The 56,861-nt window shown below is 67.1% G+C and carries 50 protein-coding genes and 1 pseudogene; 23 read left to right on the top strand and 28 right to left on the bottom strand.

Annotated elements, in window-relative coordinates:
• Positions 1-53: 53 nt before the first annotated feature.
• From ACFP3H_RS10725 to rpsF, 5 genes are all read right to left on the bottom strand, one after another.
• A complete protein-coding gene (locus ACFP3H_RS10725) occupies positions 54-3,065 on the bottom strand; it encodes a replicative DNA helicase (RefSeq protein ID WP_378603705.1) in 3,012 nt (1,003 codons plus the stop codon).
• A gap of 693 nt (positions 3,066-3,758) precedes the next feature.
• A complete protein-coding gene (gene rplI / locus ACFP3H_RS10720) occupies positions 3,759-4,211 on the bottom strand; it encodes a 50S ribosomal protein L9 (protein ID WP_378603359.1) in 453 nt (150 codons plus the stop codon).
• Positions 4,212-4,228: 17 nt separating this feature from the next.
• On the bottom strand, positions 4,229-4,480 hold the full coding sequence (rpsR, locus tag ACFP3H_RS10715; protein WP_056823934.1) for a 30S ribosomal protein S18: 252 nt from the start codon (positions 4,478-4,480) through the stop codon (positions 4,229-4,231).
• Positions 4,481-4,513: 33 nt separating this feature from the next.
• On the bottom strand, positions 4,514-5,080 hold the full coding sequence (locus ACFP3H_RS10710; RefSeq protein WP_378603356.1) for a single-stranded DNA-binding protein: 567 nt from the start codon (positions 5,078-5,080) through the stop codon (positions 4,514-4,516).
• 99 nt (positions 5,081-5,179) lie between these two features.
• Positions 5,180-5,467 (bottom strand): 30S ribosomal protein S6, encoded by a 288-nt coding sequence (gene rpsF, locus ACFP3H_RS10705; protein WP_378603353.1) that lies wholly within the window; start codon positions 5,465-5,467, stop codon positions 5,180-5,182.
• A gap of 170 nt (positions 5,468-5,637) precedes the next feature.
• Between rpsF and ACFP3H_RS10700 the strand changes: the two genes are divergently transcribed.
• A complete protein-coding gene (locus ACFP3H_RS10700; protein ID WP_378603350.1) occupies positions 5,638-7,008 on the top strand; it encodes a hypothetical protein in 1,371 nt (456 codons plus the stop codon).
• Positions 7,009-7,064: 56 nt separating this feature from the next.
• Here the strand turns inward: ACFP3H_RS10700 and ACFP3H_RS10695 are convergent, their stop codons facing one another.
• Both ACFP3H_RS10695 and ACFP3H_RS10690 read right to left on the bottom strand, forming a co-directional pair.
• A complete protein-coding gene (locus tag ACFP3H_RS10695; protein ID WP_378603347.1) occupies positions 7,065-8,174 on the bottom strand; it encodes a DUF475 domain-containing protein in 1,110 nt (369 codons plus the stop codon).
• 69 nt (positions 8,175-8,243) lie between these two features.
• Entirely contained in the window at positions 8,244-8,819 is a 576-nt protein-coding gene (locus tag ACFP3H_RS10690) for a TerD family protein (protein ID WP_378603344.1), read from the bottom strand.
• A 286-nt stretch (positions 8,820-9,105) separates the two neighbouring features.
• On the opposite strand from ACFP3H_RS10690, the gene ACFP3H_RS10685 reads away from it, so the two are divergent.
• From ACFP3H_RS10685 to ACFP3H_RS10670, 4 genes are all read left to right on the top strand, one after another.
• Complete coding sequence (locus ACFP3H_RS10685; RefSeq protein ID WP_465263759.1) at positions 9,106-10,224, top strand: hypothetical protein; 1,119 nt, start codon at positions 9,106-9,108, stop codon at positions 10,222-10,224.
• Between the two features lie 81 nt (positions 10,225-10,305).
• A complete protein-coding gene (locus ACFP3H_RS10680) occupies positions 10,306-11,481 on the top strand; it encodes an HpcH/HpaI aldolase/citrate lyase family protein (RefSeq protein ID WP_378603338.1) in 1,176 nt (391 codons plus the stop codon).
• Positions 11,478-14,048 carry a phosphoribosyltransferase gene (locus ACFP3H_RS10675; protein ID WP_378603335.1) on the top strand — a complete coding sequence of 857 codons (2,571 nt, stop codon included), beginning with the start codon at positions 11,478-11,480 and terminating at the stop codon, positions 14,046-14,048. The genes ACFP3H_RS10680 and ACFP3H_RS10675 overlap by 4 nt, the downstream gene beginning before the upstream one ends.
• Entirely contained in the window at positions 14,045-14,872 is an 828-nt protein-coding gene (locus tag ACFP3H_RS10670) for an HAD family hydrolase (protein WP_378603332.1), read from the top strand. Before ACFP3H_RS10675 ends, ACFP3H_RS10670 begins: the two co-directional genes overlap by 4 nt.
• Positions 14,873-14,914: 42 nt before the next feature.
• Here the strand turns inward: ACFP3H_RS10670 and ACFP3H_RS10665 are convergent, their stop codons facing one another.
• From ACFP3H_RS10665 to ACFP3H_RS10655, 3 genes are read right to left on the bottom strand one after another with little or no spacing between them, the layout of a single operon-like run.
• The gene (locus ACFP3H_RS10665; RefSeq protein ID WP_378603329.1) at positions 14,915-15,676 is read right to left on the bottom strand and encodes an AIM24 family protein; all 762 of its coding nucleotides are present in this window, start codon (positions 15,674-15,676) and stop codon (positions 14,915-14,917) included.
• 4 nt (positions 15,677-15,680) lie between these two features.
• Positions 15,681-16,382, bottom strand: a complete 702-nt coding sequence (locus ACFP3H_RS10660; RefSeq protein WP_378603326.1) for an AIM24 family protein — start codon at positions 16,380-16,382, stop codon at positions 15,681-15,683.
• 8 nt (positions 16,383-16,390) lie between these two features.
• Positions 16,391-17,014: an AIM24 family protein gene (locus tag ACFP3H_RS10655; RefSeq protein ID WP_378603323.1), complete on the bottom strand. Its 624-nt coding sequence runs from the start codon at positions 17,012-17,014 to the stop codon at positions 16,391-16,393.
• Between the two features lie 176 nt (positions 17,015-17,190).
• On the opposite strand from ACFP3H_RS10655, the gene ACFP3H_RS10650 reads away from it, so the two are divergent.
• The 4 genes from ACFP3H_RS10650 (at position 17,191) to ACFP3H_RS10635 (ending at position 21,689) form a co-directional block, all read left to right on the top strand.
• The gene (locus tag ACFP3H_RS10650) at positions 17,191-18,534 is read left to right on the top strand and encodes a TerD family protein (RefSeq protein WP_378603320.1); all 1,344 of its coding nucleotides are present in this window, start codon (positions 17,191-17,193) and stop codon (positions 18,532-18,534) included.
• A 23-nt stretch (positions 18,535-18,557) separates the two neighbouring features.
• On the top strand, positions 18,558-20,078 hold the full coding sequence (locus ACFP3H_RS10645; protein ID WP_378603317.1) for a TerD family protein: 1,521 nt from the start codon (positions 18,558-18,560) through the stop codon (positions 20,076-20,078).
• 305 nt (positions 20,079-20,383) lie between these two features.
• Positions 20,384-21,007 carry a hypothetical protein gene (locus ACFP3H_RS10640; protein ID WP_378603314.1) on the top strand — a complete coding sequence of 208 codons (624 nt, stop codon included), beginning with the start codon at positions 20,384-20,386 and terminating at the stop codon, positions 21,005-21,007.
• Between the two features lie 10 nt (positions 21,008-21,017).
• Positions 21,018-21,689, top strand: coding sequence for a GAD-like domain-containing protein (locus ACFP3H_RS10635; RefSeq protein ID WP_378603311.1), 672 nt, complete (start codon positions 21,018-21,020; stop codon positions 21,687-21,689).
• 73 nt (positions 21,690-21,762) lie between these two features.
• Here the strand turns inward: ACFP3H_RS10635 and ACFP3H_RS10630 are convergent, their stop codons facing one another.
• Positions 21,763-22,155 carry a type II toxin-antitoxin system VapC family toxin gene (locus ACFP3H_RS10630; protein WP_378603703.1) on the bottom strand — a complete coding sequence of 131 codons (393 nt, stop codon included), beginning with the start codon at positions 22,153-22,155 and terminating at the stop codon, positions 21,763-21,765.
• Positions 22,152-22,406: a type II toxin-antitoxin system Phd/YefM family antitoxin gene (locus ACFP3H_RS10625; RefSeq protein ID WP_378603308.1), complete on the bottom strand. Its 255-nt coding sequence runs from the start codon at positions 22,404-22,406 to the stop codon at positions 22,152-22,154. The genes ACFP3H_RS10630 and ACFP3H_RS10625 overlap by 4 nt, the downstream gene beginning before the upstream one ends.
• Before the next feature lie 663 nt (positions 22,407-23,069).
• Here ACFP3H_RS10625 and ACFP3H_RS10620 point away from each other — a divergent pair.
• The 3 genes from ACFP3H_RS10620 (at position 23,070) to ACFP3H_RS10610 (ending at position 26,851) form a co-directional block, all read left to right on the top strand.
• Positions 23,070-25,583 (top strand): hypothetical protein, encoded by a 2,514-nt coding sequence (locus tag ACFP3H_RS10620; protein WP_378603305.1) that lies wholly within the window; start codon positions 23,070-23,072, stop codon positions 25,581-25,583.
• A 17-nt stretch (positions 25,584-25,600) separates the two neighbouring features.
• Positions 25,601-26,062, top strand: a complete 462-nt coding sequence (locus tag ACFP3H_RS10615; protein ID WP_378603302.1) for a hypothetical protein — start codon at positions 25,601-25,603, stop codon at positions 26,060-26,062.
• A 150-nt stretch (positions 26,063-26,212) separates the two neighbouring features.
• Entirely contained in the window at positions 26,213-26,851 is a 639-nt protein-coding gene (locus tag ACFP3H_RS10610) for a GAD-like domain-containing protein (RefSeq protein ID WP_378603299.1), read from the top strand.
• A gap of 59 nt (positions 26,852-26,910) precedes the next feature.
• On the opposite strand, the gene ACFP3H_RS10605 is transcribed toward ACFP3H_RS10610, so the two are convergent.
• From ACFP3H_RS10605 to ACFP3H_RS10590, 4 genes are all read right to left on the bottom strand, one after another.
• Positions 26,911-28,020 (bottom strand): inositol-3-phosphate synthase, encoded by a 1,110-nt coding sequence (locus tag ACFP3H_RS10605; protein ID WP_378603296.1) that lies wholly within the window; start codon positions 28,018-28,020, stop codon positions 26,911-26,913.
• On the bottom strand, positions 28,013-28,570 hold the full coding sequence (locus tag ACFP3H_RS10600) for a PadR family transcriptional regulator (protein WP_189031469.1): 558 nt from the start codon (positions 28,568-28,570) through the stop codon (positions 28,013-28,015). The genes ACFP3H_RS10605 and ACFP3H_RS10600 overlap by 8 nt, the downstream gene beginning before the upstream one ends.
• A gap of 143 nt (positions 28,571-28,713) precedes the next feature.
• Positions 28,714-29,499 (bottom strand): DUF1707 SHOCT-like domain-containing protein, encoded by a 786-nt coding sequence (locus ACFP3H_RS10595; RefSeq protein WP_378603291.1) that lies wholly within the window; start codon positions 29,497-29,499, stop codon positions 28,714-28,716.
• Between the two features lie 7 nt (positions 29,500-29,506).
• Complete coding sequence (locus ACFP3H_RS10590; RefSeq protein WP_378603288.1) at positions 29,507-30,571, bottom strand: DUF1707 SHOCT-like domain-containing protein; 1,065 nt, start codon at positions 30,569-30,571, stop codon at positions 29,507-29,509.
• A gap of 123 nt (positions 30,572-30,694) precedes the next feature.
• On the opposite strand from ACFP3H_RS10590, the gene ACFP3H_RS10585 reads away from it, so the two are divergent.
• The 3 genes from ACFP3H_RS10585 (at position 30,695) to ACFP3H_RS10575 (ending at position 35,908) form a co-directional block, all read left to right on the top strand.
• On the top strand, positions 30,695-31,111 hold the full coding sequence (locus tag ACFP3H_RS10585; protein ID WP_378603284.1) for a DUF5318 domain-containing protein: 417 nt from the start codon (positions 30,695-30,697) through the stop codon (positions 31,109-31,111).
• Positions 31,112-31,978: 867 nt separating this feature from the next.
• Entirely contained in the window at positions 31,979-34,156 is a 2,178-nt protein-coding gene (locus ACFP3H_RS10580) for a transglycosylase domain-containing protein (RefSeq protein WP_378603700.1), read from the top strand.
• Between the two features lie 126 nt (positions 34,157-34,282).
• Positions 34,283-35,908: a glycosyltransferase family 87 protein gene (locus ACFP3H_RS10575; protein WP_378603697.1), complete on the top strand. Its 1,626-nt coding sequence runs from the start codon at positions 34,283-34,285 to the stop codon at positions 35,906-35,908.
• A 67-nt stretch (positions 35,909-35,975) separates the two neighbouring features.
• Here the strand turns inward: ACFP3H_RS10575 and ACFP3H_RS10570 are convergent, their stop codons facing one another.
• The 6 genes from ACFP3H_RS10570 to ACFP3H_RS10545 all read right to left on the bottom strand — a co-directional run bounded on the left by ACFP3H_RS10570 (position 35,976) and on the right by ACFP3H_RS10545 (position 42,677).
• Positions 35,976-36,407 carry a GyrI-like domain-containing protein gene (locus ACFP3H_RS10570; RefSeq protein ID WP_378603281.1) on the bottom strand — a complete coding sequence of 144 codons (432 nt, stop codon included), beginning with the start codon at positions 36,405-36,407 and terminating at the stop codon, positions 35,976-35,978.
• Complete coding sequence (locus tag ACFP3H_RS10565; protein WP_378603278.1) at positions 36,407-36,862, bottom strand: GyrI-like domain-containing protein; 456 nt, start codon at positions 36,860-36,862, stop codon at positions 36,407-36,409. Before ACFP3H_RS10565 ends, ACFP3H_RS10570 begins: the two co-directional genes overlap by 1 nt.
• Before the next feature lie 178 nt (positions 36,863-37,040).
• Complete coding sequence (locus ACFP3H_RS10560) at positions 37,041-39,377, bottom strand: transglycosylase domain-containing protein (RefSeq protein WP_378603275.1); 2,337 nt, start codon at positions 39,375-39,377, stop codon at positions 37,041-37,043.
• Between the two features lie 100 nt (positions 39,378-39,477).
• Positions 39,478-40,377: a carbohydrate ABC transporter permease gene (locus ACFP3H_RS10555; RefSeq protein ID WP_378603272.1), complete on the bottom strand. Its 900-nt coding sequence runs from the start codon at positions 40,375-40,377 to the stop codon at positions 39,478-39,480.
• Positions 40,377-41,354 (bottom strand): carbohydrate ABC transporter permease, encoded by a 978-nt coding sequence (locus ACFP3H_RS10550; protein ID WP_378603267.1) that lies wholly within the window; start codon positions 41,352-41,354, stop codon positions 40,377-40,379. Before ACFP3H_RS10550 ends, ACFP3H_RS10555 begins: the two co-directional genes overlap by 1 nt.
• A 45-nt stretch (positions 41,355-41,399) precedes the next feature.
• Positions 41,400-42,677: an ABC transporter substrate-binding protein gene (locus tag ACFP3H_RS10545; protein ID WP_378603264.1), complete on the bottom strand. Its 1,278-nt coding sequence runs from the start codon at positions 42,675-42,677 to the stop codon at positions 41,400-41,402.
• Positions 42,678-42,912: 235 nt separating this feature from the next.
• Here ACFP3H_RS10545 and ACFP3H_RS10540 point away from each other — a divergent pair, with 235 nt between their 5' ends.
• Positions 42,913-43,713 (top strand): DUF2786 domain-containing protein, encoded by an 801-nt coding sequence (locus ACFP3H_RS10540; protein ID WP_378603694.1) that lies wholly within the window; start codon positions 42,913-42,915, stop codon positions 43,711-43,713.
• A gap of 45 nt (positions 43,714-43,758) precedes the next feature.
• Complete coding sequence (locus ACFP3H_RS10535; protein WP_378603261.1) at positions 43,759-44,277, top strand: TIGR04338 family metallohydrolase; 519 nt, start codon at positions 43,759-43,761, stop codon at positions 44,275-44,277.
• Between the two features lie 12 nt (positions 44,278-44,289).
• Here the strand turns inward: ACFP3H_RS10535 and ACFP3H_RS10530 are convergent, their stop codons facing one another.
• Together ACFP3H_RS10530 and ACFP3H_RS10525 are read right to left on the bottom strand one after the other, a co-directional pair.
• Entirely contained in the window at positions 44,290-45,255 is a 966-nt protein-coding gene (locus ACFP3H_RS10530; protein WP_378603258.1) for an o-succinylbenzoate synthase, read from the bottom strand.
• Positions 45,256-45,461: 206 nt separating this feature from the next.
• Positions 45,462-46,631 carry a thiolase family protein gene (locus ACFP3H_RS10525; RefSeq protein ID WP_378603255.1) on the bottom strand — a complete coding sequence of 390 codons (1,170 nt, stop codon included), beginning with the start codon at positions 46,629-46,631 and terminating at the stop codon, positions 45,462-45,464.
• 84 nt (positions 46,632-46,715) lie between these two features.
• Between ACFP3H_RS10525 and ACFP3H_RS10520 the strand changes: the two genes are divergently transcribed.
• Positions 46,716-47,240 carry a winged helix-turn-helix transcriptional regulator gene (locus ACFP3H_RS10520; protein WP_378603252.1) on the top strand — a complete coding sequence of 175 codons (525 nt, stop codon included), beginning with the start codon at positions 46,716-46,718 and terminating at the stop codon, positions 47,238-47,240.
• A gap of 73 nt (positions 47,241-47,313) precedes the next feature.
• Here ACFP3H_RS10520 and ACFP3H_RS10515 read toward each other — a convergent pair whose 3' ends face one another.
• Entirely contained in the window at positions 47,314-48,381 is a 1,068-nt protein-coding gene (locus ACFP3H_RS10515; protein ID WP_378603249.1) for an ABC transporter ATP-binding protein, read from the bottom strand.
• A gap of 135 nt (positions 48,382-48,516) precedes the next feature.
• Between ACFP3H_RS10515 and ACFP3H_RS10510 the strand changes: the two genes are divergently transcribed.
• The 5 genes from ACFP3H_RS10510 (at position 48,517) to ACFP3H_RS10490 (ending at position 53,484) form a co-directional block, all read left to right on the top strand.
• On the top strand, positions 48,517-49,311 hold the full coding sequence (locus ACFP3H_RS10510; RefSeq protein WP_378603246.1) for an LLM class F420-dependent oxidoreductase: 795 nt from the start codon (positions 48,517-48,519) through the stop codon (positions 49,309-49,311).
• Positions 49,312-49,415: 104 nt separating this feature from the next.
• Positions 49,416-51,197 (top strand): ABC transporter substrate-binding protein/permease, encoded by a 1,782-nt coding sequence (locus tag ACFP3H_RS10505; protein ID WP_378603243.1) that lies wholly within the window; start codon positions 49,416-49,418, stop codon positions 51,195-51,197.
• Positions 51,194-51,919 carry an amino acid ABC transporter ATP-binding protein gene (locus tag ACFP3H_RS10500; protein ID WP_378603240.1) on the top strand — a complete coding sequence of 242 codons (726 nt, stop codon included), beginning with the start codon at positions 51,194-51,196 and terminating at the stop codon, positions 51,917-51,919. The genes ACFP3H_RS10505 and ACFP3H_RS10500 overlap by 4 nt, the downstream gene beginning before the upstream one ends.
• A gap of 98 nt (positions 51,920-52,017) precedes the next feature.
• A complete protein-coding gene (locus ACFP3H_RS10495) occupies positions 52,018-52,314 on the top strand; it encodes a hypothetical protein (RefSeq protein ID WP_378603237.1) in 297 nt (98 codons plus the stop codon).
• 102 nt (positions 52,315-52,416) lie between these two features.
• Positions 52,417-53,484: an alpha/beta hydrolase gene (locus tag ACFP3H_RS10490; RefSeq protein ID WP_378603234.1), complete on the top strand. Its 1,068-nt coding sequence runs from the start codon at positions 52,417-52,419 to the stop codon at positions 53,482-53,484.
• A 187-nt stretch (positions 53,485-53,671) separates the two neighbouring features.
• On the opposite strand, the gene ACFP3H_RS10485 is transcribed toward ACFP3H_RS10490, so the two are convergent.
• The 3 genes and pseudogenes from ACFP3H_RS10485 to ACFP3H_RS10475 form a co-directional block, all read right to left on the bottom strand.
• Positions 53,672-54,889: a CHAT domain-containing protein gene (locus ACFP3H_RS10485; protein WP_378603231.1), complete on the bottom strand. Its 1,218-nt coding sequence runs from the start codon at positions 54,887-54,889 to the stop codon at positions 53,672-53,674.
• A gap of 50 nt (positions 54,890-54,939) precedes the next feature.
• The gene (locus ACFP3H_RS10480) at positions 54,940-56,445 is read right to left on the bottom strand and encodes a tetratricopeptide repeat protein (RefSeq protein ID WP_378603226.1); all 1,506 of its coding nucleotides are present in this window, start codon (positions 56,443-56,445) and stop codon (positions 54,940-54,942) included.
• A 96-nt stretch (positions 56,446-56,541) separates the two neighbouring features.
• Positions 56,542-56,861, bottom strand: a pseudogene (locus tag ACFP3H_RS10475) (hypothetical protein); the annotation flags it as partial.

Here is a 56,861-nt window from a genome sequence, read left to right as displayed (position 1 = left end):
ACTCCCAAGCTGAACCCTCCTGCCGTGGAAGGAAACAGCCCCTACACGACCGATCAGCCCCTCGCCATGTCCACGAACCGACTGAGATGCAGCTGATGAGCGACAGTGATCGTCGCGGTGGGACCGTTACGGTGCTTGCCGACGATGAGGTCGGCCTCGCCGCCGCGGGGGTCATCGCGTTCGATGGCGTCGGGGCGGTGCAACAGGATGACCATGTCGGCATCCTGTTCCAGCGAGTTGTGGGCTGAAATGCCTTGTGCCACAAAGTTATGCGTGCCGGGGACGGTTCCGTCGTAGACGTCTTGTTCGCCGAGGCTGGTGATTTCGACGATCTTGTCCCAGGACACGTCGTTGGTGGCGAGCATGTCGATGTCGGCATCATCGAGTACCGCCGCGACGCGGGCGAGGCGGGAGCGACTGGGTGAACGCTTCCACATCGTGCTGCCGCAGAAGCGAGAACCCATGGCCGCGGAGAACTCTCGGTGCGTCATCTGCTTGTCGGCCAGTAGCGTTCGAACGCGGTTCCAGACTTCGGCGGGGACCGTGTCGACATTCGTGTTACGCGCCATCGGGGCGAGTTCGACGAGCGCGGTCTCGGCGGACCGGCCGCGCGCACCATGAACACCGACATCGCGCAGGAAGGTCGTCTGGTTCTCGCCGCCGTCGATCGACAGGTGGTAGCAGTCGCGGTAGCTCGCCTTGCGGACGGTCTTGATGCGGCCGTGCACACCGAGTCGCAGCAGCAGTTGGTTCACGTCGTCGATCAGGCGGCGGCTGGTCGAGGAGTAGTACACGCGTGCCTGGTGGCCCTTGGCGTCCCAACGCACAGAACCGTCGGTCGCCCACAGGTGCCGCAGGAACAGCGCGACCTGATCGTTCGGCAGCGCGAAAACCGGTGCGGGCACGAACTTCTCGTAGCTGCGTAAACCGAACAACCCGAGCGAGTCCAACCAGGCCGCGATCGGGTTGCGCTTGCCGTGGGTGAGTCGGTACGGCGCGGGCAGGCGCAGGGTGGTGACTCGGGCGGCGGCGTACTCGTCGCGGACAGCGGTGACGCCGAAGTGTTCGGCGGCGGTGGTGACAGCGGCGAGGTTCTCCTCGTCGATGCTGGCGTAGCGGATCGGCTGGCGTTTCACGCACGAGCCGTCGCCGATCATGTGCGCGAGCATCACGATCTCGGCTTCGGGAAGGCGCGTGGTGTGCACGGGCTCCGGGACGTGACGTGGCGTGGCGAGACGGTCGCCGACCGCGAGTCGGTCGAGGGCGATCCAGCCGTCCACTGTCAGGAACGGGTGGTTGCCGGTGGCTTCCACCTCGCGGCCCGAGGCGAGCTTCAGCTTGAACACTTCCTTGCGCCCGCTCGGGAACACCTTCACCATCGGGCGCGCGACCATCCGCATCCGCTCGTCGAGCGACCACACCAGCGGCTGCTCACCGCTGCTCATCAGCTCCCCGAGGGTGACTTCGGCGCCGGTGTCGGCCCGAAGAATTCGCGTGGACGCGGGCATGCAGCCCGATTCGCGAAGGTCGGACACCATGGGGCGCTTGTCGGTTCGCTGCTCAGGACCACGGTTCAGCTGCGAGATCGCGATCACCGGGACCTCGAGTTCCTTCGCGAGCAGCTTGAGATGCCGCGAGAATTCTGAGACCTCCTGCTGTCGCGATTCGACCTTTTTACCCGAGCTCATCAGCTGCAGGTAGTCCACCACAACGAGTTTCAGGTCGTGCCGCTGCTTGAGCCGCCGCGCCTTCGCCCGAATTTCCATCATGGTCAGGTTCGGCGAATCGTCGACGAACAGCGGCGCCTCACTGATCTCACTCATCCGCCGAGCGAGCTTGGTCCAGTCGTCATCGCTCATCCGCCCGGAACGCATATCCCCGAGCTTGATCTTCGCCTCAGCGGACAGCAGACGCATCACGATCTCGGTGCGGCTCATTTCCAGCGAGAAGATGACGCTGGCCATGCCGTGCTTGATCGAGCAGCTGCGCATGAAGTCCATGCCGAGCGTGGAGTTGTGCGTGGGCACCATCGTGCGACCGGCCAGATACATGTGGTCGGCGTTGTCGACCTCGACACAGCGGACCGGCACCGGGTCGACCTTGCGGACGTCGACGATCTGGCGCGCGGCGGAGCGGGCGGATCGCGGCACCATGTGGGCGAAGTGGTCCCTCGGGGTGCGCAGGCTGTGCGCGATCTCGCCGGTGGTCCTGACGACCGGATGCGGTGCCAGGGTGGGGGCGAGGGTGGTCCACAGGTGTTCTTCGTCGGCGGTGATCACGGTGCCGTCGGAGAACTCGACCTCGTAGCAGGGGCGGTCGGCCATCTCCGCGGTGGCCGCGAGCACCCTGGTGGGCCTGCCATCGGCCCCCAGCAGCTCGTCGCCGACCCGAACCTCACCCATGGTCGTCCAGCCCCGAGGCGTGGGCAGGGGAGTGTCGAGCGCCAGCGCCTTACCGACACCGGGACGCGCGGCCACGATGATCATCTGGCCGGGGTGTAACCCGTTGGTGAGTTCGTCGAGTTCGGTGAAGCCGGTGGGGACGCCGAGGGAGATGCCGCCTCGGGAGGCGATGGAGTCGATTTCGTCCATGGTGGGCTGGAGGAGTTCTTCCAGCGGGGTGAAGTCCTCGGTGGTGCGGCGTTCGGTGACCTCGTAGATCTCGGCCTGGGCGCGGTCGACGACCTCGGCGACGTCCTGGCCGTCGGCGCCGGCGTAGCCGAACTGGACGATGCGGGTGCCCGCTTCGACGAGGCGGCGCAGGATGGCCTTCTCGGCGACGATCTCGGCGTAGAAGCCGGCGTTGGCCGCGGTGGGCACGGTTTGGGTGAGGGTGACCAGGTAGGGCGGGCCGCCGATGCGCTTGAGCTCGCCGCGTCGGTCCAGACCGGCGGAGACGGTGACGGGGTCGGCGGGTTCGCCGCGGCCGTAGAGGTCGAGGATGGTGTCGTAGATCGCCTGGTGCGCGGGGCGGTAGAAGTCGCCGGGGCGCAGCACCTCCACCACGTCGGCGATGGCGTCCTTGCTCAGCAGCATGCCGCCGAGCACGGACTGTTCCGCGGCCATGTCGTGCGGAGGTTGGCGGCCGAAGTCCTCGCCGGGGGGTTCGGGCGTGAACTCGGTATGCGCGCGGTCGCCGGTGGTAGTCACCAGAGGAGTCCTCTCTGCCCGCAGAACCGGGGGTTACACATCGATGTACTCGTTGTACTCCCGGGCACCGACACCGACGTCAGCAATCGGTTGCCTGCGCGATTCCGGGTGGGTCCGCACAGGGCGATGCGACGAACCTAAGCGACGATTTCGCGACTCGCCAACCCGACCTGTGCACACAACTGTGGATAACTTGGGGGTAGTTCACCTGTTGTTGTGCATGGCCTGTGGAAAACATGGGGAAAACCCAGGTCGGTTCCGCGAGACACCCTGCTAGACCCCGGTTTGTCCGACTTCCACCCTGTGGATGAAAGAAGTTGCGGCGTGTCGGTGAAGGTGAACAGTCGGGCGTGTTCGGTAAACGGTGATGGCACAGGATATGACGGCAGTCACAATTACACCGGTCGGTTTCTTCGGTCATCCACAGGCTGAATAACGGGAGGTCAGGCAATTGCCGACCGTCGGCCCTGCAACGGGGGTCCGCATCGAAGGAAACCCCGGCTACCGAACAGTTACCGCAAGAATGAGCCGTAAGAAGGCACGCGGAAACCACCCCCGTGCACGCACAGGGGTGGTGTCCAGCGAGCTGGGTCCTCGGGTATCCGAGAACTAGTTCGCAGCAACCTCGAGGTTGAACTTGGCAACCACATCGGGGTGCAGGTGCACCGAGATGCCGTGCTTGCCGGTCGCCTTGATGTGCGACTTCGGCAGCTCGATGCTGCGCTTGTCGACCACGGGGCCACCGGCGGCCTTGATGGCCGAAGCCACGTCGGCGGTGGTGACCGAACCGAACAGCTTGCCGCTGTCGGCGGTCTTCACGGCCAGCGAAACCGCGGCGAGGCCCTCGATGGCCTGCTTGAGCTCGTTGGCGTGATCCAGGTCGCGCACCTTGCGGGCGTCCTGGGCGCGACGGATGCCTTCGACCTGCTTCTGGGCGCCACGGGTGGCCGGGATGGCCAGGCCGCGGGGCAGCAGGAAGTTGCGGCCGTAACCGTCCTTGACCTCGACGAGGTCGCCGGGGGCGCCGAGGTTGTCGACATCAGCGGTGAGGATGAGCTTCATCTGTGTGACTCCCTTTCTCAGCGAGCGGTCGACACGTAAGGCAGCAGAGCCACCTCACGCGAGTTCTTGACGGCAACGGCGATATCGCGCTGGTGCTGCACGCAGTTGCCGGTGACGCGGCGGGCGCGGATCTTGCCGCGATCGCTGACGTACTTACGCAGCAGCGTGGTGTCCTTGTAATCGATATTGACGATTCCGGACTTCGCTTCCTTGCAGAAAGCGCAGGCCTTCTTCTTCAGTACCTTTTCGCGCGCGGGCGCTTTAGGCATGGTTTTTCTCTCCGTACTATGAGTGCCGTTCGATCAGAACGGCGGTTCGTCATCCATGCGGCCGCCGCCCCCGAAGGAGCCGGCCGCGGGCGCGCTGCCCCACGGGTCGTCGTCGCCGGCACCGGGATTGCTGCCTGCGGCCGGACGTCCGCCACCGTTGTAGCCGCCTGCGTTGGACCCACCACCGGCATTGCCGGAACCACCACTGAAGCCGCCACCGCCGCCTCCGCCACCGCGACCGGCCTTGGAGACCTTCGCGGTCGCGTAACGCAGCGAGGGACCGACCTCGTCGACCTCGAGCTCGACCACAGTGCGCTTCTCACCCTCGCGGGTTTCGTAGGAGCGCTGCTTGAGTCGACCGCTCACGATGACGCGAGCGCCTCGGGTCAGGCTCTCGGCGACGTTCTCCGCTGCTTCACGCCAGATGTTGCAGCGCAGGAACAGAGCCTCGCCGTCTTTCCACTCGTTCGAATTGCGATCGAACACACGCGGAGTCGACGCGACGGTGAAGTTGGCCACCGCCGCACCTGCGGGCGTGAAACGAAGCTCTGGGTCTGCCGTCAAATTGCCGATGACGGTGATGACCGTGTCGCCTGCCATGGGGTTCCTCCTGCTCGGGGGTGCAGTACCGTACACATTCCGGGATTTGCGCACAGCCTAGAGCCAGGCTGTGACAGATAAATCCGAAAGGGGTGCGGACTACTTGTCGTTGCGCAGAACCTTGGTGCGCAGCACCGTCTCGTTCAGACCCAGCTGGCGGTCGAGTTCGAGCACGGTGGCAGGGGTCGCGGTCAGGTTGACGATGGCGTAGATGCCCTCGGCCTGCTTGGCGATCTCGTAGGCGAGCCGGCGGCGGCCCCAGATGTCGACCTTGTCGACGTTGCCGCCCTCGGTCTTGACGACCGTGAGCAGGGTATCCAGGGACTGCCCGACGATGCGCTCGTCCAGGCTCGGGTCGAGGATGACCATTACTTCATATTGACGCACGGACCAATCACCTCCTGTGGACTAGGAAACGGCCATGGACTTTCCATGGCAGGAGGGTTCGTTGCGTCAGCAACCCGCCAAGGCTACATGAGCGGGGGGTGACCAGCGAAATCGATCCCCGCCGCGGGTGTGCGCCGAGATTGCGGCACCGCCCGCTTAGGGTGTTCGACATGACCACTCTCGGCCCGCGTGCGGTACGACGCGGTGCGGCACGGGCCGGGGCTTTCAGCCTGCTCGTGCTGCTGCTGTGCGCGCTCACCCTGGCGCTGGCCTATGCCAACAAGGCCCGCTGCGCCGGTGGCGCGATCGACGAGGACGGCCGCAGCCTGGTCTTCGACGTCCGCAAGGACACCGAGGTCTGCTACTCCGACATCCAATTCCTGTGGCTGGGACGCGATATCGACAATCACGTCTTCCCGTATGTCGACGGCGCCCTCACCGACGACGGCGCGTTGATCGGCGGCGCGGTGGAGTACCCGGTGCTCAGCGGCGTGCTGATGTGGGTGGGCGCGATCGGGGTGGACAACGACGCGGACTTCCTGTGGCAGTCGGCCCTACTGCTGGCCCCGTTCGCCCTGCTCACGGCGTGGATGCTGGCCAGAATCGCGGGTCCGCCCGCGCTGCTGTGGGCGATCGGCCCGCCGCTGGTGCTCTACGCGTTCCACAACTGGGAACTGCCCGTGGTGTGCACGGCGGTGGCGGCGGTCTATGTGATGACCATGCTGACCGGCCTGTCGGTGCGGACCAGGGGAATCATCGCCGCGGTGCTGCTCGCGCTGGGTTTCTGTCTGAAGATCTACCCGGGCATCTTCGTGCTCCCGCTCGCGCTCTACGTGCTCACCGAGGGTCTGCCGCGTGACCGCCGCCGTCTCGGCGAACTCGATGTGGCCGGGGCCGCGCAGACCCTGTTGGCCGCGATGGGCACGGTCGCGGCGGTGAACCTGCCGTTCGTGCTGGCCGGGGTCGAGGGCTGGCGCGCCTCGATCACCTTCCAGCAGTTGCGCCAGGCCGACATCACCACCAATTCGATCTGGTACTGGGGTCATCAGCTGATCCTCGGCCGGGACGCGGACACCTCGCGGGCCTGGCACGACGCGGTGGCGGTGCTCTCGCCGACGCTGATCTTCGCCGGTTTCGCCCTGGCCCTGTGGTTGGGGTGGCGCCGCTGGACCCCCACCTCGGCGTTCCCGTGGGTGGGTGTGAGCGCGGCGATGCTGGCGGTGTTCATGCTGTTGCACAAGGTCCACTCACCCCAGTACACCCTGTGGATCATCCCGTTCCTGATCCTGCTCGAGGTCCCGTGGTCGCTGGTCGCGGCCTACCTGGTGGCCGACGCGGCGGTGGGTATCGGGGTGTTCCGCTACTTCGCCGCACTGGGCTCGGGTGAGGGCGTCGAGCTGATGGAGGGCGTCGTCCAGTTCGGCGTCTGGTTGCGCACCGCCCTGCTGATCACCCTGTTCTTCGTCTTCCTGCGCGCCAGGGTCCGCACGCCGAGCCCGGAACCGCTGCCGGCGCCGAGCCGAGCACTGCAACCCGCCTGAACGACAACGGCGGCGAGCCCCCCGAAGGGAACTCGCCGCCGTAGCTATGCGGATCGTCAGGCGACCGGGGCGGACTCCTTGGCGCCCTCCGCCGCGTCGGGCTCGCCCTTGCGGTTGCGGATGACGCTGGAGATGAGCGCCGCGCCGATGAACGCCACGCCGATCAGGCCGGTGATGAGCTCGTTGACGTGCACGCCGATCGAGATCAGCAGGATCGTCGCGAGCGCGCCGATCGCCCAGTGCGCGCCGTGCTCGAGGTACACGTAGTCCGACAGGGTGCCCTGGCGTACCAGGTACACCGTGATCGAGCGGACGAACATCGCACCGATCAGGCCGAGGCCCAGCGCGATGATGATCGGGTCGGAGGTGATGGCGAACGCGCCGATGACACCGTCGAAGGAGAACGAGGCGTCGAGCACTTCCAGGTACAGGAACAGGAAGAACGCGGCCTTACCGGTCGCCTTGACCAGCGTGGACGGTCCGCCCTGCGGGCCCTCCTCGAATTCCTCGGTGTGGAACATCGAGCCGAGTCCGTCGACCAGGATGTAGACGATCAGGCCGAGCAGACCGGCGACCAGCACCGTCGATCGATCGTCGTCGTCGGCCAGGAACTCCGCGACCAGCACCAGGGCGGTACCGGCGACGACCACGGCCAGCATGTCGAGCTTGCCCGCCTTGGCCAGCGGCTTCTCCAGCCAGCTGAGCCAGGTGATCTCACGGTCTTCGAAGATGAAGTTCAGGAACAGCATCGCCAGGAACATGCCACCGAACGCCGCGATCTGCGGGTGCGCGTCGGTGAGCAGGGTCTCGTAGCTGGGGCTGCCGTCGGGGAAGGTGGCCGCGTCGTTGGCCGGTGGGTTCAGCGCCAGGTCGAAGGCCTCGACCGGGTTCAGACCCGCGGTGACCCACACGATCGCGAGCGGGAACACCAGACGCATACCGAACACGGCGATCAGCACGCCGATAGTCAGGAAGATCCGCTGCCAGAACTCGCTCATCCGTTCCAGGACGGTGGCGTTGATGACGGCGTTGTCGAACGACAGCGAGATCTCGAGGATGCCGAGAATCGCGCACAGTGCGAGTGCGGTCCAGCTGCCGTAGAGGTAGGCCACGACCAGCGATGCCACCGTGATGGCGATGGACAGGCCGAAGATGCGCGTTATCACGCGGAGGGACCTTTCTGTTTCGCACGAACAGGGGGCTCGACGTGCCGAGCCCCCTGTTCGCGATGTTGACTAGACGTTGACGCCGTAGTCGCGGGCGATCCCGGACAGACCGGAAGCGTAGCCCTGTCCGACAGCGCGGAACTTCCATTCTGCACCGTTGCGGTACAGCTCGCCGAACACCATGGCGGTCTCGGTCGACGCGTCCTCGGACAGGTCGTAGCGAGCCAGCTCGGTGCCGTTGGCCTTGTCGACCACGCGGATGTAGGCGTTGCGGACCTGACCGAACGACTGCGAGCGGGTCTCGGCATCGTAGATCGATACCGGGAAGAAGATGCTCTCGATGGTCGGCGGGGTGTTGGCCAGGTCGACGTCGATGACCTCGTCGTCGCCGTCGCCCTCGCCCGTGGTGTTGTCGCCCTTGTGCTCGATGGCGCCCTCGGGGGACTTCAGGTTGTTGAAGAAGACGAAGTGCTTGTCGGAGACGACCTTCTTGTCGGCGCCGGTCGCGATCGCGCTGGCATCGAGGTCGAAGTCGGTGCCGGTGGTGGTACGCACGTCCCAGCCCAGGCCGACCGAGACCGCGGTCAAGTTCGGGGCCTCCTTGGTCAACGAAACGTTGCCGCCCTTGGACAGACTGACACCCATGCGGGAATCCCTTCGGTTAGTCCGGTGTGTCGGTTCCCAGCATGTCCGAATCGCCGGGTACCGCTACGACAGTAATAGGTTTCGCGGTTCTTGCGTAGGAACCGCTTGGAGCCCAGGTTAACTGGGTGAATCTCCTACCATCGACGGCAGTGAGCGGGCGGCGGTCAGCGCGGTTCGGAAAGGGGATGTGCCGGTGACACCTCGCAGACGCGGATGGTTCAGGTCGGGCGCGGATCATGAGTGGATCAGCGGGGCTCGGGCGGCGACGTCGGCGGCCTTTCTCGATATGGATCGCAGACAGTCGGCGGCGGAGGCGGGCGTGACGGCCAGTGAGCAGGTGTTCCCGGATCGTCGCGTCGGCGCGGTTTGGGAGCCGGTGCGCGCGCGGTGCTACGCGGCGGCCGGTGCGTATCTGGCGTTCACCGAGGAGCTCGACACCGCCGAGGCCACCGCCGCCCCGGTCCCCGACGGTCCCGCTCGCGCGGATGCCCTGGTCAGGCAGTTGAACGAGGCCGCGCGCGGGGTCGACGAGTTCTATCACGCCCGCCGTGAGGGCTTGGCCGAGGCGGGCCGGGTGCGCGCGGCGGTGCCGCAGCTGCTCACCCATGTGCGCGCCGAGGCAGAGCAGGCGTTGGCCGCGGCGGCGTCGTCGGAGTTCGGGTATTACCCCTCGGTGCGACGGGGTGTGAGCAATCTGGATGAGGCCCTGCTCACAGCCTCGGCGGTCGATCCCGGCAGTGCTGTCGCGGGCGCGCGCGAGGCGGCCGCCGCCGTGCAGGAGGCTACCGCGGAATTGTCGAATGCCTTGTCGCTCGCCCCTTCTCGTACCACCGCCGCGGCCAACGCGATCGCCTCGGTGACCACCCGCCTGGCCGCGGTGCGCAACCGGGCCGGCGCGCTCGGTCCGGCCTACTCGGCGCTGCTGCGGGAGTTCAGCGCTGCGAGTTCGGCCGATTTGACCAACAATGAGCGGGAAAGCCGTCGCGGCATCGAAGCCGCCGACGAAGCGCTGGTCGGCGCGCGCGTCGCGGCAGCCGATCGTGATCCGGAGACCGCCCTTGAGTTGACCGCCACCGCACGCGAGTACCTCGCGCAGGCAGAGCAGTTGGTCGACGCCGTCACCCGGCGTCTGGAAATGCTCCGAGAGGTACGTACCGACCCCGACGCGCAAGCCCGCACCGTACGATTCCGGCTGCGGGACGCGCAGATGCTCGCGGTCGACCGAGGTCTGGTCGCCGAGTGGGGCTCGGTTCTCGATGCACAAGCCGAACGCCTGGACCGCATCACCGCTGGACTGACGGGTCGCCACCCAGACTATTGGGCGTATGTGACCGAGCTGGGTACCGTCGCAGAGTTCATCGCCGGAGTGGTCGATCGAATCAGAAAAAACGTCGCAGAGAAGTAGATATGACATGGGCCGACAGATGAGGTGGGGGGAATGACCGCGGGCTTCGCTATCGCAGCAGCCATCGCACCGGAGGTTTGCATGCGCAAACAGACTCCGCTGCGCCATTTCCAGCAGTTGCAGGGTCCCCGCAGCCGGGAGTTGTTCCTGGTCGAGCCCGAATCGATCGAGGGTCACGACGACCGGGAGCTACTCGCTACCGCGCTCGGCGCGACCCTGTACGTACCGGCCACCAGACCCGATCTGGCGGCGACGATCCGCCGCCGGGCCGCGCGCGGGGTGTGTTCGATGGTCATCGACCTCGAGGACGCCGTCGCCGATCACCAGGTGGAGGCCGCCAAGCAGCACGCGGTGGCCACCCTGGACCTGCTCGCGCACGGCGAGGACGCCAACCCGATGCTGTTCATCCGGGTGCGTGATCCGCAGTCGGTCGCGGAGTTGGTCGAGGCGCTGGGCGCGGGCGCGGAGGTGCTCACCGGTTTCGTCTTCCCCAAGTTCGACGCCGTCACCGGTCCGGCCTATCTGGCCGCGCTCGACGAGGCCAACCGCAGGCTCGGGCGTCCCGTCTACGCGATGCCCGTGCTCGAGTCGGCCTCGCTGGTGCACCGCCAGACCCGCGACGAGCAGCTCTCGCGCATCGCCGAACTGCTCGACGGCCACCGCCACCAGTTGCTGGCCGTGCGGATCGGCGCCACCGACATGTGCTCGACGTTCGGTATCCGCCGTGACCGCGACCTGACGATCTACGACGTGCGCGTGGTCGCCGACGTGATCGCCGACATCGTGAACTATCTCGGTCGCGCCGACGGTTCCGGGTTCATCATCACCGGCCCCGTGTGGGAGTACTTCGCCGATCACGAGCGGATGTTCCGGCCGCTGCTGCGGACCGCCCCGTTCGAGGAATCCGACGCGGTGACCTTCCGCCAGTACCTGGTCAGCCGTGACCTGGACGGCCTGCTGCGCGAGATCACCCTCGATCGCGCCAACGGCATCCAGGGCAAGACCGTGATCCACCCCTCGCACGTGGCCGTGGTGCACGCGCTGTCGGTGGTGACCCACGAGGAGTACGCCGACGCCCTCGACATCATGGCCGCCGATGTCGGTGGCGTGGCGGCCTCGGAATACCGCAACAAGATGAACGAGATGCGCCCGCACCGCAGTTGGGCCCGCCAGACGCTGGTTCGGGCTCGTGCGTTCGGTGTCGCGAACAAGGGAGTGTCTTTCGTGGATCTGCTGACAGCGATGATCGCCGAATGAGCGCGTTCGAACCCCAGTGGGCGACAGTCAATCTGGGTATTCAGCTGCATCACGGGGAGAGTTTCGCCCCGCGCGCCGGGGCGGCCGACGGTGAGTTCTCGATCGCCGGACTCGTGCGGCCCGGCCTGCGCCGCAACCCCCGCCGCGCGCACCTGCTGGTCTCCACCGTGCTCGGCAAACACCTGCCCACCGACCCGCGCGTGGTGATCGACGCGGGCAACCGACTGGGTGATCTCGTCAGCGAAATTCTCGGCGACCGCGAGGCCGTCGTGCTCGGATTCGCCGAGACCGCAACCGGTTTGGGACACACCGTGGCCGCCCGGATCGACGCGGGCTGCTACCTGCACTCGACTCGCCGCCCCGAGCCCCGCGCCACCACCCTCACCGGTTTCGAGGAGGGGCACTCGCACGCCACCTCGCACCTGCTCCAGCCCGCCCCGGCGTCGATCTTCGCCAACGACCTGCCGCTGGTGCTGGTCGACGACGAGATCTCCACCGGCGACACCGCCATCGACGCAGTGCGCGCCCTGCACGCCTTCGCGCCCCGCGCGCACTATGTGCTGGCCTCGCTGGTGGACATGCGCACCCCCGCGGACCGGATCAGGTTCGAGGCCGCCGCGGCCGAACTCGGCGCCCGCATCGACACGGTCTGCCTGGCCTCGGGTCGCACCGAGCTCCCGGCCGACCTGATCGACACGGTCACCGCTCTGCCCGAGCCGCAGCTGAATCCGGTGGCGGCGCAACCGGGTTCGTTCGGTCGGATCGAATTGAGTTGGCCCGCCGATGTTCCCGAGGGCGGCAGGCACGGCATCCTCGGTTCGGACACCGACGCCTTCGACATCGCGCTGAAATCGGTTGCCGAAGAGGTCAATACCCGTCTCGACGCCGAGTTCGCCGACCGCCCGGTCATCGTTATCGGCCACGAAGAACTCATGTACCTGCCCCTGCGCCTGGCCGCCGACCTGGCCGACGCGGGCACCCCCACCCGCTTCCAAACCACCACCCGCTCACCGGCTTACGTCCTCGACGAGCCCGGCTACCCCCTGCGCCGAGGCTTCCGCTTCACCGCCCCCGAGCCAGACCCGACCGCCCAGCGCTATCTGTACAACGCCCAGTGGGCGAACGAGGACCCGGTCCTGCTGGTCGTCCTCGATCCCCCCGCCGACACCCCCGAACTGGTCGCCCCCGGCGGCCTGGTCGACGTCCTCACCGCCTCGGGCGCGGACCTGCTGGTCGCGGTGCTGCCGGGCGCCGACCCGCGCGAACTGCACGCGGCGCGCGCCGCCGAACAGGTCGCCCCGCGCCCGGCTTCGGCCGACGACAGTCCGAGCGCCGTCGCGCCCGGCAATGCTCCCGCTGCGGCGCGTCCCGAGTCGTCGTCGCGTATCACCTCGGCAAGCGACGCTGACGGCGGGTTCGGCGCGAGTGCGCCCGCCGTCGCTTCCTTCCCGCCCGCCCTGCACGGCCCCCAATTCGGTTCCTACGCACCCGAAGACGTCGCCTGGCTCCTCAAGGACCTCTCCGACGCCGACCTGGAAGCCGACGTGGCCGACCGCGAACGCCGCATCCAGGCCGGTGTCGCCCACTACGCGGAGTCCCTGCCGGTCGAGTTCCAGCCCGACGCCGAATATCGGGAACTCTTCGACCGCGTCCTGGCCGACAGCGCCGAGCGTCTGGCGCTGGCCGTGGCGACCGTCGCCGAACTCGTGGTCGCCGAACGCGGCGAGAACGTCGTCCTGGTCTCCCTGGCGCGGGCAGGCACCCCCGTCGGCGTCCTGATGCGCCGCTGGCTCGCCGCCGGTCTCGGCCGCGCGCCGCTGCACGTCCCGCACTACGCCGTCTCCATCGTGCGTGATCGCGGTATCGACTCCGTGGCCCTGGACTACCTTGCCCACCACCATGATCCATCCTCGATCGTGTTCGTCGACGGCTGGACCGGCAAGGGCGCCATCACCCACGAACTCACCGCCGCGCTCGACGCGTATCACGCGGCGGGCGGCGCCAGGTTCAACGACGAGCTCGTGGTGTTGGCCGACCCGGCCAACTGCGTGCGTACCTACGGCACCCGCGACGATTTCCTGATCGCCTCGGCCTGTCTGAATTCCACGGTCTCCGGCCTGGTCTCACGCACCGTCCTCAACGACACCCTGATCGGCCCCGGCGATTTCCACGGCGCCAAGTTCTACCGCGACCTGATCGACGCCGATGTCTCGAACCAGCTGATCGACACTGTCACAGCGGCTTTCGCCACGATCGCCGACCGGGTGCCCGACGCCGTCGCCGAGATCCGCGACTCCGATCGCACCCCGGACTGGTCCGGGTGGGCCTCGGTGGAGAAAGTGCGGGCCGAATACGGCATCAGCACAGTGAATTACGTGAAGCCCGGTGTCGGCGAGACCACCCGTGTGCTGTTGCGTCGGGTGCCGTGGCGGGTGCTGGTCCGTGAGGCCGACGCCCCCGAGCACGCCCACATCCGCCTGCTCGCCGCCGCGCGCGAGGTCGAGGTGGAAGTGGTGCCCGATCTCGCGTACTCGTGCATGGGCCTGATCAAGGAGCTGGATCGATGAGCGCGCTGTTCGCCACCGATCTGGATCGCACGATGATCTACTCGCGCAACGGTTTCGGCGGTGCCGAGGACGTCGCGAAGGAGTGTGTCGAGTACTACCAGGGCGAACCCCTGTCGTACATGACCGTCACCGCCATCGACCGGCTGCGCGCACTGGCGCGGATCGCCCCGGTGATCCCGACGACCACCCGCACCATCGAGCAGTTCCAGCGCATCACCCTGCCCGGCGCCCCGTGGCGCTTCGCGATCACCAGCAACGGCGGCAACATCCTCGTCGACGGCATCCCCGACCTCGCCTGGCGGGCGGGGATCGACGCCCAGGTCACCGCGACGGGCGCCACGCTCGCCGTGGTCGGTGCCGAATTGCGTGCGCGCATCGACGATTCGTGGGTGACCAAGTATCGCGAGGCCGACGAGCTGTTCTGCTATCTCGTCGTCCACCCCGACAGGGTCCCGGCCGGTTTCCTCGCCGAATGGGACACCTGGTGCCGCGCCAACGGCTGGTCGGCGTCGCAGCAGGGTCGCAAGATCTACACCATGCCGGACGCGGTCTGTAAGAGCTTCGCCGTCGCCGAGGTCCGCGCGCGGCTCCTCGATGCGGGCGAATTGTCCGGCGAGGCAAGGCTTTACACCGCAGGCGACGGCGCACTCGACGGCGCGATGCTCGAGGCCGCCGACGCCGCCATCCGCCCCCGCCACGGGGAGCTGGAGGAACTCGCCTTCACCGCCCCGAACCTGACCGTCACCGCGGGCGCGGGAATCCTGGCGGCCGAGGAGATCCTCGACTGGTTCCACGCGGCGGTCCCCGTCGCCGAACCGGCCTGATCCGCGAAAACCCGGGCGCCGCACCGGCGCCCGGGTCCGGGATCAGTATTGCTGCTGACCGGCCAACTGCTGGGCGATCACGCCCTGGATCCGCTGCAACCCACCCACGGTGACCCCGCTCTGGAGTTGCCCCTCGATGGTGCGGACCAGCGCGTTGTCGCTCATGATCTTCTCGGTCGACTGGATCAGCACGGTGCCCGCGCCGGTGAAGTCGAACTGGCGTTCCTCCCCGGAGGTCACGCCCATCCGCGCCGCGCCCGCGGCCAAGAAGTTGCCGATCCAGCCCTGGTCGTAGTGGTGGCTGGGGGAGGGGCAGTCGGCCCAACCCACCAGCGACTCGGGATCGACCCGCAGCGGCGGTTCGGCGAACATCACCGGCCCGTTCGACGAGGCCAGGAACTTGCCGGTCCCGATCAGGGTGAGAAAGCCGGGCACGATCGACTGCTTCAACGCCAACCCCGGCTCGAAGGCCAGCAGGTTCGCCCCGCGGATCGTGAGGTTGCCGTCCTCGAGATCGTAGGAGTTGATGTCGTAGCCGCGGTCGCCGATGATCAGCTTCCCGTGCCCCTCGGCCACCACGTAGTCACCGGCGAACAGCGGCGCCGAGAACTGGCTGCTCACCATGTGCATGAGGTTGCCCTGCAAGCCGTGGGTGAGCATCTGGAACTGGATCTGCCCGTAGTAGGCGATCATCGCGCCCTTGCGCATGAACCACGGGGCGGTCAGGTCGATGCAGAAGGCGTAGCTGTTGCCCGGAATGTTGTCGCTGGCACCGAGATTCATCGGCGAGAGGATTTCGCTCATCGATTCACAACTTCTCTTCGGAGGCCTGCACGTACACGACACCTTGCCCGTGGCAATGCAATTGCATCGCCTCGCCCGCGCCGCGACCCACCGCGTCGCGCCAGCCCATCGCCGATTTCAGCTCGGTCTGCACATTGCCGTACGCGGCGACGAACGCCTGCGGGTCGACCACGATCGGATTGGGCCCGCCCACTTGCAGTTCCAGGAATCCGCCGTGTGCCAACAGCACCGCCGAACCCTGACCGCTGAGCTGCGTGGTGAACATGCCCTGCCCGGTCGCGATGCCCGCGGCGGCCCCGCGCAGCGCGCCCATCAGGCCGCCACCGCCGCCACCGCCGCCGCCCGAACTGGCCACCGACACCACCGACGCCTGCAACCCGGCCGAGTTGGCGAGCAGCCGCGAGGCTTCCGCGCGCAACACCGCACCCGGCTGCATGTGCACCACGTGCACCTCGAGCCCGGCGAATCCGTAATGGACCACGCCGTTTCCGCGCGCCAGCATGGTGGACTCGTGCTCACCGGCCATCATGGCCCCGGCCATTCGCATCAGCCCACCGCCGCCCATACCGCCCCCGGCGCCGGGGATCTGGTGCGGGGCGAACCCCACCTGGCCGGTGTAGAACAGCATCGCGCCGGAGCGGGCCACGACCCCGCCCGCCTGCCCGACATCGACCTTGACGACCTTGCCGTTGACCTTCTCGAACATCGTCGCCCCTACCGTTCCGCCGGCTGGATCAGCACGACACCCTGGCCGTCGAACCGCAGCGAGAACGCCTCGCCCGCATCCTGTCCGACGACGGTCCGCCACGAGACATCGGTGACGAAGGACTGGTTCAGATTGCCGCGCGAGGCGACGAACGCGTCCGGGTCGACGATCAGCGGATACTGCGGGGTCACCTCGAGGTGGATCAGCGGCCCGCCCGCCGAGAGCAGCGCCACCTGGCCCTGCCCGCTGACCGTGGTGGTGAAAAGCCCCGAACCCGAGGACATTCCGCCCACCCCGGCGAAGCGCACATCGGTGCGCAGGTTGCCCGCGAAGGCGAGCAGCTGCTGCGATTCGACCTGCAGGGTGTCGTTATCGAGATTGACCACGGTGACGTTCTGGCCGTTCACCGCGAAGAAGACCCGGCCGTTGCCGTTGCACTCCATCAGTGACAGTTTCTCGCCGGTGGCGCGGCGTTTGAGGCCGCTGAGCACGCCCTCGCCGCCGCCGAACCCGGCCGATTTGAACTGCACATTGCCTTCGTAGGCGATCATCGAGCCGGAGATCGCGCGGATGCTGGTACCCGCGAGATGCGCCTCGATCACCTTCTTCGATTGTTCGAACAATTGCGCCATGGCTGGCCCGTTGTCCCCTCGTACAAGGCGGCCATGCCGCCGTCTATGCGACTGCGTCGTCACCCTAGCCGATCAGGCGAAACTACGCCCGTGGCAGAGAGCTCGAACGCGTGCGGCCGCTTTCTCGTAGAGTGAGCGACATCGACGCCCCACCAACGACAAGCGAAGGGTCTAACTTGTCTGCAACACTCGCCAAGGGCCAGAACGGCCCGCTGGCCGTCAGTGACGTGGTGATCTCGCTCCAGCTCACCGCACCGGCTGATCTGTCCGCGCTGCTCGTCACCGAGCAGGGCAAGGTCCGCACCGACGCTGATTTCGTCTTCTACAACCAGCCGAGTGGACCGGGTGTCGACCTGCGTCCCGGGCCTGCGGGTCAGCCTGCCACCCTGGCGGTTTCGTTGTCCGCGGTGCCCGCCGACATCGATCAGATCCGCGCGGTGATCACCCTCGACGACGCGACCAGCAACTTCGGCCGCTTCGCCCCGCCCACCGCGGTGGTGTCCGACGCGTCCGGCAACCAGCTGTTCAGCTACCAGATCGACGGCCTCAACGCCGAGTCGATCGTGATCGCGCTCGAGCTGTACCGTCGCCAGGGGGCCTGGAAGGTCCGCGCCGTCGGCCAGGGCTACGCCGGTGGTTTCGCCGCGCTGGTCACCGATCACGGTGTGCAGGTGGACGATTCGCCCGCGCAGCCCGCCGCCGCACCGCAGCAGGCCGCCCCGCCGCCGCCCCCGCCGCCGCAGCAGCAGTACCCGCCGCAGTCCGCGCCCGGCTACCCGCAGCAGCCCGCCCCCGCCTACGCCCCGCCCGGTGGCGGCTACCCGCCCCCGCCCGGCCCGGCCCAGCAGCCCCCCGGTGGCTACCCGCCGCCGCCCGCGCCGGGTTACCCGCCGCAGGCGCCGCCGCAGCCCACCGGCGAGGTCAGCCTGAGCAAGGATCGCCCGGTCAGCCTGCAGAAGGGCCAGCGCGTCACCCTGCGCAAGGAGGGCGGCGCCGCGCTCACCTTCGTGAAGATGGGCCTGGGCTGGGACCCGGTGCAGACCCGCGGCATGTTCGGCAACCGCACCGTCGACATCGACCTCGACGCCTCGGTGTGCCTGTTCGCCGACCAGAACCTCGTCGACGTGGCCTACTACGGTCAGCTCTCGTCGAAGGACGGCTCGGTACGCCACCAGGGCGACAACCTCACCGGTGAGGGCGACGGCGACGACGAGACGATCCTCGTCGACCTGACCAGGATCCCCGCGCACATCACCACGCTGCTGTTCATCGTCACCTCCTACAAGGGTCACTCCTTCGAACAGGTGCAGAACGCGTTCACCCGCCTGATCGACGGCTCCAACAACGCCGAGCTGGCCCGCTACACCCTCGCGGGCGGCATGCCGTTCACCGCGATGGCGATGGCGAAGGTGTACCGCGTCGGCGGTGACTGGAAGTTGCAGGCGCTGGGCGAGGGCTTCAACGCCAAGCACCCCGGTGAGGCCGTGCCGCAGCTGGGCCGGTTCCTCGTCGGGAATTGAATCGACAGAGCAGGGCAGAGACTGTGATTGACCTGAAGGCGGGGCAGAACACCGCCCTGACCGCTGATTCCGTGCGTTTCACCGCGCGCACCTCCGGCCCCGTGGAACTCGGGGCGTTGGTGGTGGGCGAGGATCTGCGGGTCCGCGACGTGCACGATCACGTGTGCGCGTCGCGGCCTTCGGCCCCCGGCGTGTATCTCGCCGGGGCGCAGGTGGATCTGACGCTGTCGGGGGTGCGCGCGGACGGTCATGCTGTGCTGCTGTTCGTCTCCGGCGGCTTCACGCTCGGCACCGTCACCGCGACGCTGTACGAGAACGGCAGTCCCACAGCGGAATTCGTGGTCTCACCGAGTGCCGGTGAGAGCGCGCTGATCTGCCTGGAGGTGTACCGCCGCGCCGGCGGTTGGAAGCTGCGCGCCCTCGGTCAGGGGTACGCCGGCGGCACCTCCCAACTGCTCACCGCGCACGGCGTTCCCGCGCCCGCGCAGGCGTGGCAGCCCGAGCCGCCCCGTCCCGCACCGAATCCCGCTCCCCAGTCCGGCATTCCGCTCGAGGTCGGCCACGGCCTGCAACGGATGTGGATGATCTTCGAGGACGCCGCCCGCTCGGCCGCCGCCCTCGCCTCGGCCCGCGACTACGCGACCAAGCGCCTCGATCAGGAAATGTCGGAGGCGGTGTCGAACCCCGCCACCCGCAACACCCCCGCCGCCGACGCGGCCCGCACCAAAGCCCAACGCCGCCACGACGAACTGGTCGCCACCGCCGACGCCGACCACCGGCGCGACAGCGACCACCTCGCCCGCGAGATCGCCGAAGCCGACGCCGCCATGCCCGCCGCCCTGGCCTCCTGGCTGGCGCCCGCCTGGACCCACCGCGCCGCCCCCAGCGACGGCATCCGCCTCGGCGAGCTCTACGCCCTCGACCGCGGCGGCCTGCGCATCCCGTATTGCGTTCCGGTGCCGCTGAATCGGCCGCTGTGGATCGAAACCGAATCCTCCGCCGCCGCCTCCCGCGTGGTCGGCGCCCTGCTGGCCCGCCTGGTCGCCGCCATCCCCGACCGCCCCACCAAGGTCGACCTGATCGACCTCACCGGCGGCCTACGCGCCCTCGCCACCCCGCTCACCCCCATGCTCGCGGGCCCGGTGATCACCGACTACAGCGACATCTCCACCCGCCTCGCAGACCTGGCCCACGCGGCCGAACTGGCCGAAATCGCCTACAACACCGGCCAAGCCGTACCCCCCACCGAACACCGCATCCTCGTCGCCGCCGACTTCCCCCACGGCTACCAATCCAGCGACGTAGTCCGCCTGGGCCAACTCATGGTCCGCGGCGACCTCATCGGCCTCTCCCTCCTGATCGTCGGCACCGCCAACCCCGACCACACCGACGCCCCCATCTCCCTGCTCACCCAATCCTGCCGCCACCTCCCCACCCTCCCCGGCACCCCCCTCTTCGACCCCTGGACCGGCAACCCCTGGGAACTGGACCTCGACATGCTCCCCGCCGAACCCGAACTCCAATCCCGCTATCTGCGGATGTAGGGCAAGTAGCGCCGGTGTGCGCGAAAGTGCCTGTGCGTCATCGTGTTTCGTCAGATCTCGATGACGCACAGTCTGCGCGCGCCGTAGTAGTCGCTGTCCTGGGGCACCACCGGGATGCCGCGGGCGAGCGTGTTCACCCACGGACACCTCGGGATCGATCGACCGCAGCGCACCGGTGGCAGCGCGGTCGTGTCATCTGTTGATCCGACTGGCAACGAAACACGATGCGGCTATTATCAATTCGGCGTGCTCGATACAACCTCGCTGGAGCAATTGTGTATATCGATACTATCGGATTCCGCACTATGTCCAGAGCAATTTGTAGCGCGGTGATACTGGTCGTGCTACCGATCGCTGCCTGCAACACCAAGAATAGTTCTTCCGGGCCGGTTTCGAGTTCGGGGCCTGCGGTGGTCAATAATTGTACAGTTTACGAACAGAATCCGCCCATTGAGGCTGCGGTGGAGGACTATCGCGTATTCAGCCGTGAGAAGCTCGAGCGCCAAGGCTGGCAGGAGGGTGATGTCGAGAATAAGATCGACTGGGAACTGAGGCTTATCGGGCTCGTCGACAATCCCTCCGCTCCGGAAGCTGGGGCCCCCACGCGAGATGTGCTGCTGGGGATGCCGTCGCACGCTGCCAGAGATTTCAGTACTCGCTACTGTTCCGAACTGATCGATGACTACTTTCGATATCTCTTCTGGTTCGATCCCGCGAAACGGGGGACCATAGACGAAGAGATGCGAGAACTTGTCGGGAGACATCCGATCGGACCTCTGTCGGATGCCCTTCTGGCCTGCGCGGCGTACCGAAAGCGAGGATCGGCACCGCCAAGCTATCCCGTGGCGGTTACGTTGAGTCCGGAGCATGAATCCTGGAATAAAAGGTACGACGAGTTGCTGCAATCAACGGTATGCGCTCAGACATAAAGAACCACTGATGAATGCGGAATGGACTGAACCCTTGATCAGGATTGGCGTTGAACAGGTTATTGCACGATTGGGAACGCCACATTCTGTCGTTTCAGCTGACGGCAGTATTATCGATAAATATGTCGGGGTTGTCCCGGAGCTGCTGATCGATGTTTGGCGTGCGGTAGGTTTCTCCGGGTATGCCGACGGGCTGCTCTGGCTGTGTAACCCGGACGAATGGCAGCCCGTGGTTGATGAGTGGATATCTGACATGGAAATGCCATTCCATGATCAGTGGACACCGTTCACTCGTACAGCATTCGGCGTGCTCACCATGTGGGGCGCAAGAACGGGAAAGAGCCTGACGATCGATACGCAAAATGGACTGATAATTCCAGTCGATCAAACGGAATCGATGATCGATGAACTGGATATCGATCTGCAGGTAATGGTCGCGTTAGATGTGAGGCCGGAGGTTCGGGAATTCTCGGACAAGGATGGCGACGATGACGAGCCGATGTTCCGGCGCGTGCACAAGCGCCTGGGAGATCTCGACGCATCCACGATGTACGGCTGCGTCCCAGCTGTCGGTCTGGGCGGCTCGTTCACTCCCCGAGGAATGCAGATCGTGAACGCCGTCGAGCATGTGCGCTTCCTGAGCACCGTCACCCCACGTCAGGTGATGAACTGGAAGTTCTGACACTGATCGTGAGCTCGCATCGGAGCGGCGGAAGCCGATGTGCGCGAATGGTCTTGCACGCTGGATGGTTTCGTCATAACTTGATGACGCGCAGTCCAGGCATGGCGTCGTAGTCACTGTCCTGGGTCACCACTGGAATTCCGTGGGCGAGTGCGGTCGCCGCGATCCAACTGTCGTTGATCGGCACCTTGCGGCCGGCCTGACGCAGTCGCGAGACGAGAAGGGCCCATGCCTCGGATACCGCCTCATCGACCTCGAGCGGTTGAAAACGTTGGGCGAGTTGGTAGGTCGACAGCCGCCGCGCGGACACCTCGGGATCGGTCGACTGCAGCACGCCGAGTCGCAGCTCGCCGAGAGTGATGGCCGAGACGCCCCAGCTGAAGCCATCGAACTGACGCGGTTCGAATCGTGAAGCTTCCAGTCCGATGAAGATCGACGTATCCGCCAGCGCGCGTTCAGGATTCACCACGGCAGGTCGTCCGTCGTCTCGGTCAGCACCTCGCGAAGTTCTTCGCGGAGTCCCGTTGTGTCCGGCCCGAGCCGCACCAACTCGCCGATGACCTCCGTAGCGGGAACCCACTGCCGTCGCCGAGGCAGCGGAATGATCTTCGCGACCGGCCGATTGTCCCGAAGGATCTCGATCTCCTCCCCCGCCTCGACCCGCCGAAGCACCTCAGCGGTGTGATTACGCAGGTCACGAGCAGGAAGTGCCGTCATACGACAATCGTAGCGCGCTGCTACGTGTGTAGCAATGTGCTACCGATCTTCAGTCCCGCCATTTGTGGCTCTTGCCGGGCACCCTGACCTCCAGCGACCCCTACGCGAGCATCCGTTGGTCGATGCGAAATACGCCGCCAACCGGCTTACGCTGCAACAAATTTCAGCTGACGAGGAGTCGAGTCCCGCGCCAACTGATCCGCTGACCAGGGAGAACGGGTTCGCCATTGACGGACAGCACGCGCTGATCGATAATTGACCGGTCGGGCCGCGCTATGGCCAATTTCTATTTACCCCAGCACGTCTCAACGTGTGATGCGGACCGGTCTGCCTTGTTGCGGCCACTCGATCGTGGCGCGGGCGGCTCGACTCCCTGAACGCCCACCGCCCGACCATCGACCTGATGCCGTCGGTGTAGTTGGCCCTGTTCACCCCGCGACCTGTCGATACACCGACGGAGCGGACGCAGCTCACCCGCATCCTGCACCGCGCGCGGGCCCATCGCGCAGTCAACGTCACGTCTTTCAAGCCCCGGCTGACTCAGCCGGGGCTTTTTCGTGCCCGCATCAAGGAGGTTTCCGTGTCGAAACCGGACTCCCGCACCACCGTCTCCAGCAACCGAACTCTCGCACTCCCGCGATGCCGTCCTGACAGGGAGCGGTGATGAGGACTCCACCGGAGGTTCCAGCTTGGGTCGAGCAGGGTATCGCCTGGCGCAACTCACTGCGGCCGGCGGCCGAGAACTTGGACGAAAGTAATTCGGAACCACGCGTATTCAACATCTCCGTATCGTCGCCCGCCGATGCCGCGCGGCAGCTGAATCGGATCTGGAACAACCGAAAGCTACTCGACAACGCACGGCAATCGCCCCCGCTGGCCGACGCGATCGATGCCCCGCTCGACCTCCCGGTCCAGCGAGAGATGGATGGCTACTCGGACCCCGATGCGAAGGAAAAGCTCGCCGAGAAGAGGTCCGATCGCCCCAGGGAAACCGACAACCCGATCCCGACCGCCCCGACCGTGCCTGAGCCGCCCAAGCCGGCTGTAAGCACGCCACCGAGCGCTCCGTCGGTACCGAGCCCGAAGCCGATTCCCATGCAGGAACTCGGAATTCTGCCAGGCGGGACCTACCCGGCCACAAAAGAGAACTTTCCCGAGGTCAACCCGAACTCGGTCATGCCCGTCATCGTCACCGGCGTGCTCGGAAGCGGAGCCACCCTCAACCAGGAAACCAGCTCGACGAACGGGATCAAGGTCACCGAGACCACCGCGAATGTTCCCGGCTTCGCCCCGATCGTGACGACCGAGATCAGTGAGGACACCACGGTCGAGGTCGTCGTCGAGTGCACGGTCCCGGTCCCCCTCCCGGCACCGGGGGTGATACCGCCGTCCATAACAGACCCGAAGACGATATTCCGAACCAACTCGACCTATTCGAGTCAGCAGCTCGACGAGGACCTACGAACATACGAAGCAGGACGAGTCGTATGGGCAGGTCCAGGGAGTCCGCCGGACTACGATGCGGCGCAGGCCCGCCTGGCGGCGGCCATGTACACGCCGGGCGAACAGCTCAACGACCTGCTCTGGACGCAGCACACGCCCCGTAACCAGGCGGAGATCGAACAACGGTTCGCCGCCGTGCAACGGCTCAACCAAGCGGGAATCCCGTGGCTGGACCCGACGATCGCTACGTGGATCGCCGAACGACAAAAGGTCGAGGTCGCCTCGAACCCCTTCAGCAAGGTCGACAACACCGCCCCGTCGATCTACAGCCCCGCTGAACTGCGTCAACAGTTCCTAGAGGCAAGTCGCACGCGACTCACCGCCAACGACGTGAAACAAGGAATCAACGATTTCCTCGTCGCGTCGACAGTTGGACCCGCGATCGTTCTGTGGGACGCCGCCCACGATCGCGGCGATCACAGCGGCGCTGAGATCGCCTGGGCGGCAGCGGAATTGGGTATCAACACAGTGTCGATCCTGCCGGGCATCGGCACTCTCACCGGAGCGGCCGCCAAGGCGGGGTTGCGCAGAGTCGCGCCGAAGCTGTGGGAGGCCATGACCTCGGCCGACAACGCGGTCGATGCCGCCCGCGCCGCCAGAGCCGTACGAGAGCAGGAACTCGCCGACGCCGTCAACAACCGCCGACCGCGCCCTACGACGCGTGGGGAGGTACCGACAGTTACAGGCCATTCACCAGTGACTCAACCGGAAGGCCCGGTTCCCGCAGGACCTACACCTCCGCTGGGTGCATCTGCCGGGGAGAATTCGAATGTAGTCGTAGAGACGCCGATCGCTGGGCTCGAACGCCGCACCCAGACAGCGAGCGACAGTCAACGACTTGCCAGCGATGCGACAGGCCCAACGCGAGTCGAGATCTCACCAATCGCTGAAGTCCGTATGCCCGTTGCAGGGCTACATCGTGGGGGACTTTCCGGAATCGACGAAGATGGGTGGCGATCCGTTTTCCCCGATATGGCAGGGCGGCATCTTGATGATGCAGTGGAACGAGCACGGCTCGAAGTAGTGAATCGTAACGATATCAGTCGAATTCAACAGTCAGTACGCGATGCGGGTATCGATATAGATGCATCAATCTTGAGGGAGATAAAACAATACAATTTCAACAGCCGTGGACTTCAGTTCAGTGCCGAGAATTACAACGCTTGGACTCGACTCGGAAATGGGACTGCTTCAGTTGGTGATGTCCGCTACATCGTGCATGAGGCAGCCGAAATCAGAGCACTTCGAGTCAACGAGCGCGAGACCGGATTCGACTTCATGGGAGGGTCCTGGAGCAGGATGTCACCTGCGCAACAACGAGGGTGGGAAGCGCGGTTCAACGAAGCGTACATGGCAGCGCATTCGGAGGCACTTCGGGAAGAGTACAAATTCTTGACGGACATCATCAGCGATGTAACGAACGGAAACATTCGGATAAAGCCAGAAGTTGCCGCAGCGATCGATAGGCGCCCAGAAGCGCGGAAACATATGCTCGTCGGCGAGGTTGTATTGAAGAACAGTCCGCGTTTCGATGAGTGGAGGATGATGGGAGAGGCGATGGTAACGTTGACTGGATCGGGTGCCGTTCGATTAGGTTTGGCGCGAGGAACTCGAATCAGTCAGGCCGAACTTCTCCAACGTATAAAATACCTTCGAGTGGGAAGTTGGAGATAGAGATGGAGAGTTCTGATATGGACGAAGACAGTGATTTTTTCAATTGGACACAGGTGAAACAGGATGAAGAGTACAGGTACTTCGTCGAGGCGCTCGGAGCACCTGTACCTGAGCTTGCCATAACACTGCGGAGCTTGAAGAAGTCGGTGTACCCCGAAGCTCGATTGATCCCGCACTTGAAGGATCTCTTGAGTAATAGATCCGTTTGTAAGACGCAGATTCCGTACCGCTACGGGGAAGTGCGATGGTTGGCGGCTGGCGCACTGCGGCAGGTATATGATTCTCTGGGGATTCGTGAAGACATCACGCTGGCCGATGTTCCGGTAACGCACACCGGAGACGAGATCGACGATTTGTTGTGGGAATTGGGGCTCCAGGATAGGTGGATGAAATGCGCTCCAGAGGAGTGTTTCGAGCGATTGCGGGATGCGGGTAAACTTCTGACCCGTGACGTCGTGCTCAGGTGGCGTGGTGTCTAGGGGTGATCAGATAGTCAGTGATTCAGCCACTGATGATCACAAATTCCAAATTTGGGATGGATCCGAAGCCTGAGTATAGCGTACCGACACCAGTGATTATCGAGTGAGTGTTCGTTATGAAATTCCGAGCTGTGAAAGGAGGGCTGCACCTTGAAGAATATCGGATTGGAGAGAGTGCTGGCGGACCTGGGGGACCCGTGCATGAGCGTGACAGCCGATCACTGCATAATTGATAAGTACATCGGCGTGGTTCCCGATCTACTGCTGGACGTCTGGCGCACGATCGGATTCTCTGGATACGCAGAGGGTCTCCTCTGGTTGTGTGACCCAGCTGAGTGGCAGCCGGTGGTCGATGACTGGATATCCGGTCTGGATATGCCGTTTCACGACGAGTGGGTGCCGTTCAAACGGACCGCATTCGGCACGATGACGATGTGGGGGAAGGAAACTGGAAAGAGTCTGAAAATCGTCCCGCAAGAAGGGTTCGTGATACCTGTCGATCGGTCTGACAGTATGCACGATGAGCTGGATATCATTGTTCAGATATTGGCTGCATTGGATTCTGATATCGAGATGCTGGATACGCGCGGAGATGATGACAAGCCGATGTTCCGGCGGGTACGCCGACGCTTGGGCGGCCTGGACTCCTCCACGATGTACGGCTGCGTCCCGGCAGTAGGTCTGGGTGGTTCGTTCACCCCCAAAGGAATGCAGATCGTGAACGCCGTCGAGCACGTGCGCTTCCTGAGCACCGTCACCCCACGCCAGGTGATGAACTGGAAGTTTTGACACAAAAAAGAGCCGGTGGGCACGAAAGTTCGTGCGCACCGGCTCTTTTCGGGTGGTGACTAGTCGGCGCCGATGATGAACGCCTCGAGCTGAGTGCGCGCGACGTCGTCGGCGATCTGCTCCGGGGGGGACTTCATCAGGTAGGCCGAGGCCGGGATGACCGGGCCGCCGATGCCGCGGTCCTTGGCGATCTTGGCGGCGCGGACGGCGTCGATGATGATGCCGGCCGAGTTCGGGGAGTCCCACACCTCGAGCTTGTACTCGAGGTTGAGCGGGGCGTCACCGAAGGCGCGGCCCTCGAGGCGCACGTAGGCCCACTTGCGGTCGTCGAGCCACTCCACGTAGTCCGAGGGACCGATGTGGACGTTGCGGTCGTGGACCTTGCCCGCGAGCGAACCGGTGAGGTTCGAGGTCACGGCCTGGGTCTTGGAGACCTTCTTGGACTCGAGGCGCTCACGCTCGAGCATGTTCTTGAAGTCCATGTTGCCGCCGACATTGAGCTGGTAGGTGCGATCGAGCACCACGCCGCGGTCTTCGAACAGCTTGGCCATCACGCGGTGGGTGATGGTCGCGCCGACCTGGGACTTGATGTCGTCGCCGACGATCGGGACACCGGCGTCGGTGAACTTCTTGGCCCAGACCGGGTCCGAGGCGATGAAGACCGGCAGCGCGTTGACGAAGGCGACATCGGCGTCGATCGCGCACTGCGCGTAGAACTTGTCGGCTTCCTCCGAGCCCACGGGCAGGTACGAGACCAGCACGTCGACCTCGGCGTCCTTGAGCGCCTTGACGACGTCCACGGCAGGCGCCTCGGACTGCTCGATGGTCTGGGCGTAGTACTTGCCGATGCCGTCGAGGGTCGGGCCACGCAGGACCGTCACGTCGGTGGGCGGCACATCGGAGATCTTGATGGTGTTGTTCTCGCTGGCGAAGATGGCCTCGGCCAGGTCGAAGCCGACCTTCTTGGCGTCGACATCGAACGCGGCCACGAACTTCACGTCGCGGACGTGGTACGTACCGAACTTGACGTGCATGAGGCCAGGAACGACCTGGTTCTCGTCGGCGTCCTTGTAGTACTGCACGCCCTGCACCAGCGACGATGCGCAGTTGCCCACACCGACGATCGCGACGCGTACTTCGCCGGACCCAACCTTGTTGACATCACTCATGGCCGCTCTTTCCCTCTTTCTGTGGTGCCGCCTTCGTCGATTGCTCCGCCGCAATCAACTCGTTGAGCCAGCGCACTTCGCGCTCGCTTGATTCCAATCCGAGCTGGTGGAGCTGGCGGGTGTAGCGATCCAGCGAGCCGCTGGCCTTCTTGATCGCTTCCCGCAGACCCTCTCGGCGCTCCTCGACCTGACGCCGCCTGCCTTCCAGGATCCGCATTCGCGCCTCGGCGGGAGTGCGGCTGAAGAAGGCGAGGTGAACGCCGAAGCCGTCATCGGTGTAGTTCTGCGGACCGGTGTCGGCGAGGAGTTCGTTGAACCGTTCCCGGCCGACCGGCGTGAGCCGATAGACGCGGCGCGCACGGCGCGCGATCGCGCCCTCCGGAAGCTCCTCGGCGATCAACCCGTCGGTCTGCATCCTGCGCAGCGTCGGGTAGAGCGAACCGTAGGAGAAGGCCCGGAACGCTCCGAGCAGGCCCGTCAACCGCTTGCGCAGCTCGTAACCGTGCATGGGCGCGTCGAGGAGCAGGCCGAGAATCGCCAATTCGAGCACTGCCGACCTCACTCCCTGACTATGTCGGTCTGACAGACCGAACGGACCTAACCGTGGATGCGAGTTCCCACTATATCGGAGCGATATAAACGGGCATAGGTCAATGACCCATATCACTGATGCGTCGACGTTATGAGACCAGGTCAGCGCGTGTTCGGGTGCACGGCGATCGGTTCGCCGGAGGGGGCGATGGTGAAGTGGCCGGACTGTTCGGCCTCGTTCTTGACGTGGACGGTGATCTCGGGGAGGGCTTCTTTGGGGCTGGAGGGGAAGCGGATGGCGATGTGGGAGATCCGGCCGTCGGGGACGTGCACGGTGTCGGCGGCGCCGGCCATGATGCGGGCATAGCGGGCGATGTCGACGGTGTTCAGGTCGAACGACGGGGTGCTCGGCGGTCGACTGTCGGGGCTGCCCCAGGTGCTGAAGTCGCCGCGACGGTAGTCCCAGCGGTCCTGCTTGCCCGGCTTGCCCGAATCGCGTTCCACCAGGACGTATCCGGGATAGAAGACGGCCTCGTCGGCCACGGTGGACCCGAATTCGGCCTGGTAGGCGGCCAGGAAGTAGGCGAAACCCTTGCCGGTGGTGAGGTCGGGGATGTCGGGTTCGGCGGCGCCGGCGCTGCGCCCGATCAGTCCGGCCAGCGATCCGAGTACGGCCGCGCCCGCCACGATGCCGACCGGGATCCACCAGCGGCGGGGGGCGCGCGGAATGCCTCGGGCGACCGGGGTGCTCGCCTGGTCGGCCGGGATCTGGAGGTCGTCGACGAGCCGGTCGATGGCGCCGAAGGTCTCGGCGCGCATGGCCTTGGCGGTGCGGGACTCGTGTTCGGCGGCGGTGAGTTGGCCGTCGGCGAGGGCGGCGTCGAGCAGGGCGCAGGCGTCGGCGCGGTCGGCGTCGCGGGCGCGCAGGTTCTTGGCGGGAGGCTTCATCGGCTCATCAGTCTTTGTTCGGGTAGGTCGACACGATCTCGCCGCCGGGAGTGAGGACGAGGTGGCCCGATTGGTCGGCCTCGTTGCGGACGTAGACGGTGATCTGCGGTTGCTTGGTCCGGCTGTCCATCGCGAGTCGGAGGTGGCTGACCGCGCCGCCGGGTACGGCCAGTGTCGTCGGCGCCGCGGCCAGTACCGCGCCGAGGGCATCGGTGTTCACCTGGTCGAGGTCGAGGGAGATCTGGTCGCGACCCCGCGACATGCTGCTGGTCGAGGAGCGCGAGAAGCCGCCGCGGTAGGTGTAGTCGACGGTGCGGTTGGGGTTGTCGGGGGCGATCCGCTTCACCGAGGCGTGGGTGTCGTGCAGGACCAGTTCGTCGACGAGGACGTCACCGAACTTGACGTGGTAGTCCTCGCGGATCCGCAGGAATCCGGGGACGGTCGCGGGCGACGGAGTGTCGATCACCAGCGGTGGGGCCGCGTCGAAGTCGATCGCCGCCACCGTCACGGGCAGCGGCGGCGGGGTATCGGGGCGCACCGTCCAGACGAACCCGCCGATCGCGGCGAGCACCGCCACGACGACGATCGCCGGCCGGGCCAGGTCGCGCGAGTGGGGTTTGACGGGCGCGACGGGCCGCTGTTGCAGATCCGCCACCAGCGTCGCCAGATCGCCCAGAGTCCTTGCCTCCGTGGCCAATTCGCTGAGCGCGCGATGTTCGTCGGCGTCGAGCTGGCCGTCGGCGCGCGCGGTGTCGAGCGCCGTGCGGGTCGCCTCGCGGTCCTGCTCGCGAGCCCTGGTGCGGGGCGGGTACTCGGCGAAGTGCCGACGCCGGGTGTGGGTGACCGCCGGACCGCCGAACACCGCGGGCGATTGCAGGTCCGCGGTGAGGCCGCTCAGCTCGCCGAGGGTCCGCGCCGACGTGGCCCTTGCCACCCGGTCGTGATACTCCTGCGCCCCCAGCTGCCCCTCGGCATAGGCCGCGTCAAGCACGGTCGACACCTGTGCGCGATCGATATCACGCGCTCTCGTCACGGAATCGGCGGCTCGCGGAGCCCGCCCGGAATCAGCCATCGCCTGCGCTTGCCTCACCTGCACGAATACCCGGGCCGACCCCGGTATCGGGAGTTTACGACGAGACCGCGGATCCAGTGATGCCACCGGCAGCCGAAATCAAACCCCGCTACTCTGGTGATCGTGCGAATTCAGCGGCAGGTGGTGGACTATGCGCTCCGGCGCCGGTCCCTGCTGGCCGATGTCTACGCCGGGCGGGTCGGCGTCGCCGAGGTGTGCGACGCGAATCCCTACCTGCTCCGAGCCGCGAAGTTCCACGGCCGGGGCAGTGAGGCGACCTGCCCGATCTGTCGGAAAGAGCAGCTGACGTTGGTTTCGTGGGTGTTCGGCGACGGGCTCGGCCAAGCGGCCGGTTCGGCGCGCACACCCGAGGAACTGATCAGGATGGCAGAGGCGAACGAGGAATTCTCGGTGCATGTCGTCGAGGTCTGTCGGTCGTGCAGCTGGAACCATCTGGTGCAGTCGTACGTGCTCGGCACGGCCCCCGCCCCGGCTCGGCGACGCACCAGTTCGCGAGCTCGGCGCTCGGTGGCCGAGTGAGCGGTCGCTGAGTGCCCAGCTGCCGAACTACGCGCGGGGAGTTCACCGCGTGATGCGCTGCTGTTCGAGGTGCAACCTATCCGCGCCGGTCCACCGGCGCGGATGTCGTGTGTACGTCGAACCTTACGAGTTATGGAGATCTGGTCAGTGAGTTCGCCCTACGAGCCCTCCCCCCACGGCGATGATCCGCGCGGCGGTCGTCCGTCTCGGGGTGCGCAACCGGGTCTCCCCCCGCAGTCTCCCGGTGGTCAGCCCCCGCGTCGGCCGATGCCGCCCGCCGGTCCGCGTCCGCAGGGCGGGCCCGCGCAGGGCGGACGTCCGCAGGGACCGCCGCCCGGTCGTCAGCCGGGTCCGCCGCAGGGTCGCCAGCCCGGCCCGCCGCCGGGTGGGGTGCCGCCGCGTCGACCCGGTCCGCCGCCGCAGCGTCCCGGACCGCAGGGTGGGCCGAATCAGGGCAGGCCGGCGCAGGGTCGCCCCGCCGCGCCCAATCGGCCCCTTCCGCCGCCCGCCAACGCCACGCAGAAACTGCCGCGTCCCGGTGTTCCCGAGGATCCGACCCTGCGCGCGGGTCAGCCCGCGCGCACCGTTCGCGACGGGAACGACGACGTAGCTCGTACCGCGCGTGCGGGTGGGGTCGCGGCCGCCCAGCGGGCAGGCGCCGGTCGCCGTCCCGGTGGGCCCACCTCCGGTGAGCGTCGCGCCACCACGGGCCCGTCCACCGGTGAGCGTCGCGCCGCCGGTGGTGGCACCCCGCCGCCGACCGGTCCGCGCAACCGTCGCGATGGCGGCGACGGCGGCGACGGTGGTGACACCCCGGCGAAGAAGAAGTCACCGTGGCGGCTGGTGCGCCGCACGGTCTACGTGCTGATGGCGTTGGCGATCGTCGTGCCGAGCGCGGTGTTCCTCGTCGCCTACACCGCGGTGTCGGTGCCCAAGCCAGGCGATCTGAAGAACGACCAGGTCGCGCTGATCTTCGCCAGTGACGGCACCACCGAGATCAGCAAAGTCGTTCCGCCACAGGGCAACCGCACCGAGGTCTCGATCGACCAGATCCCGCCGCACGTGCGCAACGCGGTGATCGCCGCCGAGGACCGTGACTTCTACACCAACCCCGGCTTCTCGGTCTCGGGCTTCGCGCGCGCCGCCCGCGACAACATCCTCGGCAAGGAAAGCGCCGGTGGTGGTTCCACGATCACCCAGCAGTACGTGAAGAACGCGCTGGTCGGTGACGAACGGTCGATGACGCGCAAGATGCACGAGCTGGTCATCTCGGCCAAGATGGCGCGCCAGTGGAGCAAGGAAGACATCCTCGCCGCCTACCTCAACACCATCTACTTCGGTCGTGGCGCGTACGGCATCGACGCCGCCGCCAAGGCCTACTTCGGCAAGCCGGTGCAGGAACTGACCGTCTCCGAGGGCGCGGTGCTGGCCGCGACCATCCAGCTGCCCTCGATGCTCGACCCCGAGAAGAACCCCGAGGGCGCCAAGACGCGCTGGAACTACGTGCTCGACGGCATGGTCGCCGAGAACAACCTGCCCGCCGCCGAACGCCAGGCGATGCAGTACCCGCAGGTCGTGACGCTGGCCTCGCTCGGCGACAAGAACAACGACGGCGGCCCGTCGGGCCTGATCAAGAACAAGGTGCTCTCCGAACTGTCCGAAGCGGGCATCAGCGAGCAGCAGCTCAACACCGCCGGCCTCCAGATCACCACCACGATCGACCCGAAGATGCAGGACGCCGCGGTCAAGGCCGCCCAGGGCAAGCTCGAGGGCGAGCCGGAGAACCTGCGCACCGCCGTGGTCTCGATCGACCCGCGCAGCGGTGCCGTGCGCGCCTACTACGGCGGCGCCGACGGCCAGGGCTTCGACTTCGCCAACGCCGGTCTGCCCACCGGCTCCTCGTTCAAGGTGATCGGCCTGGCCGCCAACCTCGAACAGGGCATTCCGCTCTCGCAGCTCTACGACAGCGGACCGATCACCGTCAACGGCATCACGATCGGCAACGTCGAGGGTGAGAGCTGCGGCAAGTGCACCATCGCCGAGGCGCTCAAGCGCTCGCTCAACACCAGCTTCTACCGGATGCAGCTCGACATGCAGGGCGGCCCGCAGAAGGTCGCCGACATGGGCCACAAGCTCGGCATCGCCAAGGAACTGCCCGGTGTCGGCCCGACCCTGACCGAGCCCGGCGGCGTCGGCCCCAACAACGGCGTCATCCTCGGCCAGTACCAGTCGCGCCCGCTCGACATGGCCTCGGCATACGCCACGCTGGCGGCCTCGGGCGTCTACCACGCGCCGCACTTCATCCAGAAGGTCGTGACCGCCGACGGTCAGGTGCTGCTCGATCGCGGCGAGCCCGCCGGTGAGCAGCGCGTCAGCGCGGCGGTGGCCGACAACGTCACCGCGGCGATGAAGCCGATCGCGGCCTACTCCAACGGGCACAACCTGGCCGGTGGCCGGGAGTCGGCGTCCAAGACCGGTACCCACCAGCTCGGCGACACCGGCATGAACCGCGACGCCTGGATGGTCGGCTACACCCCGTCGCTGTCCACCGCGGTCTGGGTGGGCACCGAGCAGGGCGACCCGCTCAAGAACTACCGCGGCGGCAGCGTCTACGGTTCCGGACTGCCCTCCGACATCTGGAAGGCGACGATGGACGGCGCGCTGTCGGGCACGTCGAACGAGTCGTTCCCCAAGCCCGCCCCGATCAAGGGCCAGGCCGGTGTGCCGGACTGGTCGGCGCCCTACACCCCGCCGTCCACCACCGCGCCGGTGATCGCGCCGCCGGTGATCGTGCCCTCGCAGGTCGAGATCCTGCCCGGGATCCGGATTCCGGTGCCCGGGGTGCAGCAGCCCGCGGTGCCGCAGTCGCAGCCGTCCTCGGATCCCGATCCGGGCCCGCTGCCCGGTCAGCCGACGGCGACGCCGGAGGACTCACCGGCCTCGACGCGGCCGGGCAACAACGGCGGCGGTAACGGGAACGGCAATGGCAACGGGAACGAGGACGAGAGCAGCGGCGCGGGAGCCACACCGACCCGATCCCGGTAGCCACCGGTAGCCTCGGATGTCGTGACCGATCAGCGACTAGCGGACCAGACGGCGTCGAGCATTACCCGCCCGGACCGTGCGGTGGGCTATGTCGCGCCCGCCCCGCTGGCGCCCGACCTGCGTTCGATGGACGAGCGCGACCTGCCAAGTCGCAACGATTCGCTGACCGAACAGCTGTCCACCGTGATCGGCGGCCCGGTCGGCGAGCACGCGCTGATCGGGCGCGCGCGGTTCTGGACGCCGCTGCGGGTGCTGTTCGCGTTCACGGTGATCTTCCTGGCACTGGGCTGGTCGACCAAGGCGGCCTGCATCCAGCAGACCGGGGACGGCTCGGGCGGGCTGATGCTCGACTGGAACAACGGCCGCCAGTACGTGGCCATGTGCTACTCGGACACGGTGCCGCTCTACGGCGCCGAACGGCTCAACGAGGGCGCGTTCCCGTACAAGAAGTTCTGGATCGAGTCCACGCCCGACGGCGGCACCGAGACCAGGTACATGGAGTATCCGGTGCTGTCGGGGCTCTACCAGTACGTGGCGATGCAGATCGGCACCGTGTGGGACCACCTGCCGCTGCCGGGGGCGATGTCGGTGGTGGTGTACTTCAACGTCGTCGCGCTCGGGCTGTGTGTGGCGTGGTTGATCACGGTGTGGGCGTCGTCGCGACTAGCCGGGCGGCGGGTGTGGGACGCGGCGTTGATCGCGTTGTCGCCGCTGGTGTTCGTGCACATCTTCACCAATTTCGACGCTCTCGCAACGGCTTTCGCGGCCACCGGGTTGTTGGCGTGGGCGCGGCGCAAGCCCGTGTTGGCCGGCATCCTGTTGGGACTGGGCGGGGCGGCGAAGTTGTATCCGCTGCTGCTGCTCGGGCCGATCGTGGTGCTGTGCTTACGGATCGATCCGATGCGTCGCGAACCCGCGGCGCGGGCCGGGCTGCGGTTGCGTGAGGTCGACAGCCTCGACTCGATGCGCACCTGGCTCAATGAACTGCCTGCCAAGACACACGTTTTCGCCCAGCGGCCACTCGGCTCGGCGACCCTGGCGGTCGTCGCCGCGATCGGTACCTGGGGTGCGGTGAACCTGCCGATCGCGGCGCTCTACCCCGACGGCTGGCGAGAGTTCTTCCGGCTCAACACCACTCGCCACGCCGACCCCGACTCGATCTACAACGTGATCACCTCGTTCACCGGCTGGGCCGGCTTCGACGGGCCACTCGGCCACGGCGAACCCCCCGCCATTCTGAACATGGTCTCGCTGCTGGCCTTCCTCGCCGCCTGCCTCGGCATCGCCTACCTGGCCCTGACCGCCCCGCGCCGCCCCCGCCTCACCCAACTGTGCTTCCTGGTCGTGGCGGCCTTCCTGCTCACGAACAAGGTGTGGAGCCCCCAGTACTCGCTGTGGCTGGTTCCCCTGGCCGTGCTCGCCCTGCCGCACCGCCGAATCCTGTTGGCCTGGATGACGATCGACGCGCTGGTCTGGGTGCCCCGGATGTTCTACTACCTCGGCGAGGACAACAAGGGCCTGCCCGAACAGTGGTTCACCGGCACCGTCATCCTGCGCGACCTGGCCGTGCTGGGCCTGTGCGCTCTGATCGTCTACGAGATCCTGCGCCCCGCCGCCGACATCGTGCGCCGCGATTTCGTCGACGACCCGGCGGGCGGCATCCTCGACCGCGCCCCCGACCCACTCCTACCCTGGCTCCCGCAGTTCCTGCGGCCGAGGGAGAGCGCGCGACCGGTCTCGATGCTGAACTGACCCGCTGGACCGCACCCAAAGAAGAGCCGGTGCGCACGAACTCTCGCGCCCACCGGCTCTTTTTGCGTCAATCCAACGACACATACACCTCGACCGAAGTCGGCCCCGTGTACCGCTCCAACTCCGCGGTGTGCGAGCGCGTGATCGTCCCCGCGTTCTCCGCCTTGATCACCTGCGCCCACGCCGTGCGCAGCAGATCGTAGGGCTTGTCCGAGACCACGAACTTGGCGTAGCGGCCCGCGGGGATGCGGGTGAGCACGTCGCCCTCGTCGATCTCCTCCAGCCCGGTGACCTCGTAGCCGAGTACGGCCACCGCGTGATCGTTCTGGCCGATGTAGGCCGCCGAGCGGGGCTCGGTCTTCTCTCGCGAGAGGTAGCGGTCCCAGGTGAAGTTCACCAGGTCGAGATCGCGTGCGGTCACCTCACGCCCGGCCAGCGGCACGGTGAGGCCCGCGATCAGGCCGTCGTCGAGGGTCACGATTTCGAAATCCACTGCCATCAGTTGTTCTCCTCCTCGGTCAGCGACACGAAGATCTCGACGGTGCGCTCGTCGGGGTACTGCTCGCAGTCCCCGGTGTAGGCCCGCACGAACTCCCCCGCGGCCTCGGCGTCCCATACCTGGCGCCACAGCCCGACGATCGTGTCGCCGAGGTCGTCGCCGCTGGCCACGAAACGCGCGTAGCGCCCCGCCGGAATCCGGCCGAGCACATCGCCCACCTGGAGGTCGGCGAGGGTTTTGCACTCGTAGCCGACGATGTGGGTGAGGTAGGAGTTGATCTCCGGCGCGAAATCCACATAACCCGTCGCGACCGGCCCCGGTAACGTCCGTTTCCGCAGGTGTGCCCACGCCTCCACCACCTTGGCGCGGCGTGGCCCCTCGACGGCGAGTGCCGGACTGCGGAGCACCGTGCCCGCGATCAGCGTCTCGGGACGGTCAACGACATTGAAATCCACCTGCGTAGCCCCTATGTCTAGTGTCGTCGCATGTCGGTACCGACCGCACATCCTCCCGTATCGGTCCGACAGGTTCCGCGCCGGGATCTGCTGGACCCCCGGCGCGGTGGTTCGCGCTCTGGGCACCGATGTTGCCATGCCGGTCCGACAGTCGGGTCACGGTGCGCCAACTCGTGATCTATCGGGGGCCCTCACCACCGAGTCCGGGGAACAACTCGCCCGGTGTGGCCGGTGTCGGCGCGGGCGGGATGATGATCAACGGCGGCGGCGGAGTGCGGGGGGTGTTGGTCGGCGGGCCGAAGATGTCGAAGGGGGTCGGCGTCGGACGCGGCGGCGGGGGACTGGGCAGCGGCCGCGCCACGAACTCCTCGACCGGGGTGCCCGCCAGCGCGCGGTCCATCGTCTGCTTCCAGATGTCGGCGGGCAGCCCGGACCCCCAGATCGCCCCGCCGCGCCCGTTGCGCAGCGGCTGGGGGTTCTCGGTGCCCACCCACACCGCGGTCGACAGCGAGGGCGTGAACCCGACCATCCACGCGTCCTTGTTGTTCTTGGTCTCGCCGAGCTGGGTGGTGCCGGTCTTGGCCGCCGAGGGGCGACCGTCGGCCAGGCCGTGCCCGTTGGCGTAGTCGGCGATCGGCAGCATGGCCGAGACGGTGGCGTCGGCGATGGCGGCGGGCAGTCGGCGGTCGGCGTCGGGCAGCGGGCGGCCCGCGGGGGTCTCCTGGCTGCGGTCGAGCAGTACGCGACCGTCGGCGGTGCTGACCTTCTGCACGAAATACGGCGCGTGATAGACCCCGGAGGCGGCCAGGGTGGCGTAGGCGGAGGCCATGTCGATGGGCCGCACCTGGTAGAGCCCGAGCACGATGCCATTGAGCGGGAACCCGTCGGACTCGGTCAGGCTCATGCCCTGCACGCCCGGAATGTATTCGGGGATGCCGGCCAGGTGCGCGGCCTCGGCGATGGCGCGCGGGCCGTCGCCCATGGTCATGGTCAGGCGGTAGAAGCTGGTGTTGAGCGAGCGTTTGAGCGCCTCAGCGAGCGAGCAGTTCCCGCACGACTCGCCTTCGACATTGGTGATGGTGGTGCCCCGGTCGGTGATCGGCGAGCTGTCCATCGCCCTGGTCACCGGGATGCCCTGCTGTTGGGCCGCGACGAGCGCGAAAACCTTGAAGGCCGAACCGGTTTGGAGGGGCGCCTGGGCGAAGTCGTAGCCGGTGCCGTCCTCGCCGCCGTAGTAGGCGCGCACCGCGCCGTTGCGCGGGTCGATCGAGACGACCGCCGAGCGCAATTCCGGTGGCTGCCAGGACAATCGCTCACGCACCGAGTCGACCGCGCCCGCCTGTGCCGCGGCATCGATGGTCGTCACGATTTGCAGCGCACCGGTATTGATGTCGGTGTCGTCGAGCCCGGAGGCCCGTAACTCCCGCAGCACCTGCGCGCGGATGTGTCCTTCGGGGCCGAGTCGGACCACCTCCTGCTCCACGTCGCCGAGCGGGATGATCGGCGGGAACACCGTCGCGTCGCGGTCGCCGGGAGCGAGCACGTTCATCTCGACCATGCCGTTGAGCACGTACTGCCAGCGTGCGCGCAGCTGGTCGAGGTGGTTCTCCGGGTCGAGGACCGAGGGCGAGCGGATCACCGCGGCCAGCACCGCGCCCTCGGCCAGGCTCAGTTCCGGGACCGGCTTGTCGAAGTACGCCTTCGCCGCGGCCGCGATGCCGTAGGCCCCGCGCCCGAAGTAGATGGTGTTGAGGTAGGCGGCCAGGATCTCGTCCTTGCTCCACTGCCGCGACATCTTCGCCGCGATGATCAACTCCCGCATCTTGCGGGTGACCGTGCGCTCGGAGCTGAGGAAGGCGTTCTTCACGTACTGCTGGGTGATGGTCGAGCCGCCGCCCGCGTTGTCCTGGCCGGTGACGTTGTCGCGCGCCGCGCGCAGGAAGCCGCTCGTGGAGTAACCGGCATTGGTGTAGAAGGTGCGGTCCTCGGCCGCCAGCACGGCATCACGCACCGGGAACGGCACGTCCGAGAGCGGGATGGGGATCCGATTGCCCTGGGGCGGAATGAATCTCGTCAGCACGGTGGTGCCGTCGGAGGCCAGGACGGTGGCGGGCTGTTCGACCGCGACCTCGGCCGGTTCGGGGATCTCCGCGCTCCAGTACACCGCCACGAACAGCAGCGCGGGCACACACACGAAGATCACGAACAGCGCGAGGATCAGCCGTCGGATGCGCTGCCACCGGGTGCGCGGGGGGCGACGGGGGCGCTCGTCGTCGGCGAAGCCGAAACGCTCGGCCTGGGCTCGCCGCGCCGCGCCCTTCTCGGCACGGCGTTCGCGTTCGCTCGCCGGGGGTACGTAGCGGGTGTCGTCGGTGGCCGCCAGTTTCGCGGCCTGGGCTCGTCGCGCCGCGCCCTTGGGCGGGTTCGCACCGCGCGCGAGCGGGTCACGAAACCCGGCTATCGAGCGATACGGCGGGTCCTCGTCCGAACGTCCGCGCCCGCGCTGGGAGGCCACGCCGTCTCCTTTCGCCAGCGAGCGAGAAAGAACCGCCTGCACCGATCGGGAATATCGGTGCAGGCGACTCTACCCGCGCGTAGCGGCAGAACCCGGCAGGTCAGCTCTTGACGCCACCGGCGGTCAGACCGGAGATGATGCGACGCTGGAACAGCAACACCATGATCACCAGCGGCACGGTGACGATCACGCCCGCGGCCATGATCGCCGCGTACGGCTGCACCAGCGGGTCGTTGCCCGAGAAGCTCGCGATGGCCACGGTGACCGGCTTGGTCTTCTCGCCCGAGAGCAACCGGGCCAGCAGGTACTCGTTGATCGAGGCGATGAACGCCAGGATCGCGGTCGTGAACACCGCGGGCGCGGCCAGCGGCAACATGATCAACCGGAACGCCTGGAACTTGCTCGCACCGTCGATGCGCGCGGCTTCTTCGAGCTCCCACGGCAATTCGGCGAAGAACGAGGCCAGGATGTAGACCGTCATCGGCAGCACGAAGGAGATGTTCGGGATGATCATCGCCTGGTACTGGCCGATCCAGCCGATATCGGTGAACAGCTGGAACAGCGGCGTCACCAGCACCACGGCCGGGAACATCGACGCTGACAGGATCAGCCCCGAGATCAGGTACTTGCCCGCGAAGGTCATCCGGGCCAGCGCGTAGGCGGCCAGCACGCCCAGCGCCAGCGCGACGGCGGTGGTCGCCGAGCCGATGATCACGCTGTTGAGCAGTGCCCGACCGAAGTCGTTGCCGCGGCTGGTGTCGAAGGCGTTGCGGAAGTTCTCCAGCGTCACGTGGGTGGGCCACGGCGTGGAGTCGAAGGTGTGGGACGGGTCGCGGAAGGCGACCACGGTCATCCAGTAGAACGGGCCGAGGCCCCACACCAGCACGATCGCCACACCGAGGTAGAGCCGCACCGTGCCCAACCGCTTGCGCCACGACACCGGCTGCTCGGGCAGCGGCTTGGCTTGGGCGGCAGGCTCTTTCGTCGTCGAGATGCTCATCAGTGCGCCTTCCGCTGTTCTTCCTGCGTGCGAACAGCGTTGGCGCCCAGCACCTTCACCAGCACGAACGCGATACCGAAGACGAGCGCGAAGGTGATCACCGACAGCGCCGCGGCACTGTTGGGACCCTGGCGCACCTGGTCGACCACCAGGATCGACAGGGTGTTCGTCGACGGGTTACCCAGCGTCATGATCGCGGGCAGGTCGTACATGCGCAGCGCGTCCATGGTGCGGAACAGCACCGCAACCAGCAGCGCCGGCTTGAGCAGCGGCAGCGTGATGTGCACGAACCGCTGCCAGGCCGAGGCGCCGTCGACCTTGGCCGCCTCGTACACATCGGCCGGAATCACTTGCAGCCCAGCGAGAATGAGCAACGCCATGAACGGCGTCGTCTTCCACACGTCGGCCGCGATCACCGCGAACCGTGAGGCCCACACGTCGGTGGTCCACAGGATGTTCGTGCCGAGCACCCGGTTCACCACGCCGTCGTACTGGAACATGAACTCCCACAGCCGCGCGGTGACCGCGGTCGGAATCGCCCACGGAATCAGCACGGCGGCGCGCAACAGCGCCCGACCGCGGAAGGTCTTGCCCATCACCATGGCCATGCCCAGACCCAGCAGGGCCTCGAGCGACACGGTCGCCACGGTGAAGAACAGCGTGATCCCGACCGCCGACCAGAACTGCGAGCCGAGCGTGCCGGTCGGGCACGACACCGTGCCGTTCAGCGTGGCGCACTGCTGGAACAGCCAGTGCGTGTAGTTGCTGAATCCGGCGCCGCCGCCTTCGACGAACATCCCGGTGGCGGGGTCGATGCCGGCGTCCTTGGAGAAGGACATCCAGATCGCCTCGTACACCGGGTATCCGATGACCACGGCCAGGGCGACGAGCACGGGTGTGACGAACAGCCACGCCTTGCCGGATTGTCGCAATTGCAGCGCTAGCCCGCGCTGTTTGGCTCCCGAAGGATCCGACACCGTTCCAACTCTCCTACGGTCTGGTCGGGTCCGCTGCGCGTACCGCTACGAACCGGCGGTCTCGATGCCCTTTTGCATACCGGCGACCGCGTCGTCGACGGACTTCGTGCCGTTGAGGGCAGCATAGGCGTTGTCCAGGATGGCCTTCGACACCGAAGGGTAGAACGGCGTGACCGGACGCGGCACCGCGCTGGCGATGGATTCCTTGAGCGCGGGCAGGTACGGCATCTTGGCGATCAGGGCCGGGTCGTCGTAGAGCGAGGCGCGCACCGAGGGCAGCGCGCCGGCGGCGACGATCTGCTGGGCCTCTTCGCTGATCAGGTAGCGCACGAAGTCCGCGGCGGTGGCCTTGTTCTTGGAGTACGCGCTGATCGCGGCGTTGTAGCCGCCCAGGGTCGAGGCGCCGACGCCGGTGTTGCCCGGCAGCGGGGCGACGCCGAACTTGTCCTTCACCGCGGAGCCGTCGGCGTTGGCCTGGCCGTACAGGTAGGGCCAGTTGCGCAGGAACAGCAGCTTGCCGGACTCGAACGCGGCCGCGCTCTCACCTTCCTTGTAGGTGATGGCTTCCTTGGGGATGTCACCGTTCTTGTAGGCGTCGACGAGGACCTTCAGGCCCGCCTTCGACTCCGGGCTGTTCACGGTGGGGGTCTTGCCGTCGGCGCCGACGAAGCTGCCGCCGAAGGCGTTGATGACCTCGGAGGTGTTCACGGTCAGGCCCTCGTAGGGGGCGAGCTGACCGGCGTAGCAGCCGATGTTGTTGTCGCGCGCCACCTGGCACTGGCCGAGCATCTCGTTCCAGGTCTTCGGCGGGTTGGGCACGAGGTCCTTGCGGTAGTACAGCAGGCCACCGTTGGTGTTGCGCGGGGCGGCGTAGAGGGTGCCGTTGTAGGTGGCGCTGGCCACGGTCGGCGCGAGCAGCGGCGCGGTGTCGATCGCGAAGCTGTCCTTGAGCGGCTGGATCCAGCCCTTGGCGGCGAACTCGGCGGTCCACGGCACGTCGAGGGCGACCACGTCGTAGCCGTCCTGCTTGGCCTTGAAGTGCTCGGCGAGGTCGGTGCGCTGCTGATCGGCGTCGGCCGACTGCTCCTTGAACGTCACCTGCTCGTTCGGGTGCGCGGCGTTCCACCGGTCGATGAGCTGCTTGACCACACCGGTCTCGGTGGTGTCCTTACCTTCGACATAGGTGATGGGGCCACGGCCGGTGAGGTTCTGATCGAGCGCATTGCCCCCGTCGTCACTCGAGCAACCACTGGCGAACGTCGCGGTGAGCAACGCGATCGAGGCAGCAGCCATCGTCGCTCTGGGGGCAAACTTCAAGGTCATCGCAGACACTCCAGGGTCAAGACGTGAGCAGCAGCACACCGGTCCGGTGCAACAGGCAACATACAGGGTGCGAGCTCTTCGCGTCCGACCGTCCTACGCATTGGGTTACTTCCGGGTCAGTTGGAGTGTTTCGGAACGATATTGCGGGTTCGGGAGGTGCGGGGCCGGGTTTTGTGTCGGGGGCGTGTTCTATGGTCGGGCGGTGACCAGTCCTACGTCGTCGGCGCCTGATCGAATGCTCACGCGCATCGGTGGGTTGCTGCGGAAGGCGGAGTCGACCGATAACGAGCACGAGGCTGAGGCGTTTTTGGCGGCGGCGCAGCGGTTGGCTACCAAGTCCTCGATCGATCTGGCGGTGGCGCGGTCGCATGTGGCGTCGCGGGAGCGCAGGTCGGTGCCGGTGCAGCGGATCATCGCGATCGGGGAGCCGGGGCGCAAGGGGCTGCGGACCTATGTTCAGCTCTTCGTCGCGATCGCGGCCGCCAATGATGTTCGCTGCGATGTCGCCCGGACCTCCACCCAGGTCTACGCGTACGGGTTCGCGGCCGATATCGACGCCTGCGAGGCGCTCTACACCAGCTTGCTCATCCAGATGGTGCGCGCCTCGGACCACTACATCAAGTCCGGGGCGTACCGGGAGGCCACGGTCGTCAAGATCGTCACCGAGAAGCGGCTCGGCCGGGCTGTTCGGCGAAAAGTGGAGGTTCCGGTGGCGGGGGTGACCGCCAGGTTGAACTTCCAGATGGCCTTCGCTGCCCGGGTCGGCGCGCGGCTGGCCGAGGTGAAAGCCGAAGTGGTGGCCGAGGAATCCTCGCTCGAATCCGTCGGCACCGCGCTGGCTCTGCGCGATAAGGAGGTCGCGCTCACCGATTTCTACCGCGCCACCTCCGAGGCCCGAGGCACCTGGCGCGGCCCGCAAACCTCCACCACCCCGTCCGCCGCTGCCCGCCGAGCCGGTGACCGCGCGGGTCGAACCGCCCGCCTCGGCACCTCCCCGGAACTGCCCGCCGCCCGGCGCACACTCACCGGGGGATGAGCGCGATGGCGGTGTCGTCGCGCCGACCGATCCCGGACGCGACCGATGTCTGAGACCGGATCGGGCAGGCGGCGCGACAATCAACGCGCGAAGGTCTACGACGGCGAGCAACTACTGCGCGGAATATTCGACCGCGCCGACGAATTCGGCCACCGCACCATCGAGGTCTACGGCTCCCAACTCACCCTCCCCGTGGAACGCCGCTTCGCCTCCGTCGAATCCGTCCAGTCCTACGTCGACAAGGTCCTGGCCCTGAACTGGGTTCGCGCCCACTGGAACCGAGCGTCCCTCCCCGTCCGAGTCCGCTCCCGCGCCGGCACCACCGCCGCCCACTACGAACCCGAGAACGCCGTCCTGGCCGTCCCCCTCCACACCACCTGGGCCCTCCGCGAACTCGTCATCCTCCACGAACTCACCCACCACCTGGCCCCCGACCAGACAGAAGCTCCCCACGGCCCCGAATTCTGCACCCGCTACGCCGAATTGGTCGACGGCACAATCGGCCCGGAAGCCGGCCTCCTGACCCGCTCCACCTTCACCGGCTGCGGCGTCCGCTTCGGCTGACGCCGCACGGCCTCACTCCTGTTCGAGTAGGGCGCTGACCCGTTCGAACCGTCGCAACCACCAGTCGACGCGGGCGGGGTCGGGGTGGCGGTATTTGTCGAGGAGGGTGGGGTCGGGGGTGGGTGGGGTGGTGGGGACCGGCAGCCAGCCGTCGACGGGGCGTAGGGAATTCGTGACGAGGTCGCCGTCGAAGAGGGAGAGGGTGCCCAGGCCGCAGGCGAATTCGAGGTGGGGTAGGGAGCCTGCCAAGGCCAGCTGTGCGGACAGGCCGATGCTGGTTTCCAGTGCTGAGGACACCACGGTCGGCAGACCGGCTGCTTCGGCTACCGCCAGCGACCGCCGTACTCCGCCCAGGGGGGTGCACTTGAGTACTGCCACGTCGGCGGCGCCGGCGACTGCTACTCGCAGTGGATCTTCCGCGCGCCGAATCGATTCGTCGGCGGCGATGGGTACCGAAACGCGCTGCCGCACCTCGGCCAGTTCCTCGATCGTCCGGCAGGGCTGCTCGACATACTGCAAACCCTCAGCGGCACGGTCGATCTCACCGATATGACGAACAGCGGTCTCCACGTCCCATACCGCGTTCGCGTCGACCCGAACTGCTCCCGCGGCCCCGATGGCCTCGCGTACCGCCGCCACCCGCGCGAGGTCCTCGGCCAGGGAGTCGGGATGGTCCGCCACCTTCACTTTGGCTGTCACGCAACCAGATTCGCGAACAATCCGACCGGCCCGCTCCGGATCGACGGCGGGCACAGTGCAATTCACCGGGATCCGGTCCCGCACCGGCTCAGGCCACCCCACCGTGACCTGCTCCACGGCGGTGGCCAACCACCCCGCCGCCTCCCGATCGTCGTACTCGGGAAACGCGCAGAATTCGCCCCACCCCAATTCCCCCCGAATCAACATCCCCTCCCGCACCGTGATCCCCCGGAACCGGGTCCGCAACGGAATCGCGTACACGTAAACCTCGACGTCCACGGCTCAATCGATCCCTTCGGCGCACCGCTGCCGGACGCGATCGACCGGCGGCATCACGGCGTAACCGGCACGGCCCGTGCGAAATTCATGCGGGACGTGGAACTCGGTCTGAGGTAGGAACCAGTCGGACACGGGCGACCCTTCGGCTCGGCGGCACCGCCATCCTATGTCGGCGGCGCGCACGGATGAACGCCGCCGACCGCAGGTCACAGCCGTTCGATGATGGTGGCGTTGGCCAGCCCGCCCGCCTCGCACATGGTCTGGAGTCCGTAGCGCGCACCACGCTGGTGCAGGGCGTGGACCAGTGTGGTCGTCAGTCGCGCACCGGAGGCGCCGAGCGGATGTCCGAGGGCGATCGCGCCGCCGTTGACATTGACCCGGCTCAGATCCGCGCCGGTCTCCTTCGCCCACGCGAGGACCACGGGCGAGAACGCCTCGTTGATCTCGAACAGGTCGATGTCGCCGATCTCGAGTCCGGCTCGGCGCAGCACCTTCTCGGTGGCGGGGATGACCGCGGTGAGCATGAGCAGCGGGTCGTCGCCGGCGACGGCGAAGCTGTGCAGTCGGGCCAGCGGGCGCAGGCCGAGCTGTTCGGCGCGTTCGGCGGACATGATCAGGACCGCCGAGCTGCCGTCGCTGACCTGGCTGGCCGAGGCGGCGGTGATCTGCCAGCCGATCTGTGGGAATCGCGCGGCCATGGCGGGGTCGAAGTAGGCGGGGCGCAGTGTCGCGAGGGTTTCGAGGGTGCTGCCGACGCGGATGCCCTCGTCGGTGCTCAGGCCGTTGATCGGGGCGATCTCGGTGGCGAAGAGTCCGTCTTTGGTTGCCCGCGCGGCCTTTTCGTGACTGCTCAGTGCGAACTCGTCGAGCTGGGTGCGGGTGAGGCCCCACTTGGCCGCGATGAGTTCGGCGCTGATTCCCTGCGGGACAAGGTCTTCGGGGTAGCGCTCGGCGAACGCCACGCCGGACAGATCGGTGGCCCCGATCAGGTTGGCGCCCATGGGAACTCGCCCCATCGACTCCACGCCCGCCGCGACCACGATGTCGTAGGCCCCGGCGATGACCCCTTGCGCGGCGAAGTGAATCGCCTGCTGACTGCTCCCGCACTGCCGGTCCACCGTGGTGGCGGGCACGGATTCCGGGTAGCCGGCGGCCAATGCCGCGCGCCGGGTCATGTTCGAGCCCTGTTCGCCGACCTGGGTGACGATTCCGCCGATCACATCGTCGATCAGCGCCGGGTCGATCCCGCTGCGCTCGACGACCGCCCGCAGGCTGTGCGCGAGCAGGTCGACCGGGTGGACGTCGTGAAGTGCGCCGTTCGGCTTGCCGCGCCCGATGGGGGTGCGTACCGCTTCGACGATGACCGCGTCTGGCATGGGAGTCCTCTTTCGACAACACTGGCTCTAGCTGACAATAGTCAGCGTAGACCCTAACTATCATCTACTCAAGTCAGATTCGCTATGATGTGTGCCATGGCAGCCGTGATGGAAGGACCTTTGGCCGATCTCGACGCGTGGGAACCGGCGGGCTGCTCCATCGCCAGAGCCATGGATCTCATCGGCACCCGCTCGGCGATGCTCATTTTGCGCGAGGCGTACTACGGCACCCGCCGCTTCGACGGTTTCGCCCGTCGCGTCGGAATCACCGACGCCGCCGCCGCGACCCAACTCCGCAAACTCACCGCCGCCGGACTCCTGGAAAAACGCCCCTACCAGGAAGAAGGCAAACGCACCCGGCACGAATACGTCCTCACCCAGATGGGCCGCGACCTACTCCCCGCCGTGGTCGCCCTGTGGCAGTGGGGCGACACCTATCTCCAACCGGGCCCCCCGCCCCTGCTCCGCGTAGACGCCGAATCCGGCGCCCCCGTCCAGGTCGACCTACGCACCCCCGACGGAACCCAAGTCCCCCTCGAACACCTCGCCGTCCGCGTCAACGCCGACTACCTCGCCGAACGCGCCCGCCACAGGAAAATGGACAGCTGATCACCACGCTGCTGTGGCGCGAATTCGGCCCGAATCCGCCACCAGAGCGTGGTGATCAACTGTCCAACGGGGGTCAGCGCAGGCGGGTGCCGTCGGGGCTGAAGAAGTAGAGGTGGGTGGGGTCGACGGTGAAGCTGAGGCGTTCGCCGCGCGAAGGGGGGTTGCGCCAGTCGACTCGGGCGACGATGGTCTCCTGGGCTACCGAGGAGAAGGCGCGGCCGTAGACGTAGGCGTCGGAGCCGAGTTCCTCGACCACGTCTACCTCGATCTCGAGGCCGCCGTTGCCCACCTCGAGGTGTTCGGGGCGGATGCCGAGGACCACCGAGTTGCCGCCCGTGTCGGCCACGGCGCGGGGCACGCGCACGGGGTAGCCGCCGAGGGTGACGATGCCGTTGTCGACGGGCAGGGTGAACAGGTTCATCGCGGGCGAGCCCATGAAGCCGGCGACGAACATGTTCGCGGGGTCGCGGTAGAGGTCGCGCGGGGAGGCGCACTGTTGCAGCACACCGTCTTTGAGCACGGCGACGCGGTCGCCCATCGTCATGGCCTCGACCTGGTCGTGGGTGACGTAGACGGTGGTGGTGCCGAGGCGGCGCTGCAACTGCGCGATCTGGGTGCGGGTCTGCACGCGCAGCTTGGCGTCGAGGTTCGACAGCGGCTCGTCCATGAGGAACACCTGCGGCTGGCGCACGATCGCGCGGCCCATCGCGACACGCTGGCGCTGACCGCCGGACAGGGCCTTGGGCTTGCGGTCGAGGTACTGCTCGAGGTCGAGCAGCTTGGCCGCCTCGAGGACCCGCTCGTCGCGTTCGGCCTTGGACACCTTGGCCAGCTTGAGCGCGAAGCCCATGTTCTCCGCGACCGACATGTGCGGGTAGAGCGCGTAGTTCTGGAACACCATCGCGATATCGCGATCCTTGGGTTCGCTGTGGGTCACGTCCCGCTCGCCGATGCGAATGCAGCCGCCGTTGACCTCTTCGAGGCCGGCCAGCATGCGCAGCGAGGTGGATTTTCCGCATCCGGAGGGTCCGACGAGGACGAGGAACTCGCCGTCGGCGATCTCGAGGTCGAGTGCGTCGACCGCGGGTTTGGTCGCCCCGGGGTAGAGCCGGGTCGTGCGGTCGAAGGTGACAGTGGCCATGCGTAGATCAACATCCCATCCCGGCAGGAACGTGCCGGACGATCCGAGTAGTGGGTCGGCAGCGATCGTAGCGGCCCCGCCACCGCGCGGGTAGCCTGATCGCGGAGCCAGCCCTAGCCCTCGAGGAGCCAAGGTATGAGTCGTCCGGTCCGCATCGGAGTCCAGTTGCAACCCCAGCACGCACCCGAGTACGCGCTCATTCGTGACGCGGTGTTGCGGTCCGAGGAGGCCGGGGTCGACATCATCTTCAACTGGGATCATTTCTTCCCGCTCACCGGCGATCCCGACGGCGCGCATTTCGAATGCTGGACCATGCTCGGCGCGTGGGCCGAGCAGACCGAGCGGGTCGAACTCGGCGCGCTGGTCACCGGCGGCGGGTACCGCAACCCGGATCTGCTCGCCGATATGGCGCGCACCGTCGACCACATCAGTGGCGGCCGGTTGATCCTCGGGATCGGCGCGGGCTGGTTCGAGCGTGACTACGACGAGTACGGCTACGAATTCGGTACGCCGGGAACGCGATTGGCGTTGCTCAAGGATAGCCTGGCGCGCATCGACGCCCGGCTGGCGAAGCTGAATCCGCCGCCGGTGCGCGAGATTCCGATCCTGATCGGCGGCGGTGGCGAGCGCAAGACCCTGCGCCTGGTCGCCGAATACGCCGACATCTGGCACTCCTTCGCCGATGTGGCGACCCTGACGCACAAGAACAAGGTGCTCGCCGAGCACGCCGCGCAGGTCGGCACCGACGAGTCGAGAATCGAACGGTCGGTGGCCTGGCAGGGCCGCGACGAGGCGATCGCCCTGCACGACGCGGGCGCCACGCTGTTCACCGTGGGTGTCTCCGGTCCCGACTACGACCTGACCGAGGTGCGCAAGGCGATCGAGTGGCGCGACGACGTGAACCCGACGCTGCTCGAGGGTCTGGCTTAGTCGCTGCCGCACGGTCATCGGCCGACCGCGCGCGGGAACGATCGGGTAGCTGTGCCGTCGCGCGTCACCGAAGCTGTCGGAGGTTGCCGCTAGGGTCTATCGGCATGGCAGGTGTACGAACCAAGGCGCGCATCGCCGCCCTTTTGCTCCTCGTCGGGGTCGCGGCCACCGGCTGCGGCGGGTCCGACAGCACCCCCGCGCGCGACCTGTGTTCCCCACCCGGAGCCGCCGCCGCGACGGCCGCCCCCACCAACCTCGCCGCGGGCGAGACCGCGGGCGCCGACCGCTACACCACCGCCACCACGGCCCCCGTCGACTCGATCGACACCTCGAAGCTGGGCCTGCTCTCGCCCGGCGTGCTCAGCGTGGGCACCCTGTCCGACGCCCCGCCGAGCATCTGCGTCAACAGCAAGGGCGCGTTCACCGGCTTCGACAACGAACTGCTCGCCGCGATCGCCGCGAAACTCGGCCTGCGCGTGGAGTTCTCCGGCACCGAGTTCGCCGGTCTGCTCGCGCAGGTCTCGGGCAAGCGCTTCGACGTGGGCTCGTCGAACATCACCACCACCGACGCGCGCCGCGAACTGGTCGGCTTCACCAACGGCTACGACTTCGGCTATTTCTCGCTCGTCGTGCCGCAGGGCAGTGCGATCAAGAGCTTCGAGGATCTCACCGGCAGTTCGCGCATCGCCGTGGTGCAGGGGACCGTGCAGGACGAATTCGTTGTCAACCAGCTGAAACTCGACCCGGTCAAGTTCCCCGACTACAACACCGCCTACGCCAATCTGAAGTCCGGCCAGGTCGATGCCTGGGTGGCCCCGTCGGCGCAGGCGGAGGGCGCGATCAAGCCCGGCGACGGAATCGTGGTCTCGGAGAACACCTTCAGTCTGGACAACTTCGTCGGCTACGCGGTGGCCAAGACCAACCAGCCCCTCGTCGACGCGCTCAACTCCGGCCTGGACGCGGTGATCGCCGACGGCACCTACGCCCGCCTCTACGCCGACTGGGTGCCGCGCGAACTCCCGCCCGGCTGGAAGCCCGGCTCCAAAGCCGCACCCGCGCCGCAACTCCCGGACTTCAAGGCGCTCGCCGAACAGAACGGGCCGGGCGAGACCGAGCAGGTCGCCCAGAAATCGACGCTGCAACAGTTGAAGGACACCTTCTTCGACTGGTCGCTGTATCGCCAGGCGTTCCCCGACCTGATCAAGACCGGTCTGCCGAACACGCTGATCCTGGCGCTGGTCTCGGGCATCCTCGGCACCGCGATCGGCATGGTGCTCGCGGTGATGGGCATCTCCCGCACGCGCTGGTTGCGCTGGCCCGCCCGCGTCTACACCGACATCTTCCGCGGCCTGCCCGCCGTGGTGATCATCCTGCTGATCGGCCTCGGCATCGGCCCGGTGGTCCGCAATATCACCGGCGGCAACCCGTACTGGCTCGGCGCGGTGGCCCTCGCCCTGCTCTCCTCGGCCTATATCGGCGAGATCTTCCGGTCCGGGATCCAGTCGGTGGAGCCCGGCCAGCTCGAGGCCGCGCGCGCGATCGGGTTCGGGTATCGCCAGTCGATGACGCTGGTGGTGATCCCGCAGGGCGTGCGCCGGGTGCTGCCCGCGCTGATGAACCAGTTCATCGCGCTGATCAAGGACTCCTCGCTGATCTACTTCCTCGGGCTGCTGTCCTCCCAGCGCGAACTGTTCGCCGTCGGGCGTGACCTCAACGCCCAGACCGGCAACCTGTCGCCGCTGGTCGCGGCCGGGCTGATGTATCTGGTGCTCACGATCCCGCTCACGCACCTGGTGAACTACATCGACCAGCGGATGCGCACCGGCAAATCCACCCCCGCCGACCCGGTCGAGCAGGCGGTCATCACAGAAGGGCGAGGCGCGTGAGTGCTTCTCTGACGGGCACCGGGCTCGAGCTGACCCTGGGCAACAATCACATCCTGCGCGGCGTCGATATCCACGTCGACGCCGGGCGCACCACCACCGTGATCGGCCCGTCCGGTTCGGGCAAGTCGACCCTGCTGCGCGTGCTCAACCGCCTCTACGAACCCGACGCGGGCGACATCCTGCTCGATGGCGAGTCGGTGCTGCGCGAGAACCCCGACAAGCTGCGGCAGCGCATCGGCATGGTCTTCCAGCAGTTCAACCTGTTCCCGCACAAGACCGTCGCCGACAACATCTCGTTGGGTCCGCGCAAGCTGCGCGGCCTGTCCGCCGATCAGGCGCGCGCGCTCGCGATCGAACAGCTCGAGATCGTCGGGCTGGCCGACAAGGCCGATGCGCGCCCGGCGTCGCTGTCGGGCGGTCAGCAGCAGCGGGTGGCCATCGCGCGGGCGCTGGCCATGAAACCGGAGCTGATGTTCTTCGACGAGGCCACCTCGGCGCTGGATCCCGAGCTGGTGAAGGGCGTGCTGGCGCTGATGGCCGACCTCGCCTCGGGCGGGATGTCGATGATCGTGGTGACCCACGAGATGGGGTTCGCGCGCGAGGTCTCCGACAGTGTCGTGTTCATGGATCAGGGCGTCGTGGTGGAGACCGGCACCCCCGACGCCCTCTTCGACGGCGCCCAGACCCCGCGTCTGCGGCGCTTCCTCGACCAGGTCCTCTGACCAGTTTCACGCCTTTCAGCTATCCATGCGCAACTGCTAATGTCGATGTTGTTCCGCTCGAGAAGTTCCTCAGCTCCACTCGATCACCAGGAGAGCCGATGACCACCGCGCACGCCGAACATCCGCAGCACACCCACGTCCACGGCCCGAGCTGTGGGCATGTCGCCGTTCCGCATCAGGACCATGTCGACTACGTCCACGACGGTCACCTGCACCGGGAGCACGCGGGCCACTTCGACGAGTGCGAGGTCTCAGCACACGTCGAGCACTCCGCCCACGAGCACCAGCACGGCCCCACCTGCGGGCACGTCGCGGTGCCGCACGGCGACCACGTCGACTACATCCACGACGGTCACCGCCACGCCGCGCACGCCGACCACTACGACGAGCACTGAGCCCACACCCCCGATTCCGGTTCACCGACCGAAGGTTCCCCGGTACCCTCTGCCTGCGGCGTGCGTTGTGTCCGCGGTGTTACAGATGGGGAAATTCGGTCGATGGGCAAGACAATCAGGCGCGCACTGACTTTCGGTGTCGCGAGCAGTGTGCTGGCCGCGTGTGTCGCGACCTTCGGGGCGGGCAACGGCCTGGCCGACACCAGCGATCCGATCATCGCGACCAAGCAGCTGCTCGCGACGCCCACCAGCGCCAACGGCTCCAATATCATCTCGAGCCGCGTCGATGATCGAAACCTGACCATGCTGGTCTTCTCGGCCGCGATGAACAAGCCCGTCACCGTCAAGGTGCTGCGGCCCAGGGACGCGTCGGTGCCGCGCCCCGCGCTCTACCTGCTCAACGGCGCAGGCGGCGGCGAGGATCGGGCCACCTGGTGGCACAACACCGATATCGGTGACTTCCTGGCCACCAAGGACGTCAATGTGGTGATGCCGGTCGGCGGCGCCTGGGCGTACTACACCGACTGGCAGCGCGACGACCCCGCGCTGGGCCGCAACAAGTGGCGCACCTTCCTGCTCGACGAGCTGCCGCCGCTGGTCGACGCCGCGCTCGGCACCAACGGCGTCAACGCCATCGCCGCGAACTCGATGACCGCGACCGCCGTGCTGCAACTGGCGCAGGCGAAGCCGGGCTTCTACCAGTCCGTGGCCGGTTACAGCGGCTGCGCGCAGATCTCCGACCCGGTCGGCAAGGAGTTCACCAAACTGGTCGTGGAGACCTACGGCGGCGGCGACGTCACCAATATGTACGGCCCCGACGACGACCCTGCCTGGGTGGAGAACGACCCGGTCGTGCACGCCGAAAAGCTGCGTGGCACAAGGCTCTACATCTCCGACGCCACCGGCCTGCCCGGCCCGCACGACCGCCTCGACGACCCGTACATGATGAACCCGACCACGGTGGGCCTGGCCAACCAGATCATCGTCGGCGGCATCATCGAAGCGGCCGTGAGCTGGTGCACCCGCAACCTCGAAACCCGCCTCGCCGAGTTGGAGATCCCCGCGACCTTCGACCACCAGCCCACCGGCTCCCACTCCTGGGGCTACTGGCGCGACGCCTTCCACCGCTCGTGGCCGGTCCTCGCCACGGGGCTCGGGTTGCCGGAGTAGGAACCTCGCCACGTCCGCCGTACTCGGCCCCGGCGTGCCGCTGCGATGGCATTTTCGCGCAGCCGTGTCCCCAAAACACCGAAAATCGCTCCTGGCGGCGCTTCTCTGCACGTTTATGCCACCTCGGAGTGGATTGCCGCGGAGTCAGCGGTCAGTGGCTTCGGCCTGGCGGTGAGCGCGGGCTCGTTCAGTCGGTGACGGTGGCGAAGGCGGCCCAGAGCAGGGGTGCGTTTTCGGGGGTGGGGTCGGTTCGCCAGGTGGACAGGCGGGCTCGCTGCCAGGTCAGGAGGGTGGGGATGGGTGTGGAGGAATCGTGGGCGGTGTCCACGGCGCAGATGGCGGCCTGGAGCGGGGAGGTCGTGGTGGGGGTGAGGGTGTGGAAGGCGTGGTCGGTGGGCAGGGGCCAGCGGGTGGCGGTGACGAGTTCGGCGCCCGCCGAGAGGGCCGCGGTGGTGAGCCCGAGTGCTTCGGTGAAGCGCAGGTCGCCGCCGCTTTCGCAGGCGATGAGGGCGACGCGGCTCGGCATCGGCCACAGGTCGCGCCCGGCGACCGGGGTGGGGTCGAGGGAGTAGGTGCCGAGCAGGAGGTCCTTGGCCGAGAGGGGGCGATGGGTGCGGTTCGGGGCGGCGAAACCTCGGGTGTCGGCGGTGCAGCTGAGGTGGAGTTCGGCGTGTTCGCTGTGCCCGGATTCCGGTGCGGGAGAGGTGACATGGCCGACGTAGACGAGTCGGCTCGCACCTTGGCGCAAGACTTCGGACAGCCAGTCGCGGTCGGTGTCGGCGCGACGGAACAGCTCGACCGGGTCGGTTACGTGGGGGACCACTCGGTCGCCGTAGGTGTTGAAGTGTTGGGAGACCGGCGTTTCCGGGCTGGGGCGGCCGAGTACCGAGCCGAGTTCGGAGTCCGCGCGGAAGCCGGGTACGCGGGGATCGAGGATCGCGACGACGGGGAGATCGCGAGTTTCGTGCCAGCGACGGGCAATTCGCTCCGGCGCGTTCACCACCGAAACCGGTGCTAGCAGGCTTACATCGGCGATATCGAGTAGTCGAATGTCGGGGTCCGGGGCGATGATCTCCCAGGGCACCTGCGCGAGCCGAGGCGAGGGCTGGATCCGCAGGTGCGGGCGGATGCCTCGCTGGGAGAGTTCGTAGAGTTGCACGGCCAATGCGTAGGGGAGGAGGGTGCTCGAAAGTTGTTGCGCGAGTGCGAGTTCCTTCGCCGGGTCGACAAGGGCACCTTCGGTCATCACCCGCCGTAGATCGTTCGGCCGTGAAGGGTTGGGTACGGCCTCGGCGAGCACCTGCAAGACCTCGCGTACCTGATCGCGGGGCAGAACCGCGACACCGCGGGCTAGCGCGTCGTCGTCCCAGCGCCACGACACGTACACATCGCCCGCATCGGCCATCCTGATGAAAGCCGTTGGGCCGGCCGATACTGCCTCTGTCAGTTTCGGGCTCATAGCGCGATCACCCGGTGGTCGCGAACGGGTCGTCCGTATCGCTGCTCGGCGTAGGAGATGAACTCCGACAGCACTATTCGCCCGCCCTCCGTGAGACGGGGCGGGGGCGAGACAGGGATTCCCGCCGCTGCCGCCACATCGGCGAGGGCGGCTCCCAGTTGGAGTGCGGGTGTGGAAATCGGCGCTGCCGGTGTGGGGTCGAGGAGTTGGAACTCGAGCGCGGGGGTGACGGTGTCGGCGAAGGCCGTCAGATCGAGAGCTGTTCCCGCGCACTGGGTATCGATCAGGTCGATGACCAGCTGGCCGTCACCGGCGAGTGCGGCGCAGCGGAAGGCCAACCACATGGCGGGTTCGGCGACGGTGCGGTGCCAGTGTTCGCGCTGGTTGCCGTTGGGGAGGGTGTGACGGACGGCGTCGATGGCGAGTGCGGCCGGTACCGCGAGGGCGATGGCACGACCGAGCAATGCCGGATCCGGTTGTGCCGTCGAGGACATCAACAGCTCGGCGTGCCAGTAGTCGAGTTGGGCGCAGTGCATCCCGAGTCCGTGGGCGGCGTACACCCCGAACGCCGCCTCGAGCAGCTCCTCGCCCCGCGCGAGATCCCCTGCCGCCCAGGCGACGGTGGCGAGCCGCAAGCGCACATCGGCCGCGTCCACCACCGCACCCGCCGAATCGAACTGAGCCATCGCACGTTCGTAATACGCACGCGCCGAGGCCAATTCACCACGTCGCTCGGCAAGGAACCCCAGCGTCTTGGTGCCGACGCCGGCTCGGTGTCGCAGGTCCCCGGCCTCGAAGAACTCCTGACTCGCCCGCAGCGGTTCCTCGGCCTCCTCGAACTGTCCCGCCCGCACCAGCATGGTCGCCAGATTCTGCCGCGACTCCGCGACCGAATCCCGCGCTCCCACCGCCTCGAACGCCGCCACCGCCTGCCGCGCGAAGTCGATGGCCAGGGACCACCGCCCGGTCTCGAACGAGCACGCCGCCAGATTCATCAGCGGATGACCGGCCAGTTCCGGCGCGAAACGCTCTGTCACGCCGAGTGATTCATGCGCCAACTCGCCCGCGCGCGCCCACTGTTGCCGGTGCAGCGCCACCGCCGTCAGCGATAACAGGCACGCCACCCGCAGCATCGACTGGTCGTCGCTCTCGGCGAGCAGTTCCCGCGCCTCTTCGAGCACATCCTGCGCGGCATCGAACTCGCCCAGGTGCTGAAAGGCCTGCGACAGATTCACCAGCGCCGCCGGTCGCTGGTGGGCAGCCTCGGCGGGCATCTCCACCAGCGCGGTCCGGAACAGCGTCACCGCCCGCCGATGATCCCCGAGCTCATCGGCCATGCTCGCCGCATTGATCAGCGCCGCACTGCGCAACCGTGGCGCGGCCCCGGCGGCCACCTTCTCGAAGATCTCCAACGCCGCCCCGACCTCGCCGCGCTGATACGCCGCGTACCCGGCCGTGAGCTGCTCGTCGTCACTGTCGGATGTCCTACCGGTCGCAGCCATGCGCCCGCCCCTTCGCATCAGCAGTCGATGCCGCCGCACCGTGCGGATGCGCCGCGTGGCGTCGGCGGTGTGTGTCCGTTCCGGTGCTCTGTCGCATCAGAAGTCCTCGTCGGATTCGGCTGCCGCGGCTTCGGCGAGCAGTCGGAGCGCGTCGTCGGGGTCGGTGAGGCGACCTCGGGCGAACTGCCGGATCCGCTCACGCATCGACGATTCCTCGGTCGATGCGGTCGGTCCGACCCCAGGGACGAAAACGGTCACCTCGAAAGCAGTTTCAGGCGGCCCGGAAACCTGGACCTCACCCACCCACGTATCGCCCAGCAGGTTCAACGCTGTAATGAACCCGCCCGTGCCGCCCGTGCCGCCCGTGCCGCCCGTGCCGCCCGTGCCGCCCGTGCCGCCCGTGCCGCCCGTGCCGC

Origin of the sequence: Nocardia lasii (assembly GCF_042658545.1) — a bacterium.
Taxonomy (GTDB): Bacteria; Actinomycetota; Actinomycetes; order Mycobacteriales; family Mycobacteriaceae; genus Nocardia; species Nocardia lasii.
This window is presented reverse-complemented; position numbering and strand designations above follow the sequence as displayed.

Excerpts from the sequence above, each read along its gene's own strand:
- ACFP3H_RS10725 (WP_378603705.1), bottom strand. The coding sequence starts at position 3,065 with ATGGCCGCGGAACAGTCCGTGCTCGGCGGCATGCTGCTGAGCAAGGAC.
- rplI (WP_378603359.1), bottom strand. The coding sequence starts at position 4,211 with ATGAAGCTCATCCTCACCGCTGATGTCGACAACCTCGGCGCCCCCGGC.
- rpsR (WP_056823934.1), bottom strand. The coding sequence starts at position 4,480 with ATGCCTAAAGCGCCCGCGCGCGAAAAGGTACTGAAGAAGAAGGCCTGC.
- ACFP3H_RS10710 (WP_378603356.1), bottom strand. The coding sequence starts at position 5,080 with ATGGCAGGCGACACGGTCATCACCGTCATCGGCAATTTGACGGCAGAC.
- ACFP3H_RS10700 (WP_378603350.1), top strand. The coding sequence starts at position 5,638 with ATGACCACTCTCGGCCCGCGTGCGGTACGACGCGGTGCGGCACGGGCC.
- ACFP3H_RS10690 (WP_378603344.1), bottom strand. The coding sequence starts at position 8,819 with ATGGGTGTCAGTCTGTCCAAGGGCGGCAACGTTTCGTTGACCAAGGAG.
- ACFP3H_RS10685 (WP_465263759.1), top strand. The coding sequence starts at position 9,106 with ATGGATCGCAGACAGTCGGCGGCGGAGGCGGGCGTGACGGCCAGTGAG.
- ACFP3H_RS10680 (WP_378603338.1), top strand. The coding sequence starts at position 10,306 with ATGCGCAAACAGACTCCGCTGCGCCATTTCCAGCAGTTGCAGGGTCCC.
- ACFP3H_RS10675 (WP_378603335.1), top strand. The coding sequence starts at position 11,478 with ATGAGCGCGTTCGAACCCCAGTGGGCGACAGTCAATCTGGGTATTCAG.
- ACFP3H_RS10670 (WP_378603332.1), top strand. The coding sequence starts at position 14,045 with ATGAGCGCGCTGTTCGCCACCGATCTGGATCGCACGATGATCTACTCG.
- ACFP3H_RS10665 (WP_378603329.1), bottom strand. The coding sequence starts at position 15,676 with ATGAGCGAAATCCTCTCGCCGATGAATCTCGGTGCCAGCGACAACATT.
- ACFP3H_RS10660 (WP_378603326.1), bottom strand. The coding sequence starts at position 16,382 with ATGTTCGAGAAGGTCAACGGCAAGGTCGTCAAGGTCGATGTCGGGCAG.
- ACFP3H_RS10655 (WP_378603323.1), bottom strand. The coding sequence starts at position 17,014 with ATGGCGCAATTGTTCGAACAATCGAAGAAGGTGATCGAGGCGCATCTC.
- ACFP3H_RS10640 (WP_378603314.1), top strand. The coding sequence starts at position 20,384 with ATGTCCAGAGCAATTTGTAGCGCGGTGATACTGGTCGTGCTACCGATC.
- ACFP3H_RS10635 (WP_378603311.1), top strand. The coding sequence starts at position 21,018 with ATGAATGCGGAATGGACTGAACCCTTGATCAGGATTGGCGTTGAACAG.
- ACFP3H_RS10625 (WP_378603308.1), bottom strand. The coding sequence starts at position 22,406 with ATGACGGCACTTCCTGCTCGTGACCTGCGTAATCACACCGCTGAGGTG.
- ACFP3H_RS10620 (WP_378603305.1), top strand. The coding sequence starts at position 23,070 with ATGAGGACTCCACCGGAGGTTCCAGCTTGGGTCGAGCAGGGTATCGCC.
- ACFP3H_RS10615 (WP_378603302.1), top strand. The coding sequence starts at position 25,601 with ATGGACGAAGACAGTGATTTTTTCAATTGGACACAGGTGAAACAGGAT.
- ACFP3H_RS10605 (WP_378603296.1), bottom strand. The coding sequence starts at position 28,020 with ATGAGTGATGTCAACAAGGTTGGGTCCGGCGAAGTACGCGTCGCGATC.
- ACFP3H_RS10595 (WP_378603291.1), bottom strand. The coding sequence starts at position 29,499 with ATGAAGCCTCCCGCCAAGAACCTGCGCGCCCGCGACGCCGACCGCGCC.
- ACFP3H_RS10590 (WP_378603288.1), bottom strand. The coding sequence starts at position 30,571 with ATGGCTGATTCCGGGCGGGCTCCGCGAGCCGCCGATTCCGTGACGAGA.
- ACFP3H_RS10580 (WP_378603700.1), top strand. The coding sequence starts at position 31,979 with ATGGCGTTGGCGATCGTCGTGCCGAGCGCGGTGTTCCTCGTCGCCTAC.
- ACFP3H_RS10575 (WP_378603697.1), top strand. The coding sequence starts at position 34,283 with ATGGACGAGCGCGACCTGCCAAGTCGCAACGATTCGCTGACCGAACAG.
- ACFP3H_RS10570 (WP_378603281.1), bottom strand. The coding sequence starts at position 36,407 with ATGGCAGTGGATTTCGAAATCGTGACCCTCGACGACGGCCTGATCGCG.
- ACFP3H_RS10555 (WP_378603272.1), bottom strand. The coding sequence starts at position 40,377 with ATGAGCATCTCGACGACGAAAGAGCCTGCCGCCCAAGCCAAGCCGCTG.
- ACFP3H_RS10545 (WP_378603264.1), bottom strand. The coding sequence starts at position 42,677 with ATGACCTTGAAGTTTGCCCCCAGAGCGACGATGGCTGCTGCCTCGATC.
- ACFP3H_RS10540 (WP_378603694.1), top strand. The coding sequence starts at position 42,913 with ATGCTCACGCGCATCGGTGGGTTGCTGCGGAAGGCGGAGTCGACCGAT.
- ACFP3H_RS10535 (WP_378603261.1), top strand. The coding sequence starts at position 43,759 with ATGTCTGAGACCGGATCGGGCAGGCGGCGCGACAATCAACGCGCGAAG.
- ACFP3H_RS10525 (WP_378603255.1), bottom strand. The coding sequence starts at position 46,631 with ATGCCAGACGCGGTCATCGTCGAAGCGGTACGCACCCCCATCGGGCGC.
- ACFP3H_RS10520 (WP_378603252.1), top strand. The coding sequence starts at position 46,716 with ATGATGTGTGCCATGGCAGCCGTGATGGAAGGACCTTTGGCCGATCTC.
- ACFP3H_RS10515 (WP_378603249.1), bottom strand. The coding sequence starts at position 48,381 with ATGGCCACTGTCACCTTCGACCGCACGACCCGGCTCTACCCCGGGGCG.
- ACFP3H_RS10510 (WP_378603246.1), top strand. The coding sequence starts at position 48,517 with ATGAGTCGTCCGGTCCGCATCGGAGTCCAGTTGCAACCCCAGCACGCA.
- ACFP3H_RS10505 (WP_378603243.1), top strand. The coding sequence starts at position 49,416 with ATGGCAGGTGTACGAACCAAGGCGCGCATCGCCGCCCTTTTGCTCCTC.
- ACFP3H_RS10495 (WP_378603237.1), top strand. The coding sequence starts at position 52,018 with ATGACCACCGCGCACGCCGAACATCCGCAGCACACCCACGTCCACGGC.
- ACFP3H_RS10490 (WP_378603234.1), top strand. The coding sequence starts at position 52,417 with ATGGGCAAGACAATCAGGCGCGCACTGACTTTCGGTGTCGCGAGCAGT.
- ACFP3H_RS10485 (WP_378603231.1), bottom strand. The coding sequence starts at position 54,889 with ATGGCCGATGCGGGCGATGTGTACGTGTCGTGGCGCTGGGACGACGAC.
- ACFP3H_RS10480 (WP_378603226.1), bottom strand. The coding sequence starts at position 56,445 with ATGGCTGCGACCGGTAGGACATCCGACAGTGACGACGAGCAGCTCACG.